The 57,671-nt window shown below is 38.8% G+C and carries 53 protein-coding genes and 1 pseudogene (1 of these 54 running past the window's edge); 40 read left to right on the top strand and 14 right to left on the bottom strand.

The annotated features are described in order from the left end of the window. Positions 1 to 176: the 5' end (the start) of an exodeoxyribonuclease III gene (gene xthA, locus ABEA36_RS13105; protein ID WP_345492805.1), read on the bottom strand. The gene continues 628 nt to the left of window position 1, outside the view; the window shows 176 of its 804 coding nt (coding positions 1-176); its start codon is at positions 174 to 176; its stop codon lies beyond the left edge, outside the window. A gap of 96 nt (positions 177 to 272) precedes the next feature. Between xthA and ABEA36_RS13100 the strand changes: the two genes are divergently transcribed. Next, entirely contained in the window at positions 273 to 905 is a 633-nt protein-coding gene (locus tag ABEA36_RS13100) for a YchE family NAAT transporter (RefSeq protein WP_345492804.1), read from the top strand. An 81-nt stretch (positions 906 to 986) separates the two neighbouring features. Beyond that, positions 987 to 2,108 carry a bifunctional chorismate mutase/prephenate dehydrogenase gene (gene tyrA / locus ABEA36_RS13095; protein WP_345492803.1) on the top strand — a complete coding sequence of 374 codons (1,122 nt, stop codon included), beginning with the start codon at positions 987 to 989 and terminating at the stop codon, positions 2,106 to 2,108. 2 nt (positions 2,109 to 2,110) lie between these two features. Here the strand turns inward: tyrA and ABEA36_RS13090 are convergent, their stop codons facing one another. After that, entirely contained in the window at positions 2,111 to 3,133 is a 1,023-nt protein-coding gene (locus ABEA36_RS13090; protein ID WP_345492802.1) for a LacI family DNA-binding transcriptional regulator, read from the bottom strand. 223 nt (positions 3,134 to 3,356) lie between these two features. Between ABEA36_RS13090 and ABEA36_RS13085 the strand changes: the two genes are divergently transcribed. From ABEA36_RS13085 to fdx, 17 genes are all read left to right on the top strand, one after another. Beyond that, positions 3,357 to 3,800: a PTS sugar transporter subunit IIA gene (locus ABEA36_RS13085; protein ID WP_345492801.1), complete on the top strand. Its 444-nt coding sequence runs from the start codon at positions 3,357 to 3,359 to the stop codon at positions 3,798 to 3,800. A 76-nt stretch (positions 3,801 to 3,876) separates the two neighbouring features. Then, positions 3,877 to 4,149, top strand: a complete 273-nt coding sequence (locus ABEA36_RS13080) for a PTS sugar transporter subunit IIB (protein WP_345492800.1) — start codon at positions 3,877 to 3,879, stop codon at positions 4,147 to 4,149. A 24-nt stretch (positions 4,150 to 4,173) separates the two neighbouring features. Continuing rightward, positions 4,174 to 5,544 (top strand): PTS ascorbate transporter subunit IIC, encoded by a 1,371-nt coding sequence (gene ulaA, locus ABEA36_RS13075; protein ID WP_345492799.1) that lies wholly within the window; start codon positions 4,174 to 4,176, stop codon positions 5,542 to 5,544. Continuing rightward, positions 5,545 to 6,375 carry a transketolase gene (locus tag ABEA36_RS13070; RefSeq protein WP_345492798.1) on the top strand — a complete coding sequence of 277 codons (831 nt, stop codon included), beginning with the start codon at positions 5,545 to 5,547 and terminating at the stop codon, positions 6,373 to 6,375. It abuts the gene before it with no gap. Then, entirely contained in the window at positions 6,375 to 7,316 is a 942-nt protein-coding gene (locus tag ABEA36_RS13065) for a transketolase family protein (RefSeq protein ID WP_345492797.1), read from the top strand. Before ABEA36_RS13070 ends, ABEA36_RS13065 begins: the two co-directional genes overlap by 1 nt. A 186-nt stretch (positions 7,317 to 7,502) precedes the next feature. Further along, positions 7,503 to 8,858, top strand: coding sequence for a NarK family nitrate/nitrite MFS transporter (locus ABEA36_RS13060; protein WP_345492796.1), 1,356 nt, complete (start codon positions 7,503 to 7,505; stop codon positions 8,856 to 8,858). A 28-nt stretch (positions 8,859 to 8,886) separates the two neighbouring features. Continuing rightward, positions 8,887 to 12,594: a nitrate reductase subunit alpha gene (locus tag ABEA36_RS13055; RefSeq protein ID WP_345492795.1), complete on the top strand. Its 3,708-nt coding sequence runs from the start codon at positions 8,887 to 8,889 to the stop codon at positions 12,592 to 12,594. Between the two features lie 4 nt (positions 12,595 to 12,598). After that, positions 12,599 to 14,143, top strand: a complete 1,545-nt coding sequence (narH, locus tag ABEA36_RS13050) for a nitrate reductase subunit beta (RefSeq protein ID WP_345492794.1) — start codon at positions 12,599 to 12,601, stop codon at positions 14,141 to 14,143. Then, on the top strand, positions 14,143 to 14,841 hold the full coding sequence (gene narJ, locus ABEA36_RS13045) for a nitrate reductase molybdenum cofactor assembly chaperone (protein WP_345492793.1): 699 nt from the start codon (positions 14,143 to 14,145) through the stop codon (positions 14,839 to 14,841). The genes narH and narJ overlap by 1 nt, the downstream gene beginning before the upstream one ends. Next, entirely contained in the window at positions 14,838 to 15,515 is a 678-nt protein-coding gene (gene narI, locus ABEA36_RS13040) for a respiratory nitrate reductase subunit gamma (RefSeq protein WP_345492792.1), read from the top strand. Before narJ ends, narI begins: the two co-directional genes overlap by 4 nt. Before the next feature lie 154 nt (positions 15,516 to 15,669). Continuing rightward, complete coding sequence (iscR, locus tag ABEA36_RS13035) at positions 15,670 to 16,128, top strand: Fe-S cluster assembly transcriptional regulator IscR (protein WP_345492791.1); 459 nt, start codon at positions 15,670 to 15,672, stop codon at positions 16,126 to 16,128. Between the two features lie 33 nt (positions 16,129 to 16,161). After that, the gene (locus ABEA36_RS13030) at positions 16,162 to 17,376 is read left to right on the top strand and encodes an IscS subfamily cysteine desulfurase (protein WP_345492790.1); all 1,215 of its coding nucleotides are present in this window, start codon (positions 16,162 to 16,164) and stop codon (positions 17,374 to 17,376) included. A gap of 23 nt (positions 17,377 to 17,399) precedes the next feature. Then, positions 17,400 to 17,780 (top strand): Fe-S cluster assembly scaffold IscU, encoded by a 381-nt coding sequence (gene iscU, locus ABEA36_RS13025; RefSeq protein WP_345492789.1) that lies wholly within the window; start codon positions 17,400 to 17,402, stop codon positions 17,778 to 17,780. Between the two features lie 39 nt (positions 17,781 to 17,819). Beyond that, complete coding sequence (iscA, locus tag ABEA36_RS13020; protein WP_345492788.1) at positions 17,820 to 18,143, top strand: iron-sulfur cluster assembly protein IscA; 324 nt, start codon at positions 17,820 to 17,822, stop codon at positions 18,141 to 18,143. 27 nt (positions 18,144 to 18,170) lie between these two features. Then, complete coding sequence (gene hscB / locus ABEA36_RS13015) at positions 18,171 to 18,698, top strand: Fe-S protein assembly co-chaperone HscB (RefSeq protein WP_345492787.1); 528 nt, start codon at positions 18,171 to 18,173, stop codon at positions 18,696 to 18,698. Positions 18,699 to 18,749: 51 nt separating this feature from the next. Next, positions 18,750 to 20,609 (top strand): Fe-S protein assembly chaperone HscA, encoded by a 1,860-nt coding sequence (gene hscA, locus ABEA36_RS13010; protein WP_345492786.1) that lies wholly within the window; start codon positions 18,750 to 18,752, stop codon positions 20,607 to 20,609. 20 nt (positions 20,610 to 20,629) lie between these two features. Further along, entirely contained in the window at positions 20,630 to 20,968 is a 339-nt protein-coding gene (gene fdx / locus ABEA36_RS13005) for an ISC system 2Fe-2S type ferredoxin (RefSeq protein WP_345492785.1), read from the top strand. 110 nt (positions 20,969 to 21,078) lie between these two features. On the opposite strand, the gene ABEA36_RS13000 is transcribed toward fdx, so the two are convergent. The 3 genes from ABEA36_RS13000 to ABEA36_RS12990 form a co-directional block, all read right to left on the bottom strand. Beyond that, positions 21,079 to 22,329: an MFS transporter gene (locus tag ABEA36_RS13000; protein ID WP_345492784.1), complete on the bottom strand. Its 1,251-nt coding sequence runs from the start codon at positions 22,327 to 22,329 to the stop codon at positions 21,079 to 21,081. A 74-nt stretch (positions 22,330 to 22,403) separates the two neighbouring features. Continuing rightward, entirely contained in the window at positions 22,404 to 23,054 is a 651-nt protein-coding gene (locus ABEA36_RS12995; protein WP_345492783.1) for a beta/alpha barrel domain-containing protein, read from the bottom strand. 22 nt (positions 23,055 to 23,076) lie between these two features. After that, positions 23,077 to 23,883 carry an IclR family transcriptional regulator gene (locus ABEA36_RS12990; RefSeq protein WP_345492782.1) on the bottom strand — a complete coding sequence of 269 codons (807 nt, stop codon included), beginning with the start codon at positions 23,881 to 23,883 and terminating at the stop codon, positions 23,077 to 23,079. A 185-nt stretch (positions 23,884 to 24,068) separates the two neighbouring features. Here ABEA36_RS12990 and ABEA36_RS12985 point away from each other — a divergent pair, with 185 nt between their 5' ends. Continuing rightward, positions 24,069 to 24,644 carry a P-loop nucleotide/nucleoside kinase family protein gene (locus ABEA36_RS12985; RefSeq protein ID WP_345492781.1) on the top strand — a complete coding sequence of 192 codons (576 nt, stop codon included), beginning with the start codon at positions 24,069 to 24,071 and terminating at the stop codon, positions 24,642 to 24,644. A 35-nt stretch (positions 24,645 to 24,679) separates the two neighbouring features. Here the strand turns inward: ABEA36_RS12985 and tehB are convergent, their stop codons facing one another. The 3 genes from tehB to carA form a co-directional block, all read right to left on the bottom strand. Further along, positions 24,680 to 25,543 (bottom strand): SAM-dependent methyltransferase TehB, encoded by an 864-nt coding sequence (gene tehB, locus ABEA36_RS12980; RefSeq protein ID WP_345492780.1) that lies wholly within the window; start codon positions 25,541 to 25,543, stop codon positions 24,680 to 24,682. A gap of 202 nt (positions 25,544 to 25,745) precedes the next feature. After that, complete coding sequence (gene carB, locus ABEA36_RS12975; protein WP_345492779.1) at positions 25,746 to 28,964, bottom strand: carbamoyl-phosphate synthase large subunit; 3,219 nt, start codon at positions 28,962 to 28,964, stop codon at positions 25,746 to 25,748. A gap of 5 nt (positions 28,965 to 28,969) precedes the next feature. Beyond that, complete coding sequence (gene carA / locus ABEA36_RS12970; protein ID WP_345492778.1) at positions 28,970 to 30,145, bottom strand: glutamine-hydrolyzing carbamoyl-phosphate synthase small subunit; 1,176 nt, start codon at positions 30,143 to 30,145, stop codon at positions 28,970 to 28,972. Positions 30,146 to 30,420: 275 nt separating this feature from the next. Between carA and argF the strand changes: the two genes are divergently transcribed. Continuing rightward, entirely contained in the window at positions 30,421 to 31,428 is a 1,008-nt protein-coding gene (argF, locus tag ABEA36_RS12965) for an ornithine carbamoyltransferase (RefSeq protein ID WP_345492777.1), read from the top strand. 263 nt (positions 31,429 to 31,691) lie between these two features. Continuing rightward, positions 31,692 to 32,189 (top strand): phosphatidylglycerophosphatase A family protein, encoded by a 498-nt coding sequence (locus ABEA36_RS12960; protein ID WP_345492776.1) that lies wholly within the window; start codon positions 31,692 to 31,694, stop codon positions 32,187 to 32,189. A 51-nt stretch (positions 32,190 to 32,240) separates the two neighbouring features. On the opposite strand, the gene ABEA36_RS12955 is transcribed toward ABEA36_RS12960, so the two are convergent. The 4 genes from ABEA36_RS12955 to ABEA36_RS12940 form a co-directional block, all read right to left on the bottom strand. Next, positions 32,241 to 33,056 carry an HAD-IIB family hydrolase gene (locus ABEA36_RS12955; protein WP_345492775.1) on the bottom strand — a complete coding sequence of 272 codons (816 nt, stop codon included), beginning with the start codon at positions 33,054 to 33,056 and terminating at the stop codon, positions 32,241 to 32,243. A 99-nt stretch (positions 33,057 to 33,155) separates the two neighbouring features. Beyond that, positions 33,156 to 34,052, bottom strand: a complete 897-nt coding sequence (gene hslO, locus ABEA36_RS12950; protein ID WP_345492774.1) for an Hsp33 family molecular chaperone HslO — start codon at positions 34,050 to 34,052, stop codon at positions 33,156 to 33,158. 20 nt (positions 34,053 to 34,072) lie between these two features. Continuing rightward, positions 34,073 to 34,468: a ribosome-associated heat shock protein Hsp15 gene (gene hslR, locus ABEA36_RS12945; RefSeq protein ID WP_345492773.1), complete on the bottom strand. Its 396-nt coding sequence runs from the start codon at positions 34,466 to 34,468 to the stop codon at positions 34,073 to 34,075. Positions 34,469 to 34,575: 107 nt separating this feature from the next. Beyond that, entirely contained in the window at positions 34,576 to 36,222 is a 1,647-nt protein-coding gene (locus ABEA36_RS12940; protein WP_345492772.1) for a hypothetical protein, read from the bottom strand. Between the two features lie 374 nt (positions 36,223 to 36,596). Here ABEA36_RS12940 and greA point away from each other — a divergent pair, with 374 nt between their 5' ends. Continuing rightward, positions 36,597 to 37,073: a transcription elongation factor GreA gene (greA, locus tag ABEA36_RS12935; protein ID WP_345492771.1), complete on the top strand. Its 477-nt coding sequence runs from the start codon at positions 36,597 to 36,599 to the stop codon at positions 37,071 to 37,073. A 48-nt stretch (positions 37,074 to 37,121) separates the two neighbouring features. On the opposite strand, the gene yhbY is transcribed toward greA, so the two are convergent. Further along, on the bottom strand, positions 37,122 to 37,418 hold the full coding sequence (yhbY, locus tag ABEA36_RS12930; RefSeq protein ID WP_345492770.1) for a ribosome assembly RNA-binding protein YhbY: 297 nt from the start codon (positions 37,416 to 37,418) through the stop codon (positions 37,122 to 37,124). Positions 37,419 to 37,520: 102 nt separating this feature from the next. Between yhbY and rlmE the strand changes: the two genes are divergently transcribed. The 7 genes from rlmE to ispC all read left to right on the top strand — a co-directional run bounded on the left by rlmE (position 37,521) and on the right by ispC (position 45,730). Further along, positions 37,521 to 38,147: a 23S rRNA (uridine(2552)-2'-O)-methyltransferase RlmE gene (gene rlmE / locus ABEA36_RS12925; RefSeq protein WP_345492769.1), complete on the top strand. Its 627-nt coding sequence runs from the start codon at positions 37,521 to 37,523 to the stop codon at positions 38,145 to 38,147. Positions 38,148 to 38,224: 77 nt separating this feature from the next. Further along, complete coding sequence (gene ftsH, locus ABEA36_RS12920) at positions 38,225 to 40,138, top strand: ATP-dependent zinc metalloprotease FtsH (RefSeq protein ID WP_425571949.1); 1,914 nt, start codon at positions 38,225 to 38,227, stop codon at positions 40,136 to 40,138. A 63-nt stretch (positions 40,139 to 40,201) separates the two neighbouring features. Continuing rightward, entirely contained in the window at positions 40,202 to 41,035 is an 834-nt protein-coding gene (gene folP / locus ABEA36_RS12915; RefSeq protein ID WP_345492768.1) for a dihydropteroate synthase, read from the top strand. 344 nt (positions 41,036 to 41,379) lie between these two features. Next, positions 41,380 to 42,714, top strand: coding sequence for a phosphoglucosamine mutase (gene glmM / locus ABEA36_RS12910; protein ID WP_345492767.1), 1,335 nt, complete (start codon positions 41,380 to 41,382; stop codon positions 42,712 to 42,714). A 139-nt stretch (positions 42,715 to 42,853) separates the two neighbouring features. After that, positions 42,854 to 43,468 carry a TetR/AcrR family transcriptional regulator gene (locus tag ABEA36_RS12905; protein ID WP_345492766.1) on the top strand — a complete coding sequence of 205 codons (615 nt, stop codon included), beginning with the start codon at positions 42,854 to 42,856 and terminating at the stop codon, positions 43,466 to 43,468. A gap of 15 nt (positions 43,469 to 43,483) precedes the next feature. Further along, complete coding sequence (locus tag ABEA36_RS12900; RefSeq protein WP_345492765.1) at positions 43,484 to 44,449, top strand: Acg family FMN-binding oxidoreductase; 966 nt, start codon at positions 43,484 to 43,486, stop codon at positions 44,447 to 44,449. Positions 44,450 to 44,542: 93 nt separating this feature from the next. Beyond that, positions 44,543 to 45,730 carry a 1-deoxy-D-xylulose-5-phosphate reductoisomerase gene (gene ispC, locus ABEA36_RS12895; RefSeq protein WP_425571948.1) on the top strand — a complete coding sequence of 396 codons (1,188 nt, stop codon included), beginning with the start codon at positions 44,543 to 44,545 and terminating at the stop codon, positions 45,728 to 45,730. Positions 45,731 to 45,804: 74 nt separating this feature from the next. Here the strand turns inward: ispC and tusB are convergent, their stop codons facing one another. Continuing rightward, positions 45,805 to 46,074 carry a sulfurtransferase complex subunit TusB gene (gene tusB, locus ABEA36_RS12890; RefSeq protein WP_345492763.1) on the bottom strand — a complete coding sequence of 90 codons (270 nt, stop codon included), beginning with the start codon at positions 46,072 to 46,074 and terminating at the stop codon, positions 45,805 to 45,807. Between the two features lie 86 nt (positions 46,075 to 46,160). Here tusB and tsaE point away from each other — a divergent pair, with 86 nt between their 5' ends. The 10 genes and pseudogenes from tsaE (at position 46,161) to ABEA36_RS12840 (ending at position 57,371) form a co-directional block, all read left to right on the top strand. Continuing rightward, on the top strand, positions 46,161 to 46,631 hold the full coding sequence (tsaE, locus tag ABEA36_RS12885; protein WP_345492762.1) for a tRNA (adenosine(37)-N6)-threonylcarbamoyltransferase complex ATPase subunit type 1 TsaE: 471 nt from the start codon (positions 46,161 to 46,163) through the stop codon (positions 46,629 to 46,631). Between the two features lie 115 nt (positions 46,632 to 46,746). Then, positions 46,747 to 47,448, top strand: a pseudogene (locus ABEA36_RS12880) (N-acetylmuramoyl-L-alanine amidase); the annotation flags it as partial. Positions 47,449 to 47,456: 8 nt separating this feature from the next. After that, positions 47,457 to 49,385, top strand: coding sequence for a DNA mismatch repair endonuclease MutL (gene mutL, locus ABEA36_RS12875; RefSeq protein ID WP_345492761.1), 1,929 nt, complete (start codon positions 47,457 to 47,459; stop codon positions 49,383 to 49,385). Next, positions 49,382 to 50,311 carry a tRNA (adenosine(37)-N6)-dimethylallyltransferase MiaA gene (miaA, locus tag ABEA36_RS12870; RefSeq protein WP_345492760.1) on the top strand — a complete coding sequence of 310 codons (930 nt, stop codon included), beginning with the start codon at positions 49,382 to 49,384 and terminating at the stop codon, positions 50,309 to 50,311. Before mutL ends, miaA begins: the two co-directional genes overlap by 4 nt. Positions 50,312 to 50,535: 224 nt before the next feature. Continuing rightward, positions 50,536 to 51,918: a hypothetical protein gene (locus tag ABEA36_RS12865; protein ID WP_345492759.1), complete on the top strand. Its 1,383-nt coding sequence runs from the start codon at positions 50,536 to 50,538 to the stop codon at positions 51,916 to 51,918. Positions 51,919 to 52,193: 275 nt separating this feature from the next. Beyond that, positions 52,194 to 52,445, top strand: a complete 252-nt coding sequence (gene hfq, locus ABEA36_RS12860; protein WP_345492758.1) for an RNA chaperone Hfq — start codon at positions 52,194 to 52,196, stop codon at positions 52,443 to 52,445. Positions 52,446 to 52,476: 31 nt separating this feature from the next. Continuing rightward, positions 52,477 to 53,775 (top strand): ribosome rescue GTPase HflX, encoded by a 1,299-nt coding sequence (gene hflX, locus ABEA36_RS12855; protein ID WP_345492757.1) that lies wholly within the window; start codon positions 52,477 to 52,479, stop codon positions 53,773 to 53,775. A gap of 30 nt (positions 53,776 to 53,805) precedes the next feature. Then, positions 53,806 to 55,017 (top strand): FtsH protease activity modulator HflK, encoded by a 1,212-nt coding sequence (gene hflK / locus ABEA36_RS12850; protein ID WP_345492756.1) that lies wholly within the window; start codon positions 53,806 to 53,808, stop codon positions 55,015 to 55,017. Positions 55,018 to 55,028: 11 nt separating this feature from the next. Then, positions 55,029 to 56,012, top strand: a complete 984-nt coding sequence (gene hflC, locus ABEA36_RS12845; RefSeq protein ID WP_345492755.1) for a protease modulator HflC — start codon at positions 55,029 to 55,031, stop codon at positions 56,010 to 56,012. A 60-nt stretch (positions 56,013 to 56,072) separates the two neighbouring features. Then, complete coding sequence (locus tag ABEA36_RS12840; RefSeq protein WP_345492754.1) at positions 56,073 to 57,371, top strand: adenylosuccinate synthase; 1,299 nt, start codon at positions 56,073 to 56,075, stop codon at positions 57,369 to 57,371. Positions 57,372 to 57,671 lie beyond the last annotated feature (300 nt).

Below are 57,671 nucleotides of genomic sequence, written 5' to 3'. Positions count from 1 at the left end.
TGCCCATGATAATTTAAGTGATACCCTAAATGCGCAAGCTCGGCGAGCGGAAACTGATCATTGTGTACTTTCGTTTCTTGCAAACCAATAATATCGGGTTGATGTTTATCAATAATGGCTTCAAGTTGATGAATTCTTGCTCTTAAACTATTAATGTTAAATGAGATAACTTTCATATTCAGTTCTGGATTGTTTAAAGTTGTTCATTATCCTATCAAAAATCCGCTATACTGTTAAGCGTATTCAAAACAGACCTTAATTTTGAGGAATATATGGAGTTACAAATCTATTTCAAGTTTCTGGTAGGTTTATTTGCTATCGTCAACCCTGTTGGCTTATTACCGGTTTTTATTAGTTTAACCGAGCATCTGGATAGTGAATCACGTAATCAGACTAATCGTACTGCAAACATTGGCGTAGCCGTTATATTGATTGTATCGCTATTAGCCGGCAGTATTATTTTGGATATTTTTAGTATTTCTCTCAATTCGTTTAGGATTGCCGGTGGTCTGTTAGTCGTTATTATTGGGATGACAATGATCAATGGTAAATTAGGTGAAAATAAACAGAATAAAGAAGAAATTACCGAGTCGATTGCCAAAACCAGTAGTGTTGCACTTGTACCATTAGCGATGCCACTCATGGGCGGGCCCGGTGCGATTACATCTATGATTGTATGGGGAACCAACTATCCCTCAATTGGTTATTTAATTGGTTTTATTATTTGTATTTTAATCTTTTGTGGATGTTGTTGGTTACTCTTTCGTTCAGCACCTTTTATTATTCGTACATTGGGTAAGACCGGATTAAATGTCGTCACACGGATTATGGGGCTGTTATTGATGGCGTTAGGGGTTGAAATTATGGTTGGCGGTATTCGTAATCTTTTCCCAGGTCTCTTGTAAGCAAATAGTAATAACGAATTATCACCAAACAGGACATAAATCCAGACGACACAGAAATGATAGGAATTATTGGGGTTTTTTATGACAACTGAATTACAAACGTTGCGCGATCAAATTGATGATGTGGATAAATCAATTTTAGCGTTGATAACAAAACGCTTAGCATTAGTCACCCAGGTAGGGGAAGTCAAAAGCCAGCACGGTATTCCTATCTATGACCCAAAACGAGAAACAGAAATGTTAGCAAGCCGACGTAAAGAGGCAGAACTTGCGGGTGTCTCGCCAAATGTGATTGAAGATATTTTACGCCGATTAATGCGAGAGTCTTATAACAGTGAAAATGACAAGGGTTTTAAAAAGGTTTATACCGGACAAGGTTCTATTGTCATTATTGGTGGTAATGGACAGATGGGGCGGTTATTTACCCGATTGTTTACCTTATCGGGTTACCATGTTAAAGCACTAGGTTCTAAAACAATGCACCAAGCGGCTGACGTGATTGCGGATGCTGCGGTTGTCATTGTCACGGTACCAATTAATAAGACCGAGCAGATCATATCGCAGTTACCCCCCTTACCAAAAGACTGCATCTTGACCGATTTTACGTCAATTAAACAAAAACCTTTACAAGCAATGTTAAATCAACACGATGGCCCGGTGGTAGGATTACATCCGATGTTTGGGCCTGATGTTCCTAATTTAGCAAAACAGATTATTGTTTACTGTGATGGGCGTGAAAGTCAAAAATATCAATGGCTGATTGAACAAATGCGTATTTGGGGAGCTAACTTATATCCGATAGCCGCATCTGAACATGATAAGTGTATGTCATTTATTCAAGCATTACGTCATTTTACGTCATTTACATATGGTGTAAATTTACAAACAGAACAGGCTAATCTTGAGCAACTTGTTGCGCTATCATCGCCAATTTACCGCTTAGAACTGATGATGGTTGGTCGCTTGTTTGCACAAGATCCACAGCTATATGCTGATATTATTATGTCATCATCTGAAAATGTTGATTTAATTAAACGTTACTATCAACGTTTTGGTGAAATGGTTCAGTTACTTGAACAAGGTGATAAGGCTGGATTTATTGAGCATTTTAATCAAGTTACACAATGGTTTGGTGACTATGCACAGCGATTTATTAAAGAGAGTCAATCATTACTTAAATTAGCTAATGATACTAGGCCTTAGCGTTATAAACTCCCGCGGATTTTAATAATCGGTGTATCGACCGCGGGTAAGTTCAACGAATGGTTTTCACTCAAACGCTGTAATAATTGGATCGCAGCGTACTCGCCAATACTTTTATAAGGTAATGATATTGTTGTTAAGGGAGGGTGACACACTTGGCTAAATTCACTATCCCCAAATCCAGCAATCGCCAGTTGATACGGTACACGAATATGGCGACGCTGACATTCATAGAGTACCCCGCAAGCTAATTCATCCGTCGTGCAAACGATGGCATCAAGTTCAGGCCAATTTATCACAAAATCGGCAAGTGCCCGACTCCCAGTTGAAAAATTTGCTGGTGAAGATGCATTAATCACGCGATGGGTGGGAAGATGATGCTTTAACATGGCCTTATACCAGCCATGTAAACGCTGTTGAAAAATAGAATATTCATGATTGGCACATAATAATCCAATTTCACGGTAGCCTTTTTTAATCACATATTCGGTTAATTGAAACATCGCCTCCATATTATTAAGTCCGACATTAATATCGACATAATTTAAAGCATCGCTACCAATGTGAACTATGGGGATGTTTTGATGCGTAACGACTTGCCAAACTCGATTATTTTTATCCATATTGATTAAGACAATTGCACAGACACTATAACTGCTGATCATCGCCAGCAAGTCAGTGTTCTTTCTTGGTGGATTGGATTCAACAATAAACGGCGTATAACCCTGTGCAATTAAACAATTTTGCATTTCACGGATTAATAGGAGTAGTTGATGATCGTGTGAATTGGGCATGATAATCGCGATTAAGTTGTTGCTCGCGGCTGATGCTAATGTACTGGCAGCAAGATTGGGTCTATAGCCTAAGGTTTTGACGGCTTTATTGATTTTATTTTTTAATTTATCCGAGACTTGTTCAGGGGTACGTAATGCCCGCGAAACCGTCATGGTGCCAACGCCAGCAAGCTTAGCAACATCCGATAGTGTAATTTGTCCGGTCGTTTTGCGTTTTTTTAGCTCTGCCATAAATCACAATGTCTTGGTTTGATGATATCCACCAATATTAGTTAAATATATTACTCTACCGCTTGGTTATTTATTCCGTTTTGTTAGCTACTTCACACTTTTTTGAAAAATTAATTTATTTTTGATAGCGCTATCACAAAATTCGTTTTCTTTTGCTAACAGCTTGAATAAATATGCTAATTTTAATTATGCATATATCATATTTCGCATTAATGGAGGTGCTATGTTATCAACGTGGTTAACTCATGATACGGTCAAAATTGTTGACTCAATCGATGATTGGAAGCAAGCCGTCAGACTCAGTGCAATCCCTTTACTTGAAAATGGCATTATCTCACCAAACTACATCCAAGCAATTTATCAAATGCATGAAAATATTGGCCCGTATTATGTTTTAGCGCCAGGTATTGCAATGCCTCATGCTCGACCTGAAGAGGGCGCCAATCAGCTCGGCTTATCGATGTTATTAGTTAAACAAGGTGTCAGTTTTAATTCAGAAGATAATGATCCTGTTTATTTAATTACTATGCTCGCCGCTCCTGATAGTAATAGCCATCTTGAAATGTTAACGCAATTAGCTGAGCTTTTTTCGGAAACCGCAGATATGCAAAAAATCTTTCAAGCTAACACCGTGGAACAAATTTTATCAGTCGTTAATCGTTACTAACTTAATGGTAGGGTAAAAAATGCATTGCAGTGCCTGACCGGTTATCAGTTTTATGACAAATAGAAGGATCAATAGTATGAAAATTATGGCAGTTTGTGGTTCGGGTTTGGGAAGCAGTTTTATGGTTGAACTAAATATAAAAAAGGTGCTAAAAAAAATCAATAAAGAGGCCGAAGTGACGCACTCTGATTTAGCGTCAGCAACGCCAGACTCTGCAGATTTATTTGTGATGACAAAGGATTTAGCTGAGAGTTCAGGTGTACCTGCAAACAAATTGATCGTGTTAAATAATATTATTGATATTAACGATCTTGAAGCCAAGCTGGTTGACTATTTTAATCGTCACTAAAATTGCGTTGTATGAGGTATCACTATGATTCAAGATATTATCAAATTTGTTGTTGATATTTTAAAAGTGCCGGCCGTATTGGTGGGTGTGATTGCCATGGTGGGCTTAATTGCTCAGCGTAAATCGTTGGCTGATACGATAAAAGGCACGGTAAAGACCATTTTAGGGTTTTTAGTCTTAGGTGGTGGTGCGGGTGTGGTTGTGAGTGCAATCACTCCCTTAGGTGATATGTTTGAACAGGCTTTCCAGCTACAAGGTATTATTCCTAATAATGAAGCCATCGTCTCAATGGCATTAAATGAATACGGCGCAGCGACAGCCTTAATTATGGCATTTGGTATGGTTGCAAATATCGTTGTTGCAAGATTTACCCGATTGAAATATATCTTTTTAACCGGACATCATACTTTTTATATGGCCTGTATGATCGGTATTATTCTGACCGTAGTTGGTTTTGAAGGCTGGCAACTTATTTTTACCGGGGCATTAACATTAGGGCTTGTGATGGCATTCTTTCCGGCTTTAGCTCAGCATCAAATGCGTAAAATTACGGGCAATGATGATGTGGCATTTGGTCACTTTGGTACCCTCGGTTATGTCTTATCTGGCTGGATTGGTGGGATGGTTGGTAAAGGTTCGCGCTCAACTGAGGAGATGAACTTACCTAAAAACTTGAGTTTTTTGCGTGATAGTTCTATTTCAATCTCACTGACTATGATGGCAATCTATTTAATTTTAGCGGTATGTGCTGGTTCTGATTATGTTGAGAATTATTTAAGTCATGGCGATAACTATTTAGTGTATGCCATTATTCAAGCTATCACATTTGCTGCGGGTGTTTTTATCATTCTACAAGGTGTTCGTTTAATTCTTGCCGAAATTGTGCCTGCTTTTACCGGGTTTTCAGAAAAATTGGTGCCTAATGCTAAACCGGCACTTGATTGCCCAGTGGTATTCCCTTACGCCCCTAATGCGGTGTTAATTGGTTTCTTATTCAGTTTTATCGGGGGATTAGTCGGTTTATTTGTATTAGGTAAACTTGATTTAGCACTGATTTTACCTGGTGTTGTGCCACACTTCTTTTGTGGTGCGACAGCTGGGGTATTTGGTAATGCGATGGGAGGGCGGCGTGGCGCGATGCTTGGTGCATTTGCCAATGGGTTATTGATCACGTTCTTGCCGGTACTGTTATTGCCAGTATTAGGTTCACTGGGCTTTGCCAATACGACGTTTTCAGATACCGATTTTTGTGGTGTAGGCATTATCCTCGGTAATATGGCTCGATTCTTTAATAAAGAGATGATTATGGGCATTATTGTTGGGGTATTTGTTGCATTAGTGATCTATAACTATGTTGTTAAGCCAAAAACGGCTGTTAGTAAAAAGGAGCAGTAAATGAGCGATGTTGTCACACAGATACACGATTTTGCAAAGCAAATACGTATTGAAACTTTAAAACAACTTAATCATTTAGGCTTTGGTCATTATGGTGGCTCGCTCTCGGTTGTAGAAACCCTTGCTGTTTTATATGATGCCGTCATGAAATATGATCCCAAAGACCCAAAATGGGAAGGGCGAGATTATTTTGTTTTATCAAAAGGGCATGCCGGTCCTGCTTTGTATAGCACATTAGCATTAAAAGGATTTTTCCCTAAAGACGATTTGATGACATTAAATCAAAACGGTACCAAATTACCGAGTCATCCTGATCGATTAAGAACCAAAGGTGTGGATGCAACAACTGGCTCTTTAGGACAAGGGATATCGATTGCTTCGGGAATCGCGTTGGCGCATAAATTATCCAATCACTATAACCGAGTATTTTGTATTGTTGGTGATGGCGAGCTCAATGAAGGTCAGTGCTGGGAAGCATTTCAGTTTATTGCTCACCATGATTTGAATAATCTGACAATCTTTGTTGATTATAACAAGAAGCAACTCGATGGTACGCTAGACGAAATCATTATGCCATTTTCATTTGAGGATAAATTTAAGGCGTTTGGATTTGATGTTGTTACCGTGAAAGGTGATGATGTTGCGGCCATTTACGCTGCAGTTAAACATCCGCGGCGTAATAGTGAAAGACCATTAGTTGTAATTCTTGATAGTATTAAAGGTCAAGGTGTGGCGTATTTAGAAAATATGGCTAGCAATCACCATCTACGATTAACCGATGAAATCAAAATAGAAATAGAAAAAGCGATTACGCTATTGGAGGGTAAATAATGTTTATTCTTGAAAATGATCCCATTGAAATGCGTAAGGTCTACTCTAATTTTATGCAAGAAATCATTGGTAAAACAACAGATGTTGTGAGTTTAGAAGCGGATTTAATGAGTTCAATGTCGATGGATAGTGCGCATAAAAAACACCCAGATCGTGTGATAAATTGTGGCATTATGGAGGCGCATATTGTTGGCTTAGCTGCTGGATTATCCATCGCCGGTAAGATCCCTTTTTTCCATACATTTACAGCTTTTGCAAGTCGCCGCTGTTTTGATCAGTTATTTATGTCTGTCGATTACCAAAAGAATAATGTCAAAATTATTGCCTCTGATGCGGGTATTACTGCCGTTCATAATGGTGGCACGCATATGTCATTTGAAGATATGGGGATTGTCCGAGGACTTGCTCATGCTAATGTTATTGAAGTGACTGATGCGACGATGTTCCGTCAAATTTTGGAACAATTAGTGAATTTGAAAGGATTTTATTGGGTTAGAACAATGCGAAAAAATGCCGTCAAAATTTATCAAGACGGCGAACATTTTACCATTGGTAAAGCGAAAATTTTACGCGAAGGGCGCGATGTCACCTTAATTGCTAATGGCATTATGGTTGCGCAAGCGATGATCGCTGCCGACATATTGGCTGAACAAGGGATCGCTGCGACTGTGATTGATATGTTTACCTTAAAACCTATTGATCGCCAGTCCATCGTTAAATATGCTCAAATGACACGTAAAGTGGTGACGTGTGAGAACCATAATATTCATAATGGATTAGGCTCAGCTGTTGCTGAAGTCCTTGCTGAAGAGTATCCAGTACCAATGCGTTTCGTTGGGATTAAAGACCGTTACGGTCAAGTGGGGACTCTCGACTTTTTACAAAAAGAGTATGAACTCACTGCTGATGACATTGTTAAGGCGGTCAAATCGTTTAAATAACTATTTCCCCTCCCCCGATCCTATTATCTTTTTGTGATAATAGGATCGCATCTAACCCTAAAGCTATAGTGGCATACTACTTTATGGGTAATCCTTCTAGGGAAGTTACTTCTGAACGCAATCTTCTTATACTATCCATAATATTTTTAAGGTTATTAAAATTTTAATCCTGTTATGGAGTCAATTATGAGTAAAGTATCGAGTGTCATTGAACAATGGCAGCCTGATGATGCGCAATTTTGGGAAAAGACCGGTAAAAAAATTGCTAACCGAAATTTATGGATTTCGGTACCGTGTTTATTACTTGGGTTTTGTGTATGGATGTTATTTAGTATTGTTGCCATTCATCTTAATTCGATTGGGTTTAACTTTTCAACCAATCAATTATTTCTACTGACTGCGATTCCGTCTGTTTCTGGCGCGTTATTTCGCGTGCCTTACTCATTTGTGATTCCCATTTTTGGTGGACGCCGCTGGACAGCGTTTAGTACTATTATTTTGATTGTGCCTTGTTTATGGCTAAGTTATGCCATTCAAGATACGACCACCTCATATTTCATTTTTGTCGTGATAGCTCTATTGTGTGGTTTAGGTGGTGCAAATTTTGCGTCTAGTATGGCAAATATCAGTTTCTTTTTCCCAAAATCACATCAAGGTGGAGCACTGGGTTTAAATGGTGGATTAGGTAATCTTGGTGTGAGCGTTATTCAACTTGTGGCATCTTTGATTATTTTTATCCCCTTTTGTGTGGGTGATCCTGCGGTGTTACCAAATGGCGATAAAATTTGGTTACAAAATGCATCGTTAGTCTGGGTACCATTCTTAATTGGGTTCTCAATTTTAGCTTTTTTTGGTATGAATGATCTGGCAACTGCTAAGGCATCATTTAAAGAACAATCCGTTGTGCTTAAAGATAAAACAATGTGGATTTTAAGCCTACTATACCTTGCCACATTTGGTTCATTCATCGGCTTTTCTGCCGGTTTTGCTATGTTAAGTAAAACACAATTCCCACACATTGATATTGCAATGTTTGCTTTCTTTGGTCCACTTGTTGGTGCCATTGGTCGACCATTAGGTGGTGCAATGTCTGACAAATTTAACGGCATTAGAATGACATTTATCAACTATATTCTAATGATTGTCTTTGTCATTTTAGTGTTTACCACGTTACCTGGTATTTTTAGTGAAAGTGGTTCATTCATTGGTTTTTATATTACCTTTTTACTGTTGTTTTTTACGGCAGGTTTCGGTAGTGGTTCAACGTATCAAATGATTGCAATTGTGTTTCGTCAACACGTTTTCAATCGTTCGATTGCTCAAGGTGATTCAAAAGAGCATGCCACAAAAAATGCTGCAACAGAAACTGCAGCCGCATTAGGATTTATTTCTGCTATTGGGGCGATTGGTGGATTTGTCATTCCTCAATTATTTAGCCTGTCATTGGTGTTATTCCAATCAGTGAGTTATGCATTAATTATTTTCTTAGTGTTTTATATTGCCTGCGCCATTATTACAAAAGTTAACTATAAATCGCAGTAAATATCCATTTTATTGGGAGCAAAAAAATATGAGCAAGTTTATCGATCATCTACGGTACTTTAAACAACGTAAAGGTACCTTTGCAGATGGCCATGGTGAAACCCTATCAACCAATCGAGACTGGGAAAATTCTTATCGCCAACGTTGGCAACATGATAAGGTCGTGCGATCAACACATGGTGTTAACTGTACGGGATCATGTAGTTGGAAAATTTATGTTAAAAATGGTTTAGTGACTTGGGAAACGCAACAAACGGATTACCCAAGAACTAGGCCTGATTTACCCAATCATGAACCAAGGGGATGTCCTCGTGGTGCGAGCTATTCTTGGTATCTTTATAGTGCTAATCGCGTCAAATATCCACTAGTCCGTAAGCAGTTATTAAGCTTATGGCGCGAAGCAAAAACACACTATGCTGACCCGGTGGATGCATGGGGCTCTATTGTTACAGATGCAGAAAAATCGAAGAGCTATAAGAAAAAACGCGGTCGTGGTGGCTTTGTTCGTGCTGATTGGCAAGAAGTGAATGAGTTGATCGCTGCATCTAATATTTATACCATTAAAACTTTTGGTCCTGACCGTATTGCTGGATTCTCGCCTATTCCTGCGATGTCAATGGTCTCTTATGCCGCCGGCGCTCGTTACTTATCCTTAATTGGTGGGGCTTGCTTATCTTTCTATGACTGGTATTGCGATTTACCACCAGCATCGCCGATGACTTGGGGTGAACAAACAGATGTACCAGAGTCTGCCGACTGGTATAACTCATCATATATTATTGCTTGGGGTTCAAATATCCCACAGACCCGTACCCCTGATGCCCATTTTTTCAGTGAAGTCCGCTATAAGGGTACGAAAACTATTGCGATTACGCCTGATTATGCAGAAGTCTCTAAGTTCAGTGATGAGTGGCTCAGTCCACAACAAGGAACTGATAGTGCACTTGCATTAGCAATGGGTCATGTTATTTTAAAAGAGTTCTATCATTTAAAAGAGACGGAATACTTTGCAAATTACGCAAGACGTTACAGCGATTTACCCATGCTTGTTATGCTTGACTCGCTTGATAATGGAAAATATACCGCAGGGCGTTTACTAAGAGCAGATGACTTAATTGATAAGTTAGGTCAAAGTAATAATCCTGAGTGGAAAACGATTGCTATTGATGAATTAAGTAATACATTAGTTGCACCACAAGGGTCAGCTGGATTCCGTTGGGGTGAGCAAGGTAAATGGAATTTAGAAGCAAAAGAAGGTTTAGCACAAAACGACGTTAAACTGCAATTAAGTTTATTAGACAAACATGATGATGTGCTTGAAGTGGGTTTCCCTTATTTTGCCAGCCAAGAGCAAGAACATTTTAAACATGTGCCGTTATCGGATGTTTTGTATCATAAGTTACCGGTTAAGAAAATCGTATTAGCAGATGGTAAAACAGCTTACGTTACCACTGTTCATGATTTAATGATGGCAAATTATGGTATTGAGCGTGGCTTGGATGATCAAAATGCGGCTTCATCTTATGATGAAATCAAAGCATATACCCCAGCTTGGGCAGAAAAGATCACCGGTGTTAATCAGGCGCAAATTATAAAAATTGCCAAAGAGTTTGCTGACAATGCCAATAAAACACATGGTCGTTCGATGATCATTGTGGGAGCAGGTCTAAACCATTGGTACCACATGGACATGAACTACCGCGGCTTAATTAATATGCTTGTTCTATGTGGTTGTGTCGGCCAATCGGGTGGTGGCTGGGCTCATTATGTTGGTCAAGAAAAGCTACGTCCACAAACGGGGTGGCAACCATTAGCATTTGCATTAGATTGGCAAAGACCACCTCGTCATATGAACGGCACATCTTTCTTTTATAACCATTCAAGTCAATGGCGTCACGAAACGGTATCGGCGCAGGGATTATTATCACCTTTAGCGGATAAATCGAAATACAGTGATAGCTTAATTGATTTTAATATTAAATCAGAAAGAATGGGTTGGTTACCTTCTGCACCACAACTTAATGTTAATCCACTCACCATCAATAAGTTAGCGCAAGAACAAGGTATTGATCCAATTGCTTATACGACGGAAGCACTGAAAAACGGTTCGATTCATTTTGCGTCTGAAGCGCCGGATCATGAGAATAACCACCCGCGTCAAATGTTTATTTGGCGTTCGAATTTACTGGGTTCATCAGGTAAAGGCCATGAGTATTTACTGCATTATTTATTAGGTACTGAAAACGGTATTCAAAACGCAGATCTTGGGGTGCAAGGCTTAAACAAACCAAGCGAATTAGAATGGAAAGATGAAGCGATCACCGGTAAGTTAGATTTGGTTGTGACGCTTGATTTTCGTATGTCGAGTACTTGTCTATTCTCTGATATCGTGTTGCCAACCGCAACGTGGTATGAAAAAGATGATATGAATACATCTGATATGCATCCTTTTATTCACCCACTATCCGCGGCAGTAGACCCCGCTTGGGAAGCCAAAAGTGACTGGGACATCTATAAAGGATTTGCTAAAAAATTCTCTGAATTGTGTCCGAATCATTTAGGTAATGAAGTCGATGTGGTGACACTACCGATTCAACACGATTCTGGTGCAGAGTTGGCTCAGCCATATAGCGTTAAAGATTGGAAAGCGGGTGAATGTGATTTAATTCCTGGTAAAACAGCACCGCATTTGATGCGTGTTGAACGTAATTATCCAGAAACTTATGCGCGTTTTACCTCGATTGGTCCGTTATTGGAAAAATTAGGTAATGGTGGTAAAGGTATCTCGTGGAATACGGATATTGAAGTTGAATTTCTAAAACAGCTTAATGGTAAGCAAGAAAACGGTAAAGCTAAGATCGAAAGCGCCATTGATGCCGCTGAGATGATTTTATCTTTAGCGCCGGAAACGAATGGTCAGGTTGCGGTTAAAGCGTGGGATGCCTTAGGTAAAATTACCGGACGAGACCATAAACATTTAGCGTTAAATAAAGAAGATGAAAAAATCCGTTTTAGAGACATTCAATCGCAGCCACGAAAAATTATTTCAAGTCCGACTTGGTCTGGGTTAGAAGATGAACATGTTTCGTATAATGCAGGTTATACAAACGTTCATGAATTAATTCCTTGGCGTACGTTAACCGGTCGTCAGCAACTATATCAAGACCATCAATGGATGCGCGATTTTGGTGAAAGTTTATTGGTTTATCGTCCACCGGTGGAGACAAAATCCGTTAAACCACTACTTAATCAAAAGTCGAATGGTAATCCAGAACGTGCATTGAATTTTATTACGCCACACCAAAAATGGGGTATCCATTCAACGTACAGTGAAAATTTACGAATGCTGACATTATCTCGTGGTGGCCCAATTGTTTGGCTCAGTGAGATTGATGCTCAGGCGCTCAATATTGAAGATAATGATTGGATTGAAGCATTTAATAGTAATGGCGCTTTAACCGCTAGGGCAATTGTGAGTCAAAGGGTTCCGGTTGGGATGGTGATTATGTATCACGCACAAGAACGATTGGTCAATATCCCAGGTTCAGAGATCACAGGTCAACGAGGTGGGATTCATAACTCGGTGACACGTGTTTATCCTAAACCTACCCACATGATTGGCGGTTATGTTCATCAAGCTTATGGCTTTAACTATTATGGCACTGTCGGTTCAAACCGAGATGAATTTGTCGTTGTAAGAAAAATGGCAAACGTTGACTGGTTGGACGAGGAGTAAATTCATGAAAGTACGTGCACAAATTGGTATGGTATTGAATCTTGATAAATGTATTGGATGCCACACTTGCTCTGTTACATGTAAAAATGTATGGACAAATAGACCGGGTGTAGAATATGCCTGGTTTAATAATGTAGAAAGTAAACCAGGGGTTGGTTTTCCTGTTGAGTGGGAGAATCAACAGCGCTGGAAAGGTGGTTGGGAACTTGATAAAAAGGGCCGTTTAACATTAAAAGCGGGTAACCGTGTTGGGTTATTATCGGGAATTTTTTCTAATCCTAATTTACCTGAAATTGATGATTACTATGAACCTTTTGATTATAACTATGAACATTTGCAAAATGCGCCAGAGTCAAAAGCGCAGCCAATTGCTAAACCTTACTCGCAAATTACTGGGTTAAAAATTAAAAAGATCATCTCGGGTCCAAACTGGGAAGATGATTTAGGCGGTGAATTCTCAAAACGTGGTAAAGATTATAATTTTGCTGATATTGAAAAAGAGATGTATGGCAAATTTGAAAATACATTTTTAGCTTATTTACCACGTCTTTGTGAGCATTGTTTAAACCCAGCTTGTGTAGCATCATGCCCAAGCGGTGCGATTTATAAACGCGAAGAAGATGGCATTGTTCTTATTGATCAAGATAAGTGTCGTGGTTGGCGAATGTGTGTATCAGGCTGCCCGTACAAAAAAATCTATTTCAACTGGAAAAGTGGTAAATCTGAAAAATGTATTTTCTGTTATCCACGTATTGAATCGGGTCAACCGACGGTCTGTTCTGAAACATGTGTGGGTCGAATCCGCTACTTAGGTGTGATTTTTTATGATGCGGATAAAATTCGGGATGCCGCGTCAACCGAAGACACTCAAGATTTATACCAGAAGCAATTATCGATATTCCTTGATCCAAATGATCCAGACGTAATTGCACAAGCGTTGGCTGATGGTGTTGAGCAAAGTGTGATTGATGCAGCGCAGCGTTCACCGGTTTACAAGCTAGCCATTGATTGGCAATTAGCGCTACCGCTCCATCCTGAATATCGCACATTACCAATGGTTTGGTATGTACCGCCTTTATCACCAATTCAATCTGTCATTGGTAATGAAGACCTTGATAAACAAGGCATATTACCAGACATTGAACAGTTAAGAATACCAGCAAAATATTTAGCTAATTTATTAACTGCAGGTGACGAAGCGCCTGTTATTCTAGCGTTAAAACGTATGATCGCTATGCGTATTTATAAACGTGGTGAAGAAGTTGATAACGTCAAACATGATGACGTACTAAAAGATGTTGGCTTAACTGAACCGCAAATACAAGAAATGTATCGTTATTTAGCGATCGCAAATTATGAAGATCGTTTTGTGATTCCAACCCATCACTCAGAATTAACATCAACGTTATCAAGACCCGCCTTTATTGAACAGGGATCGTGTGGTTTTACTTTTGGTGATGGCTGTAGTGGTAGTGATAACCCATTTAATCTTTTTAACGCACAGCGTATTGATGCGGTGGATATTACGGATACAAAAGGAGGTCGATAATGCGATGCTGTAAAATATTCTCGTGTCTATTAGACTATCCGACTGAGGATTTGTGGCAGGCTAAAGATGAATTAATTAGCGAAATTAGTGTATTAAATGATGATGAACTCGCGTCTGGGCAAAAGACGCAGTTAATCGAATTTATTGACCACTATTTTTCGATGTCATTACTTGATGCTCAAGCGATGTATTATCAAACTTTTGATATTGGGAATATGACGTCGTTACTGTTATTTGAACATGTGCATGGTGATTCGCGAGATCGTGGTCAAGCAATGGTTGATTTGATTGAACGGTATAAAGAACAGGGGATTGAATTATCCGTTAATCAATTGCCTGACTATTTACCGTTATTTTTAGAGTATCTGTCTTTATTACCGAAAGCTGAGTGCCAAAAATGGTTAGGCAATATTGCATTAATTTTACGCTTAATTGCATTACGTCTTGAAAAGAAAAACAGTACTTATTCTGTTTTATTCCAGACACTTTATCAACTTTCAGAGCATCAAATGGACGATGATGGCTTACGCCAAAAAGTAGCGGGTGAAACGCCAGATGATACAACCGAAGCCATTGATAAAGCATGGTTAGAAACCCAAGTGTTATTTCAAGGTGCTATTAATAATGACAATACTAAAAGTGTTAATAATTCAACCTATTATATTACAGTAGGTGATGATTCAAGGAGCTGCTCATGAGCTTTATTCATTCATTCTTTTTCGATTTTTATCCCTACATTGTTACGGTTGTCTTTCTGCTTGGTAGCTTATTGCGCTATGACTATGGTCAATACACATGGCGTGCTCAATCAAGTCAGATGTTAAGTAAAAAGAACATGCGTTGGGCTTCGAATTTATTTCATATTGGTATTATTGGTATTTTCTTGGGCCATATGGTGGGATTATTAACACCACATTGGCTTTATGAAAGTGTCATCTCTGCTCAACATAAGCAAATTCTAGCCATGACCGCAGGGGGGATTTGCGGAGTCATGGTGTTAATTGGCGGGGGCACATTAATGATTCGTCGTTTATTAAACCCTCGCGTTCGTGCTACATCAAGCACTGGGGATATTCTGGTCATTGTGATTTTAGTTGTGCAAGTGATCCTCGGTTTAAGTACCATTGTGGCCTCTACCCATCACTTAGATGGTAGTGTGATGCTGTCATTATCACAATGGTGTCAAGATATTGCCACATTCCAATTTGGTGCAAGTCATAATTTGGCTAATGTACCCGTGATTTATGAAATCCACATTGTATTAGGAATGACAATCTTCCTAATTTTCCCATTTACTCGTTTAGTGCATATATGGAGTGTGCCTGCCGAGTATCTATTCAGACGATATCAAATCGTCCGAACCCGTCGTTAAGACAAAACCTGTACTTTCCTTGTCGGTGCTTATGCACCGACTTTTTTTTATAGGTATTGCCTATTTTTTATATCCGACTAAATTAGTCAACTAAATACTTGACTAAAAGTAATGGATATATACAATAATCACATTATCAAAAGAGGGCGTATCTATGAAATTAACATCAAAAGGACGTTATGCTGTTACAGCAATGCTTGATGTTGCACTTCATTCAAGCCATGGCCCAGTTTCATTAGCTGAAATTTCGGAGCGACAGGAAATCTCACTATCTTATTTAGAGCAATTATTTGCTCGTTTAAGAAAAAATGGTTTAGTAACCAGTGTTAGAGGCCCTGGTGGTGGTTATGTGCTTGGGCGAGGAATGCATGAGATTGCGATTAGTGCAATCGTTAAAGCCGTTGATGAGTCGGTAACGGCGACTAAATGTCACGGTGAAGAAGGGTGTCAAGGGGGCGTTAAATGCTTAACTCACACTCTGTGGAATGATCTAAGTGAACGAATAGATAGCTTCCTGACCAATATTACACTAAGTGAGCTAGTGAAAAACAAAGATGTTCAGGCTGTTGCAGATAGGCAAAGTAGTCTAATTCGAATCAATCATCTTAACTAATAAAGAATATAATATTTATTATTGGAGCAATAAATGAAACTTCCAATTTATATGGACTATGCGGCAACCACGCCAGTAGATCCAAGAGTTGCAGAAAAAATGATGCAATTTTTAACGCTTGACGGCATATTTGGTAACCCAGCTTCTCGTTCACACCGTTTTGGCTGGCAGGCTGAAGAGGCTGTTGATATTGCACGTAATCAAATTGCAGATTTAATCGGTGCTGACGCGCGTGAGATTGTCTTTACCTCTGGTGCGACCGAAGCTGATAATTTGGCGATTAAAGGTGCTGCACACTTTTATCAGTCAAAGGGCAAACATATCATTACTTGCAAAACAGAACATAAAGCGGTGCTTGATACTTGTCGCCAGCTTGAACGTGAAGGTTTTGAGGTCACCTATTTAGCACCAGAATCAGACGGGATTATTGATTTAGCTAAACTTGAGCAAGCGATGCGTGATGATACGGTGGTGGTCTCAATTATGCACGTCAATAACGAAACCGGTGTTATTCAAGATATTGAGAAAATTGGTGAAATGTGCCGCAAAAAAGGCATTATTTTCCATGTTGATGCAACCCAAAGTGTGGGTAAATTGCCAATCGATTTAAGTAAAATCAAAGTTGACCTAATGTCATTTTCGAGCCATAAATTATATGGACCAAAAGGCATCGGCGGGTTATATGTCAGACGTAAACCCCGAATTCGTATTGAAGCCCAAATGCACGGTGGTGGTCATGAACGTGGTATGCGTTCAGGGACGTTAGCGGTGCATCAAATTGCAGGCATGGGTGAAGCTTATCACATTGCTAAAGAAGAAATGGCAACTGAAATGGCGCGTCTACAGAAGTTAAAAGAACGACTATGGAATGGCTTGAAAGATATTGATGAAGTATACCTAAATGGTTCACTTGAGCATGGTGTACAAAATATTTTAAATGTCAGCTTTGCGTATGTTGAAGGCGAATCATTAATGATGGCATTAAAAGACTTAGCCGTATCATCTGGTTCTGCGTGTACATCAGCGAGCCTTGAACCTTCATATGTACTGCGAGCTTTAGGCCTCAATGATGAATTAGCACATAGCTCGATTCGTTTTTCATTTGGCCGTTTTAGTACAGAAGAAGAAGTGGATTATGTGATTAAACTGCTTCATGATTGCATTGGGCGTTTACGTGAACTTTCACCATTGTGGGAAATGTTCAAAGATGGTGTTGATTTATCACAAATTCAGTGGTCAGCACACTAATCACCAACAACGAGGAAAATATTATGGCTTATAGTGATAAAGTTGTCGATCATTACGAAAATCCTCGTAATGTGGGTTCATTTGATAAAAACGATCCAAATGTCGGTAGTGGTATGGTTGGCGCGCCAGCGTGTGGTGACGTCATGCGTTTACAAATTAAAGTTAATGATAAGGGTATCATTGAAGACGCAAAATTTAAAACCTATGGATGCGGTAGCGCTATAGCGTCAAGTTCGCTAGTCACTGAGTGGATTAAAGGTAAATCGCTTGATGAAGCGGGAGCCATTAAAAATACGGACATTGCAGAAGAATTAGCACTGCCTCCTGTAAAAATTCACTGTTCAATTCTAGCAGAAGATGCTATAAAAGCGGCCATTGACGACTATAAGAGCAAGAAAAAATAAATCGATATCGTTATTAGTAGATAAAGATAAGGATTAAATATGTCTATTACATTAACAGATAATGCCGCCATTCGTGTTCAATCATTCTTAGCTAACCGCGGTAAAGGGGTTGGCTTAAGATTGGGTGTGAAAACATCAGGTTGTTCTGGTATGGCCTATGTACTTGAATTTGCAGATGGTATCAATGATGATGATAGTGTATTTGAAGACAAAAACGTTAAAATCATTGTTGACAAAAAAAGCTTAGTATATATCGATGGCACTGAGTTAGACTTTGTTAAAGAGGGATTGAATGAAGGATTTAAATTTAAAAATCCAAACATTCAAAACGAGTGTGGTTGTGGCGAAAGCTTTAATGTTTAATCCCTTTTTTAACTAGGTATTTAAATCATGTTTGACTCAAGTAACTATTTTGCCCTGTTTCAATTACCGGTAATTTTACCGGTTGATACGGTAAAACTCAGTGCTCACTATCAGCAATTACAGCGGCAATTTCACCCTGATAACTATGCGACGGCTAGTGATAGTGAAAAAGCGGCAATAATGCAAAAGTCAGCAACCATCAATACAGGTTACCGTACGTTAAAAGATCCAGTTAAAGCGGCAGAGTATCGTGTCAGTATGCAAGGGATTGATATTGATACAGAGCATGATACGATTCGTGATCTTGAGTTTCTTAGCGAACAATTTGAACTTCGTGAAAGGCTTGATGATATTGAATCAACACAAGACTGGGCTTTGTTAGATGTGTTTTATGCAGAAGTTATCGCGCGTAAAAAAGCGATTTATGATAATTTGCTTCACGCCATTACGCAAACGGATTGGCAAAACGCTAAAACGTTAGTTTATAAATTACGTTATTTTGCCCGATTGATTGAACATATAGAGCTGCTGCAAGAAAAGCAATTTGATTTATAATTTTTATTTATATGAAGCCGTTATAAATCATCCATTCTAAGAGAAAATTTAATGGTATTATTACAAATTAGTGAGCCAGGTCTAACTCCAGCGCCACACCAGCATCGATTAGCGGTTGGAATTGATTTAGGTACCACTAACTCACTCGTTGCGACTGTACGTAGCGGCAAAGCTGAGACGCTACCTGATACCGAAGGCCATCATTTACTTCCTTCTGTTGTCCATTATGGTAATAATCATGATGGTAATGCATTAATTACTGTCGGAAAAAACGCCAAAAAATATGCTGCGGTTGATCCACAAAACACGGTTAGTTCGATAAAACGTTTAATGGGAAGGCACTTATCAGATATTGATAATACGCAGTTTCCTTACGCATTTTTGTCTACAGAAAATGGCGTGCCAGTTCTTGATTTACCCAATAAAAAAGTCAATCCTATTCAGGTGTCTTCTGATATTTTAAATGCATTGGCTATTCGTGCAAATGAAACATTGGATGGTGAACTTGATGGAGTAGTGATTACGGTACCAGCTTATTTTGATGATGCGCAGCGCCAAGCGACGAAAGATGCAGCAAATTTAGCCGGCTTACATGTATTGCGTTTACTCAATGAACCAACTGCTGCAGCCATTGCTTATGGTTTAGATTCCGGTCATGAAGGCGTTATTGCCATCTATGATTTAGGTGGTGGTACATTTGATATTTCCATTTTACGCTTGAGTAAGGGTGTCTTTGAAGTTCTGGCAACCGGCGGTGATTCGGCATTAGGTGGTGATGACTTCGACCATCTATTAGCAAAATGGATTGCAGAGCAAGCCAATATTGATATGAATGCTGATCCTTATATACACCGTCGCTTATTTGATCTTGCTACGCAAGTTAAAATTGATTTGTCAGCACAACACAGTGTCAACGTCGATTTTGCTGATTGGCACGGTGAAGTGAGTCGTAGTCAATTTGAACAGATTATTGAACCACTTATTAATCGGACTTTACTCTCTTGTCGACGCGCTTTAAAAGATGCGGGTGTAACGACTGATGAGGTGGTTGAAGTCGTGATGGTTGGGGGCTCCACCAGAGTGCCTTGCGTACGTCATAAAGTTGAACAGTTTTTTGGACGTACGCCATTGACATCAATTGATCCTGATAAAGTTGTGGCGATTGGCGCTGCAATTCAGGCGGATATCCTGGTTGGCAATAAACCTGATTCTGATATGTTGCTGCTTGACGTGATTCCTTTATCATTAGGTATTGAAACCATGGGAGAGTTAGTGGAAAAAATCATTCCACGTAACAGCACTATCCCTTGTGCCAGAGCCCAAGAGTTTACCACTTTCAAAGATGGTCAAACGGCAATGATGATTCATGTTTTACAAGGTGAACGTGAAACCGTTGCTGATTGTCGTTCTCTGGCTCAGTTTACATTACGTGGTATTCCGCCAATGCCAGCAGGTGGTGCGCATATTCGCGTTACGTTCCAAGTGGATGCTGATGGTTTACTGAGTGTTACCGCTATGGAAAAATCAACAGGTATACAAGCAGCGATCCAAGTTAAGCCGTCGTATGGACTGACTGATAAAGAAATCGCGAATATGATTCAGGATTCATTAAGTCATGCTGAGTATGATAAATTAGCTCGACGATTGCTAGAGCAAAAAGTTGAAGCAGCCAGAGTGATTGACAGTTTGCAAGTTGCTTTAGACAAGGATTCAGATCTGCTTTCAGCGAGTGAATTAAATATCATTATGCAAGAGAAACATAAACTTGAGTTGATTGCTGAAGGACAAGATAGTATTGAAATCGAAAAACAGATCAAAATGTTGGATAATGTTACCGCGCACTTTGCGGCATTACGGATGGATCGTTCAATACGACAAGCCCTGACTGGTCATAATGTTGACGAAATTTAATTGATTAGAAAGAGAAAATTATGCCAAAAATAACATTCTTACCCAATGATTCACTTTGTCCTGAGGGTAAAACAGTGGAAGCACAGGAAGGGGAATCAATTCTCGACGTTGCGTTGCGAAATGATATTGAAATTGAGCATGCATGTGAAATGTCGTGTGCTTGTTCAACGTGTCATTGTATTGTTCGCGAAGGATTTGATTCACTTGAAGAAAGTGAAGAGCTAGAAGATGATATGCTTGATAAGGCATGGGGTGTTGAACCGCAAAGCCGTTTAAGTTGTCAGGCTAAAGTGACCAATGCTGATTTAGTGGTTGAAATTCCAAAATATAGCTTAAATCACGCGAAAGAAGATCATTAATATGCAGTAAGGCGCCCTTAAGGCGCCTTATTTGATTATCACATTTGTCTATCAATTTTATGTTCGTTTTCAACATCATCAATCAATATAAACTGTTATCGAGCTTTCTCTTAGTGATGGCTTATCGGTTTTTTCAAAAAGATACCGTATGAAATTGCGCCCATGATTAACAAGCAAGCGCCCAAGATAAATACATAACCAAAGCTTCCTGTTTTATCCAGTATAATGCCCGTCACAATTGGCGCCATTGCTGCACCTAAGAAACCACCAAAATTTTGAATAGCACCCAGTGAACCGACCTGATTACTCGGCGCGACATCAGCGGCTAATGTCCAAATTACCCCTGATGGCAATTGGGATGCGAAATAACCAACAGAGAGCAGAACAATGCTAAGGACGGTATTATCAATAAACGCAATCGGTGCAACTGACGCTGCGGCAATAATGGCTCCCCCCACAATTGGAATTTTACGCACATTGATAGGTTGTATACCTCGACGAATGGCAAAGTCAGAAATTAAGCCACCAAGCAGCACACCAATGATGCCACAAAAGAATGGGATTGATGCAATCCAACCCATTTGTTTAAGTGTAAAACCTTGTTCTTTTTCTAAATAACTTGGTAACCAGGTTAGATAAACCCAAATTGTAAACATAATGCCAAAGTTACCCAAAATCATAAACCAAGTCATTTTTTGTTTAAGTAAATCCCCCCACGATGCCTGCACTTCATTTGCTTTTGAGGTTTCGGTATCATTTTCACCTTTGATTAATTTGACTTCTTCTGGGGTTGGATTTCGATATACTTTGAGCCATACGAGCATAACAAGTAGGCCAAAAACCCCGACAATAACAAACATACCACGCCAACTCATTGTTAGCATCAGAATCGTTAATAGTGGCGGTGCAATTGCATTGGCGATTTGTGATCCGGTATTAATTATCGATACAGGTACGCCCCGTTCTTCTTTTGAGAACCACGTTTGCGTTGCTTTTAAGCCCGAAGTAAAAAATGGTGATTCGGCAACACCGAGTACAACTCTCATGGCATAAAACATTGAGTAAGTATTTAAAAAACCACAAATAATAGTGACAACTGACCATAAGCCTGATGCCCATGCAAACATCTTTTTAGGGCCAAATTTATCGACTAACCAACCCGCAGGTAAATTAGCTAATGCATATGGCCACAGAAACGCTGATAATAAAAAGCCCATTTGCGTTTGAGATAAGCCAAATTCTTGTGCGATGGTGGTATTGGCAATACTTAAATTAGATCGATCAAGATAATTTACTACAGCACCAACGACAAGCAGGATAATAAAGCCCCATCTTAGTTTTGGTTTTTGTTTAATTGTCATACTTTTCCCCTTTTTTAGACAAAAAGATTCCTGAGACATCCTAAAAGAATGTCTTTATTTTGTATTAATAAGTGTTATTGATTTTTGGCTTTATTGACCGCAGCAATAAACGTTTGCGCAGCTTTAGTGACTTTACTATAGTCATTATCTTGCCCAGCCGCTTTTGTGATATAGCTTGCAACACCGACACAGACTGCCCCAGCTGCAAACCATTCATGAACATTTTCGGGCGTTACACCACCTGTTGGCGATATAGGAGCATGGGATAATGGTGCCAAGACGGATTTAATGTAATTAGGACTAACAAATTCAGCCGGGAATAATTTCACAATATCTGCACCCGCCTCTAGCGTATTTTGAATTTCAGTTGGTGTGTATGCGCCACTTAATGTGATCGCTTGATAACGATTCGCGACTTTAATCATATCCGGATTGAGGTTTGGACTGACGAGTAGTTCAGCACCAGCTAATATTGCTGCCCTTGCTGTTTCGCCATCTAACACGGTTCCAACACCAACTAAGATACCTTTATCACGATACTTGTCAGATAAAAATTTAACAACGCCTAAAGCGTTGGGTACCGCCATTGGAATCTCAATGACCGTGATTCCGCCTGCAATAGCAGCTTCTGCCACTTTTATTGACGCTTGTTCTGTTGGTAATCTCACAATTAAAACAATACCTGAGTCAATAATTTTATTTAAGTTTTCTAATTTACGATACATACATAATCTCCAATGGTAAAACTTAAGACTTCATTTGGTAAAGTTTATTACCTGTAAAGCCTAATTTTCTTGAAATCTGAGCTGCGGTTTCTTTTACTAACTTTGCAATTAATTTTTCTTTTTCTTCCGTCATACCACTATAAAAACTCGCCACACTAAACGAGGCTACGGGTTCATTTTCATGGTTATAGATAGCTGAACTAATGCAGTACATGTCTAAATTATCTTCTCTATCATCAATCGCATAGCCCCGCTCCCTTGTTTTACGTGCATCTTCAAGTATGCTCGCAGAGTTGGTGTGTGATAGCGGTGTTTTGCTTGGATAGGGTTCATCACCTAAAATTGTCATTATTTTTTGGTCTGAATACGCGCAAAGCAATGCTTTGCCCAAACCAGTCGTATGCAAGTAACGTCTTGAACCCAATTTAGCTGTCGGTTTAATCGTTGAGTGGTTTTCTGCTTTATCGATATAAACAATTTTGCCTTTATCTTCAACGCCCAAAAATACGGTACTTCCTGTTTGACGATTTAATTCCTGTATAAATGGCCTTGCCGCATCAGCGACCCCCATATTGGTAATAACCGCACTACCTATCTCAAAAGCTAATAGGCTCAAACCGTATGTTTTTAACACAGGGTCCTTGACTTCAATCATTCCCTTATAAACTAAAGTTTGTACCAGTTCAAATGTGCTACTTTTAGGGAGTTGCATCATCTCGCAAATATTATTGAGGGTTAAATATTTATCACTACTGACAAACAAAAGTAGCAAATCAATTGTTCTTGCCGCGGATTTATTTAACTTTATAGGGTGTTCATTTCGTTTCATAACATTCGTATATGCGAATTGTGAAGTAGGTTAAAGAATTCAATTTTATTACTTTATTAAATATAACATATCATATTATCATTGCGACTACATTTTATACCATAATGTTTAATATCTAATTTAGTTCACATTAATAGTTCGCATATATGAAATTAATTTCGCATATGCGAAATGGAGCAATTTTTATGCAATCAAAATCAACAATTAAAGCCATTTTTCTTATTGGGGCAGCAGGCACAGGCAAGTCAACAGTCGGTAAGTTTTTAGCATCAAAATTTCATTACTGCTATTTGGATAAAGATATTGTTGCCAATCGGTTTACGGGGGAATTACTGATCTCTCGGGGATATGAACCAACCGCAAGAGATCAGTGCGATTATTATAAACAATCGGTGATGAAACTTGAGTATGAAACACTGCTTCATATTGCCAGTGAGAATTTACAATTAGGCAATTCAGTTATTTTAGATGCCCCATTTTTAAGCTATTTTGAAGATAAAAATTATGTATTAGATAGTATGAAAAAATTCAATTGGCATAATGTAGAACCACATATCTTAGAAGTGTTTGTTCAACCGAATATTCTGAAAGAGCGTATTATCACCCGTAATAATGAACGGGATGTGTGGAAATTAGACAATTGGGATACATTTATTGCGGGGATTAATCAAAAAAAATGTTTATGGCAGGGAATAAACCATATACGGTTTGATAATAGTTCTCCTACCATTGATGAGTCAGCACTTTTAAAACATTTTTAGGATGGTTGATGCCGCGTCATGCGGCATCATCAGTTTTAGCGTTTTTTAGCAAGCAAGGTGGCAAAGCGAAGTTTAATACGGTTGCCATGCAAATCGGTTTTATGCAATTGCCCCATATTTTCATTATATTTAATAATTTCCCAATCTTGATAATAGTTGCGTAACGCATTTTCTTTAAAGGTAAATGAAAATGGTACACTACATGGGCAGTCATCAGTGGACATTGCACTAACAATCAGATTATAGCCTTGCGGCTTTGTGATGGCTTGCATATTTTCGATAATTGCGGGAATACGTTCTGCCTGCAAAAACATCATTACAACCGTTGACATGATAAAATCATATTGACCGGCTAAATTGGCCTGATTAATGTCATACACATTTGCCGTTATGTGTTTGAGTTCGTCTTGACTGATAAACGCATTAATTTTGGCAATACTAAGTTCATTTTTATCTACCGCATCAACATCAAAACCGAGTAAATTCAGGTAAAGTGAATTGCGCCCCGAGCCGCAACCAAGATCTAATGCTTTACCAGGTTTTACAATTTGACAAGCTTCAATCACTTCAGAGTGCGTTGTGGTGAGATCATATTTTTTTGCACAATAATCTTCTTTACGGCAATAAAAACAGAGTTGGCACTCAATATCCTCAGACACGCTGACAATTTTATGCCATTGTTGAGGCTCGATAAAAGGAGGTTGATTACTGACCGAAAATTCAAACATTTCAGTGACGTCACCTTGCTCATCAAGCATGGCAAATTTTAATTCACCTTTTAAGATCGTTAATTTAGCCCAGGTGCCAACTTGAGTATTGTGCATTTCTTTAAACGCTTGTGGTAGTGTACTTGCATTCCAGATCGGTAGTGTTTTATAAGTTATTAAATGATTTATCATATTATGTCCTACTCTAATTGTGATTAATAGTTGAGTATTATAGTCAACTAATACCCCCTCGGCTATGAGTATTTCATAAATGTTTTTACACTATAATTAGCCATCATGATAAAAAAATAACGAAAATAAGCCTTCTAACGTTGAGGCTTAATGATAAGCAGGCATCTATTTATACCTGCTTACCAAGTCATATCAATGATTATCATCTAGCATACAATGTTTGCAATGCATTAACCTGCTGGGCAGGGTCGTAATCAAGTGCTTGCGTTGTCGCAAATGCGGCATTAATGGTCGTGTCATAATGAACCTTATATTGAATTGCACTACGTCTTAATATTTTAGATGCCTCAATTGCTCCACGTCCAGACGTTGTATTTAAGATATAGCTGTATTGACCATTTTTAATATGATCATGAATATTGGGTCGTCCTTCAGTCTCTTTTTTTACCACTTGGCAAGCGATTCCCGCTTGTTGTAATAAGTGTGCGGTGCCGTGGGTTGCATCAATCGTAAAACCATGTTCAATCAACCTGTTCGCGATTTCAATAACACGATGTTTATCTTGATCTCGTACCGAAATTAAGGCACAACCATGCTTTTTCATGTTAGATAAACTGCCGAGTTGTGCTTTAGCAAATGCCTCAGCAAATGTTTTACCTATTCCCATCACTTCACCTGTTGAGCGCATTTCTGGGCCGAGTATCGGATCAACACCACTAAATTTATTAAAAGGAAGTACGACTTCTTTGACACAATAGTAGCTTGGTATGATTTCTTGTGTGACGTTTTGTGCCAATAATGATTGACCAGCCATGACCCGTGCAGCAATTTTTGCTAATGGTACTCCCGTTGCTTTGGACACAAAAGGTACGGTACGCGCCGCTCGAGGATTGACTTCAATGAGATAAATATCACCTTTTTTTACCGCAAATTGTGCATTCATTAATCCCTTCACATTTAGTGCTAGTGCCAATTGTTTTGCTTGCTGACGCAGTGCACTGAGTGTGTTTGCAGATAGTGTATGGGTGGGTAATGAACAAGCTGAGTCACCGGAATGCACACCCGCTTGTTCAATATGTTCCATAATGCCGCCAATCACAACCGTGGTACCATCACTGATGACATCAATATCGACTTCGATAGCATCATCAAGAAAGTGATCTAATAATACTGGTGCGTCATTTGATTCACTTACTGCTGTGTGAAAATATCGTCTCAAATCGTTGTCATCATAGACAATTTCCATCGCACGTCCTCCTAATACATAAGAGGGTCTTACAACCAATGGATAGCCAATTTGCTCAGCCTGGGTGATGGCATTTTCTAAATCCGTGACGGTGCGATTAACCGGTTGTTTTAGGTTTAGGCTATCAACGATGTGTTGGAAGCGCTGGCGATCCTCTGCTTGATCAATTGAATCGGGGGATGTACCAATAATTGGCACGCCAGCAGCCTCAAGTGCTCTGGCTAATTTTAATGGTGTTTGCCCGCCATATTGTACAATGACACCATAAGGTTGTTCGACGCGCACAATCTCTAATACATCTTCAAGTGTAACAGGCTCGAAATATAAGCGATCAGATGTATCATAATCAGTTGATACGGTTTCAGGATTACAGTTGACCATGATGGTTTCAAAGCCATCTTCATGAAGAGCAAGTGCTGCATGTACGCAGCAATAATCAAATTCAATACCTTGCCCAATACGGTTAGGGCCGCCGCCGAGAATCATGATTTTTTGGCGATCAAATTGTGGTAAAGCTTCGCATTCATCTTCATAGGTTGAATATAAATACGCCGTGTTTGTTGCAAATTCTGCCGCGCATGTATCAACCCGTTTGTAAACAGGATATAGATTAAATTGATGTCGACGTTGACGAACTAATGTTTCATCAACGTGTAATAGTTTAGCTAGTCTGGCATCTGAAAACCCTTTGCGTTTCAAAAGTCTTAGCATTTGATAATCGAGTTTGTTTAATGATGTTTGACTCACTGAATGCTCGAGCTTGATCAGTTGTTGAATCTGCACCAAAAACCAACGATCAATATGCGTAAGATTGAAGACGTCATCCAACGTAAAGCCGGCCCTAAACGCGTCGCCAATATACCAAATGCGATCACTCCCAGCTTCTTGTAATTCGCGACGAATTTTGATGAGTTGATCATGATCAAAATAGTTTGTTACTTTCGAATCAAAGCCTGTTACCCCCACCTCAAGCCCACGTAATGCTTTTTGTAATGATTCTTGGAATGTACGCCCAATTGCCATTACTTCACCGACCGATTTCATTTGAGTGGTTAAGCGATCGTTGCATCCAGCAAATTTTTCAAAATTAAAACGTGGTATCTTCGTCACAACATAGTCGATGGAAGGTTCAAATGACGCGGGTGTTTTTCCGCCAGTAATATCATTAGCCAGTTCATCAAGGGTATAACCTACCGCCAGTTTTGCAGCTATTTTAGCAATTGGAAATCCTGTTGCTTTAGAGGCTAAAGCTGATGACCTTGATACACGAGGATTCATTTCAATAACAATTAAACGCCCCGTTTGTGGATCAACTGAAAATTGGACATTTGAGCCACCAGTTTCAACACCTATCTCACGCAGAACGGCTAATGAAGCATTACGCATGATTTGATATTCTTTATCAGTTAGGGTTTGAGCCGGTGCAACGGTAATTGAGTCACCAGTATGAATCCCCATTGGATCAAAATTTTCAATTGAGCAGACAATAATACAATTATCATTTTTATCACGCACCACTTCCATTTCGTACTCTTTCCAGCCAATCAATGATTCATCGATTAATAACTCATTCGTAGGGGAAAGATCGAGACCCCGCAAACAAATGTCTTCAAATTCTTCACGATTATAAGCAATTCCCCCCCCCGTCCCACCCATGGTAAAAGAGGGCCGAATAATGCAAGGAAACCCCACTTTATCAAGTACCTGATACGCTTCACTCAGGGTATGCGCAATGCCACTACGTGCTGTTTCAAGGCCAATCTTTTTCATGGCTTGATCAAAACGTTTGCGATCCTCCGCTTTATCAATCGCATCGGCTGTTGCACCAATCATTTCAACATTGAATTCTTTAAGAATTCCGTGTTTTTCAAGCTCCAGTGCACAATTTAAGGCGGTTTGGCCTCCCATTGTGGGTAAAATCGCATCCGGTCTTTCTTGCTCAATGATTTTGCGAATCGTTGTCCAATGAATTGGTTCAATATAGGTCGCGTCAGCCATTTCCGGGTCGGTCATAATGGTTGCTGGATTCGAGTTTACCAAAATAACGCGATACCCTTCTTCACGTAACGCTTTACATGCTTGAGCGCCAGAATAGTCAAACTCACAAGCTTGCCCAATGACTATCGGGCCGGCACCAATAATCAGAATACTTTTAATATCAGTTCGTTTTGCCATCTCAGTTATTGCTCCTGCTTGTAAATCGTTATAAGTTCAATAAAGTGATCAAATAATCGGGTCGCATCATGTGGTCCAGGGCTGGCTTCAGGGTGTCCTTGAAAACTAAATGCGGCTTTGTGTTTATGGTGAATCCCCTGTAGTGAGCCGTCGAACAGTGATATATGTGTAATCTGCAAATGATCAGGTAAGCTCTTTTCATCCACAGCAAAACCATGATTTTGTGCCGTGATCATAACTTGGTTATGGGTCAGGTCTTTTACCGGATGATTCCCGCCATGATGGCCAAATTTCATTTTAGTGGTTTTAGCATCGCATGCTAAAGCAAGCAATTGGTGACCTAAACAAATCCCAAAAAGAGGAATAGGGGTTTGCAAAAATTTTCGTATTGCCTCAATCGCATAATCACAGGGGGCGGGATCCCCAGGGCCATTAGATAAAAATATACCATCTGGATTAAGGGCTAGCACCTCATTGGCGGGTGTTTGAGCTGGGACAACCGTGACTTGGCAACCGCGATCAACGAGCATACGAAGAATATTTCGTTTTATGCCAAAATCGTAAGCAACAACATGATAAGGGAGCGCGGTGTCTAACGTGTTAGTTGGGCTGTGGTGTGTGAGTGACGCTGATCCTTGTCGCCAGTGATAGGATTGTTTGGTAGAAACAACTTTCGCTAAATCGACGCCATTAATACCATTAAAAGCATTCACAGCAGCTAAGGTAGGGACCCGCTCTTGCATCAGTTGTTCGGGAGATGTCCCAGTAATGATTGCACCATGTAATGCGCCTTTTTCTCTTAAAATGCGGGTTAGTTTACGTGTATCTATATCGGCTATTGCCACAATATTATGGCAGCTTAAGTAATGAGATAAATCATGTTCACAACGAAAATTACTGCTGATTAACGGCAAATCACGAATAATTAGTCCTTTGGCATAGATACGGGCCGATTCTTCGTCAATTTGATTTGTCCCTACATTGCCGATATGCGGATAAGTTAACGTAATAATTTGCTCGCAGTAGGAAGGGTCAGTTAATATTTCCTGATAACCTGTCATTGAGGTATTAAATACAACTTCCCCGACAGTTAAGCCGTTGGCGCCAATGGATTTTCCCCAAAATTGTGAGCCATCTTGCAGTATAAGAAGTGCATGATGATGTGACGGTTGTGGTTGCATAATATGGAATAACCTTTTTGAATAAAAAATCATTATTTATGAATTTAAATGCATTTAAATTTATATTCATAGCTTAAGTAACGATTATTTTATTATAATATTTTAAATAAATAAAATGAAATTATTAAAATTATTTTTATAATAAAGTCTAAATTTTGAGATTTATGCCAAAATTGAGGCTGTAAATGGGCTAATAAAAACTTTAGCTTGAATTTGAATAATTATTCAAATAAAATTATCGGCAATGATACGGAATTTTTAAGGAGACTGATCTTATGCACGGTTTTTATCAACGCCATTTTTTACGCTTACTCGACTTCACACCTGCTGAAATTAATCAATTAATTGAACTTTCAATCGATCTGAAAAAAGCAAAGAAGCAAGGGCGAGAACCTCAATATTTGGTTGGTAAAAATATTGCGCTCATTTTTGAAAAAGACTCAACGCGGACACGTTGTGCATTTGAAGTCGGGGCATTTGATCAGGGGGCTTGTGTGACATATTTGGGGCCAAGCGGTAGCCAAATTGGTCATAAGGAATCGATTGCCGATACTGCGCGCGTGTTAGGCCGTATGTATGATGGGATTCAATATCGGGGTTATGGACAGGAGATCGTTGAGACGTTGGCCAAATGTGCGGGTGTACCCGTTTGGAATGGTTTAACCAATGAAGCCCATCCAACTCAAATTCTTGCTGATTTTATGACCATGAAAGAGCACATTGGTACTCGTGATTTAAGTAGTGTTAAATTTGCCTATTTAGGTGATGCGCGTAATAACATGGGGAATTCGTTAATGGAAGGTGCCGCTCTTATGGGGATGGAGATTCGATTAGTCGCGCCCAAAGCCTGTCAGCCTGAAGATGGTTTAGTCAAACGATGCCAAGAGATTGCCGCCAAAACAGGTGCTAAGATTATTTTAACGGAAGATGTTGAACAGGGCGTTAGTGGGGTTGATTTTTTATATACTGATGTTTGGGTTTCAATGGGGGAACCAAAAGAAGTGTGGGATGAGCGTGTTAAATTATTAACGCCATATCAAATTAATCAAAATGTTATTAAGTTAACGAAAAACCCGCAAGTTAAATTTATGCATTGTTTACCCGCATTTCATGATATGAATACGACTGTTGGCAAACAAATGGCGGCTCAATATGGCTTAAATAATGGTTTGGAAGTCACCAATGATGTCTTTGAATCAAAACACAGTATTGTGTTTGATGAGGCTGAAAACCGCTTACATACCATTAAAGCAGTAATGGTCGCAACATTAAGCAAAGACTAATTTTAGGAACGTCAAACAATATCACTTTCGTTGCCCCAAAATAAATAAATAAATCAAAGCGTGCAATGCACGCTTTGTCTATTCAATGACGATATATCATACTCATACCATTTGGTTATCCATTGCTCAATAACGATTCGTGTACGACGGTTGATCATGACGAATAATAAAAAACACCATGATTGTTCAATTTTTGCTTAACACGCTTCATTTTTGTGATATAACTACATCCCTCATTTGAATTTAATGAATCAATAATATCAATGGCAAAATCAAGCAATAACCAAAATTTTAAACAAAACCTCAAACTCACCAATCCAATCCATTTTTTATCTGTCGGATTAGGGAGTGGTATGTCACCGATAATGCCAGGTACAATGGGCTCATTGATGGCAATTCCGTTATGGTTGTTATTTAATGGATTAACTCCTGTTTTGTACTGGATCTTTATTGTTGTAGCCTTTATTTTTGGTTGTTTTATTTGTCAAAAAACCTCTGATGATACAAATACTCATGATTCAGGACATATTGTGTGGGATGAGTTTATTGGGATGTGGATAACCTTATTTTTTATCCCTCATGTGACGATTTTATGGATTGTCATTGCATTTGTGGCATTTCGACTGTTTGATATGGTTAAACCTTGGCCGATTCGTTGGTTTGATCAAAAAGTTTCGGGTGGTTTTGGGATTATGATTGATGATGTGATTGCTGCCATATTTTCATCATTGGTCGTTTATCTTTTAAGTCTATGGTGGTAAATTAATTGCCCTTGTCAGTCGGGCAATTAACGGTTTCGCTGTTTGATATGACTAATTTTTAGCGGGGAATTGCAACGAGATGAATTGATCGATCGTGTTTAGCACACTATTATCGTCATTAGTTCCAGTAATATAACGCGCGGCATGTTTGGTTTCATCAAATGCATTGCGCATGGCAAAACTAAAATCACCAGCGTGCATCAATTCTATATCATTTAGACCATCACCAAATACCATGGTTTGTGCTTTTGTGACATTAAGCAATGTTTGTAATTTTTGTACCGTGGTGCCTTTATGTACACCATACTTTGATATATCTATCCATGCGGCTTCTGATGCGACGATATAGGCTTGGTCAAAAAATTGCGCCAGCTTTTCACGCGTTTCAAAACAACGTAGTTGGGCGTCATAAACGGTTATTTTTACAAAATCTTCCGCGATTAATGATAAGTCATCAATGGTTTTAACGTTCGCATAAGACCCTTTTATTTTTTGTTGTTCACTATCAGATAAGCTGGATTTGATATAGGCACAACTTGGTGTACAGGCAATAATAATATGTTCTAATGAAACGTTTTCCAACGTATTAATAATGGCTAAACCCAATCTATTAGCAAGCAGTGATTGATAAATATATTGACCATTATGTTTAATTCGCGTTGCACTGTCTCCTAAAATCCAGAGATCTGACGCAAGCGTTGGACCAAATAGTTGTTCAACGCGTTCACACTGCTTACCAGTACAAGGTGCAAAAATAATGCCTTGTTGATCCATTTTTAATTTAACACTGCGGTATAATTCGCGATCAAAGTCACCTTGGCTATTTAAGAAAGTGCCGTCCATGTCCGTTATTATTAGTTTAATCATATTAGGATCTCATGCGTTATACATTGATAAAGTGATATAGGATAGTTTAATTCGAAATAGCCATCAACTCCCCCCAACCATTAGATTGAGGGGCCAATATTAATGAAGCGTGTCTTTGAGCTGATGTTTGCGCAAATTTTCAATATCAATTTTGTCGAAAATATAATGATTACCACAGTAATCACAATGCATATCAATATTACCATCTTCGGATAGAATGGTATCCACTTCGTTTTCGGGCAAAGTCACTAATGTATCTTCACAACGTTGTCTTGAGCAAGTACATTTAAATTCAACACATTGACCATCAAATAAGCGTACGTCTTCTTGGTGATAAAGTCGGTAAAGGACTTCATCAGCAGGTAATGCAAAAATTTCGTCTGGTTTGATAGTTTCGGCTAAAGTCGTAAGATGTTCAAATGAAGTTTGTGTATCTTCACTCGCCGGTAACACTTGTAATAATATGCCAGCAGCCATGGGCATATTTTGGTAAACACCCGTTTTTATCACTAGTTTTGTGGGTAATTGTTCTGATTGTTTGAAATAATTTTCAATACAACCGGTCAGGGTATCGGCTTCAATTCCTACTATCCCCTGATAACGCTCGCCTTTTTTCGGCGTAATTGTAATAACGATGTACCCATTACCCAACATCTCTTTTAACGTGGCATCATCTTTGATTTCACTGTTAACACGAGCGACCCCACGCATTTGTTGATGATTATTACCATTAATCACGGCTAAATTAAGGGGACCGTCACCTTGTAATTGTACCGTAATATCGCCCTCAAATTTTAAGGTTGCGGTCAACAAACTCGTTGCAACTAATAATTCACCTAATAAGTGTTGAACAGGTAAAGGATAATTATGGTTGGCTAATATGTGTTGATAAGTTTGGTTCAAATTGACCAATTCACCACGAATAGCATGATTATCAAATAAAAATCGCGATAATTTATCGTGATGAGTGGTTTGTTCTGTAGTTGTTTGGTTCATATTGACTCCTGATGAATAAATTATTCACCATATTTAAATTTTATCAAATTACGACGTTCTTTTTTATCCGGGCGGCGATCAGGATGCGGCATGGTTAAAGCACCTAATTTACGAGCTTGCGCTATCTGCTCTCGCTTTACAATACTGGCTTCATTCTCGCGATATAACATTTGTGCTTCATTTGCACTGCGTCGCTGCTGGCTTAATGCTAAAACGGTGATGGTCTTTTCATCACTGCCTTGCCGCAATTTAAGCTCAGCGCCAATTTCCACAATTTTACTGGGTTTAGTTCGTTGACCATTATAGTGAACTTTACCACCTTCAATCATTTCACGAGCAAGTGAACGTGTTTTATAAAAACGCGCAGCCCATAACCATTTATCTAATCGCATTAATTGCGCAGCATCATTCATCATGATTTCCAACTTATGTTATGCAATGAATTAACCCTTAAAGCCACCCGCTATTATGAGCGGATATACCCAATTGGATAGTTAATATAATTGGGACTGATTCTGCTAAATCAATAGCCAGTCAGTTTATTGTCTTTAATCGGGTAGCTATTACCATTCGTTTTTAATACACCGTTAAGTGATAATGGGATTAATAGACCTTGTAATTCAACAGTAAATTTATTTGTTGTGAGTGGGTTATTGATTAAATGCCATAACGCCAGTACTTGACTATCAACCGTGTGAGCATTAAGGGTTAACGATTTCAGCTGTTGAGTCGTAAATAAATGCGCCTGCCCTTCAAGAATACCTTGTTCAATCAGAGTACTGAATGTTAAAAGGTAATTTTTATCTGTTAACGTCATGCTTAAATCGGGTTTATTTAATTCAACAGTATTGAATGTAGCGTTATCTGCCTTTAATAACATACTCCCATTAATATTGACATGGTGTTGTGAGGTATTAATGTTAATATCATTACCAAAGGCTTCAAATGAACTGAGTTGAAATGGAAATTGCGGGTCTGTATCGATTAATAAGCTTGGCATCAGCATAAACTGCTTAATCACAATATGATCAGGGAATATATCTGGTAGCGTGTGTGTATCAAGGGTTTGATACCAACGAGTGGGGAGTTGATAACGAATGCCACCTGCAATCATATTATCAATGGTTAATAAGCCATTTTGCCAGCTTCCCGCCAATTTGATGTTACCTTTATTCCATAATGCAATCGCTTGTTCAAGAATGATCTTATCATCGGCATGATACCATTGTAATAACGGTTGTTCGACAAGCTCATCTTGCCAAACAATACTTTGTGCATCGAAGGATAAATCACTTTTGTCTAGTTGCCATTGACCATCATAACGGATATTTTTAGCTTCAAGATTTGCTTTCTCGATCGTTAGGTTTGGCAAGCTAACACTACTGTTGATTATCGACAATAATTGTACTGTTGTATTGGGTAAGTCTGTTATCAGGTCATTAATACGCGACACATTATCGGTTGATTGAAAATGAATATTATTTAATTTTAATTGCGCAACATCGATCTGATTGTTGGGTAAAATAACCAAATTTGCAGTGAAAAAGCCTTGGTTGATATTCCCACCAAGATTGGATAGCCGAAGTTGCTGGTTTTTTTGTATGCCTTGCACAAAGACCGATTCACTTTTAAATTGATTATAAATAGCACGCTGAATGGTAAAGTTAAATTGGGTATCTAACCGATCAGTCAAGAGCCGTGTCGACCAAGGCTTCGCACCGCCATAAATATTGCTAAGGGTTATTTCGATATTCTGAGCTGTATCAAGGTAATGCACGGAGATGTTTTTAAGTTGTAAAAATTGTACATTGAATTCAGCATTGTGCTGTAATACCTCAATCTGACCATTTTCGAGTAATAGATAATCCAAGCGATTTAGTTGTAATAGATCATTTTTAAGTAAACCAATGACGACTTTTTGGCTGGTGAGATAAGTCCTCGATTGCGCTTTATCCTGAATTTTCAGGTTTTCGAATGTGAGTTCATACGGTTTTGTAATTGAATGTGATACCCGTTCAAACGAAATCGTATACTGACTATTATAATTGGAGAGCATTAGACCCGCATAATGCGCACCCCATTGAGTTTGAACTAATAAGTAGGGCAGGATAAAGACAAACCAACTGATGGCTATCAAAACTAATAAAAGTAAACGTAGTCGTTTGAGCATAGGGTGTCTTTATTTTTCGTTATCGTGTTCCTGTTGATTATTATACTTTAAATCATTTTAGATGAAATGTGCATTTTAAATTAAGCGTATGTCTTTACAGCAAACAGAAAATAGACGCTTTTTTTACACTATAATTAGCGATTACAACAATAAAATAACGAGATTTTGAACAAGACAGAAGCAATATGTGATAACTGTAACTTTAAACAGTGTTTTACCGCTTGCCTTATCTTAAATAATCGCTAATATATTGAGTAACAGAACAGAAATAAAACTCTCCCTTTTTTAAAGGGAGTGTTTTTTTATTGCTTATGGAAAATTCAAATAATGAATTTCATTTTATTTGTAAGGAATAAATATAAAGGAGGATTGCTATGCAACAGATCCCTATGACGATTAAAGGCGCTGAACTATTACGCGCCGAACTTGAAGAATTGAAAACCGTAAAACGGCCACAAATAATAGCAGCTATTGCCGAAGCAAGAGCTCACGGTGATTTAAAAGAAAATGCAGAATATCATGCCGCACGCGAGCAGCAAGGTTTTTGTGAAGGGCGAATTCAAGAAATTGAAGGTAAACTTTCTCAAGCACAAGTGATTGATATAACAAAAATTAAAAACACCGGGCGTGTCATTTTTGGTGCAACTGTTACTGTGTTAAATTTAGATACAGATGAAGAGATCACTTATCGTATTGTTGGTGATGATGAAGCGGATTTTAAACAAAATTTAATTTCGGTAAATTCACCGATTGCACGAGGGTTGATCGGTAAGGAACAAGATGATACTGTTTCGATCAAAACGCCTGGTGGGGATGTGGAATTCGATATTTTAAATGTTGAGTATCGATAAGTGCAAAAAGCCGCAAAATGCGGCTTTTTAATTCAGTTGTTGTATTGATTAGTGTTTAGGTAGTGCGATTTTCTTTTCTTCACTTTGCTTGAATAAAGTCAAAATTGAACCGATTAATTGCACTTGAACAGCGCCAGTTTCGCGAATAATTGCGTCACAAATCAATTTCTTGGTATCACGGTCCTCCGCTGATACTTTAACTTTGATGAGTTCATGAAAAGCGAGAGCATTCTCGATTTCAGCAAGTACGCCTTCTGTTAAACCATTTGCACCAATCATAACAACAGGTTTTAGGTGATGTGCTTCACCTTTTAAGTATTGCTTTTGCTTATTAGATAAATTCATGTAATTTTATATCATTAAGGGTTGTAATTTTGCTATTCTAACCCTATATAAAGTAAAACTTCAATGAATATTCGCTTTGATAGCATAAATGTAGGATAAAAAGTGAGTAATAAAAAACGCTCAGCCAGTTCAACGCGTTGGCTAAATGAACATTTTAAGGATCGCTTTGTACAGCAAGCTCAAAAAAAAGGCTTACGTTCACGCGCATGGTTTAAACTGGAAGAGATACAAAACACCGATAAATTATTTAAACCCGGCATGACGGTGGTGGACCTTGGTGCCGCGCCAGGGGGATGGTCACAATATGTGGCATCACAAATTGGTAACAAAGGCCGTATCATTGCGTGTGATATTTTGCCAATGGATCCTATCGTTGGTGTCGATTTTTTGCAAGGTGACTTTCGTGATGAAGCGGTATTAAGTGCTTTACTTGACCGGGTTGGCGAAGATAAGGTTCAAGTGGTCATGTCTGATATGGCGCCGAATATGAGTGGCCAGCCAGCTGTCGATATTCCTCGTGCTATGTATTTAGTTGAACTTGCGTTAGAGATGTGTCGTGATGTATTAGCACCCAATGGTAGCTTTATCGTCAAAATTTTCCAAGGTGAAGGATTTGAAGAATATCTCAAATCAGTAAGAGATATGTTTAAAGTCGTCAAAATTCGTAAACCTGAAGCTTCTCGTGCTAGATCACGTGAAGTTTACATTGTAGCAACGGGGCGGAAGTAGCCAGTTGTATTTTTTTATAGTACTATTGTGCTTTATTTTAGAATGAGCATAATCCATTATTTTTGAGGGGTTTTCTTTTGAACGACATGGTAAAAAATTTGCTTATTTGGGGTATCATTGCTGTCGTCTTAATTGCTGTTTTTAATCAATTCAGTTCAATGTCAAACAGTGGGCCACAAGTAGACTATGTAACATTTAATTCTGATATTACGAGCGGTAAACTCAAAGAAGTTCATATTAATGGAAAAGAGATAACAGCTGTTACAAACAATAATAATAGTTATGTGACTTATATCCCTTATACTGATCTAAAATTAATGGATGAGTTAAATTTAAATAAAGTCCAAACATTTGGTACGCCAGAAGAAAAACCAAGTTTATTAACAACGATTTTAATCTCATGGTTTCCAATTATCTTTTTGATCGGATTTTGGATCTTTATCATGCGTCAGATGCAAGGCGGTGGTAAAGGTGGGCCAATGGCAGTGGGTAAAAGTAAAGCAAAAATGCTAACACCTGACCAAGTGAAAACCAAATTTACTGATGTGGCCGGTAGTGAAGAAGCTAAACAAGAAGTGACAGAGGTTGTCGACTTTTTGCGTGATCCGAGTAAATACCAAAAATTGGGCGGACGTATTCCTAAAGGCGTACTGATGGTTGGTCCTCCAGGTACGGGTAAAACGTTATTAGCAAAAGCCATTGCTGGTGAAGCGAATGTGCCATTTTTTAGTATGTCGGGTTCTGACTTCGTTGAAATGTTTGTGGGTGTCGGTGCGTCACGTGTCCGAGACTTATTTGATCAGGCGCGTAAACATGCACCTTGTATTATTTTCATCGATGAAATTGATGCTGTCGGCCGCAAACGTGGCGGTGGTTCGATGGGTGGACATGATGAACGCGAACAGACTTTAAACCAAATGTTGGTTGAGATGGACGGTTTTGAGACAAACAGCGGTATTATCATTATTGCTGCAACCAACCGAGCTGACATCTTAGACCCTGCATTGTTACGACCTGGTCGTTTCGACCGCCAAGTGCAGATCGGTTTACCGGATATGAAAGGTCGTGAACAAATCTTAGCGGTGCATATTCGTAAAGTACCTTTAGATAATAATGTTGATTTATCTGTGTTAGCACGTGGTACGCCTGGTTATTCTGGGGCTGATTTAGCTAACCTAGTCAATGAAGCTGCTTTGTTTGCTGCTCGTCGTAATAAGCGTCTTGTTTCGATGGATGAATTTGAAGAAGCAAAAGATAAAATTAATATGGGTACAGAGCGTCGTTCATTGACGATGACGACAGAACAACTTACCAATACCGCATACCATGAGTCTGGTCATGCCATTGTTGGTTACTTAGTTCCAGAGCATGATCCATTGCATAAAGTGACGATTATTCCTCGTGGTCGAGCATTAGGTGTGGCGTTCTTCTTACCTGAAGGTGACCAGATCAGTCAAAGCCGAACTAAGTTAGAGTCGATGATATCAACCGCTTATGCTGGACGTATCGCTGAAGGTTTAATTTACGGTGAAGATAAAATTACCTCAGGTGCGTCGAGTGATATTCGTTATGCATCGAATGTTGCACGTGCAATGGTGACAGAATGGGGCTTTTCTGAACGTTTAGCGCCGATTTATTTTGAATATGAAGAATCATCATACGGTCCAATGAAAAAAATCTCTGATGAGACAGCCCGTATTATTGATGAAGATGTTCAAGCAATTATCAAACGCAACTATGATCGCGCACACAAGTTGTTGACTGATAATATTGATATTTTACATGCCATGAAAGATGCATTATTAAAATATGAGACAATCAGTGCGAAACAAATTGCTGAGTTAATGAATCGTCAACCAGTAACACCACCAGATGGTTGGACGGAAAAAGATGAGCATGCGGCGAAAAAAACACCAGTAGAAGGTGAGCCTAAAACAGAAAAACCGGTTGATATTGCCCCAGATGACCATTCATCTGACGACAATAGCTAAACCTAGCATCATGATTAAACGCGCTTATGCGCGTTTTTTTACAACTCAATTAGATAAGAAAATATGGAAATCAAATTTAACCAACACACGATGGATCTTACCTTTCCCCATGTGATGGGGATTTTAAACATGACCCCTGATTCATTTTCAGATGGTGGGCAATACAATAACTTAGATGATGCCATGCGGCGGGTTGATCATATGGTACAATCTGGTGCAACATTTATTGATGTGGGTGGGGAATCGACTCGCCCAGGAGCTAATGAGGTTTCAGTCGAGCAAGAACTCGAGCGTGTCGTGCCCGTAGTTGAAAAGATAGCTAAATATTTTGATGTTTGGATTTCAGTCGATACATCAAAACCACAGGTGATGCTTGAGTCAGCGAAGGCAGGAGCTCATTTAATCAATGATATTCGAGCATTAACATTACCCGGTGCTTTAGACGCTGCACAACAAACTGGTTTACCCGTTTGTTTAATGCATATGCAAGGCGATCCAAAAACCATGCAACAAGCACCTCATTATGAAGAGGATATTTACCAAACGGTGAATGATTTTTTTACTTATCATATCCAACGTTGTGTTGATGCTGGGATAGATCGCCAAAAAATTATGTTAGATCCCGGATTTGGATTTGGTAAAGCGCTTTCGCATAATTATCGACTCCTTGCAAAACTGGCTGATTTCCATCACTTTGGTTTACCACTCTTAGTTGGAATGTCACGTAAAACGATGATTGGTCAAGTATTAAACGTCCCCCCTTCTGAACGTATTATTGGCAGTATTTCTTGTGCCGTCATTGCGGCGATGCAAGGAGCACACATTATTCGTGTCCATGATGTTAAAGAAACGTTTGATGCACTGCGTGTTGTGCAAGCCACTTTAGCTGAAAAATAACATTCTGCGCATCTGCGCAGAATCAACGCATATTTTGACAGCTTATTTATCAATATATCCCCATTTAAATCTTAATATTGAGCATATTTAAATATGCTGACAAACCAATGAATTCATCACAATACTATTTAGCGTAAAACACAGATTGTACATCATTCGATAAAAATGATGGTCAAAGACGTGGGGTAAACATGGCAGCTTAGCTGACCTAGAATAAGCACAAAATATCGAAAATAGTGGTAAGAAAAGAAGGCTCAGTAAGTGATATTTTTTGATTATTATAGTAGTATGAGACACGATTAAGCATGTCGCCATAGTAAAAAAATAATAGAAGGAAACGATAAATGTCTGAACGTAAATATTTTGGTACAGATGGAATTCGTGGTCGAGTGGGTGTTTATCCGATCACACCTGATTTTGCATTAAAATTGGGATGGGCGGTAGGGCGCGTTCTGGCACAAAATGGTGTTGGTAAAGTGTTGATTGGTAAAGACACCCGTATTTCTGGTTATATGCTCGAATCCGCACTTGAAGCTGGTTTTGCATCAGCGGGTGTTGCCGCTGCGTTTACGGGCCCCATGCCAACGCCTGCTATTGCTTATTTAACTCGGACATTTCGGGCTAATGCAGGGGTTGTTATTTCTGCATCACATAATCCATTTTACGATAATGGCATTAAATTTTTCTCAACTGAAGGTAAAAAGCTTCCTGATGATATTGAATCCTTAATCGAACAAGAGCTGGAAAAACCATTAGATTGCGTAACCTCAGATAAATTAGGCCGAGCAAGTCGAATAACAGATGCTGCCGGTCGCTATATTGAATTTTGTAAGGGGACTTTTGATCATGATTTGAGTCTAGCTGGACTTAAAATTGTTGTCGATTGTGCCAATGGTGCAACATACCATATTGCCCCAAATGTATTGAAAGAGTTAGGCGCTAAAGTCATTAAAATTGGTTGTGATCCCGATGGTATGAATATCAATGAAAATTGTGGCGCAACCGATGTAAGGGCGCTTATTCAAAAAGTCCGCGATGAAAAAGCCGATGTGGGTTTTGCGCTAGACGGTGATGGTGATCGAGTGATCATGGTTGATCACAAAGGGAATGTGATTGATGGCGACCAAATTATTTACATTATCGCGCGAGAAGCGTTACGCAATGGTCAACTTAAAGGGGGCGTCGTTGGCACTCTGATGAGTAATATGGGGCTAGAAATTGCGCTAAAAGAATTGGGAATCCCATTTGTGAGAGCCAAAGTAGGTGATCGCTATGTGCTAGAGAAGCTTGTCGAAAATGATTGGAAATTTGGCGCAGAAAACTCAGGTCATGTATTGCTACTGGATAAAACCACTACGGGCGATGGGATCGTTGCAGGTTTGCAAGTCTTATCTGCGATGGTGCGTAATAAAATGAGTCTTGCTGATTTAAGCAGTGGTATGAAATTTTTACCACAAGTCTTAATTAATGTCCGTTTTGCGGGGCAGTCAGATCCACTTAATCATCTTGATGTCATTGATACAATTAAAGAAGTTGAATCATTATTAGAAGATCAAGGGCGAGTATTAATCCGTAAATCAGGTACTGAACCGTTAATCCGCGTGATGGTTGAAGGTCATGACAAAGAACGTGTTACTGAATATGCTCAGCGAATTGCTGATGCCGTTCAAAATAATTAGTTTTTAAAACAAGCCGCATTAAATAATGCGGTTTTTTTTGCCTTCATTTTAGGTCAATCACAATATCCGCAAATATTAATTTGAATGTTACCAATGAGTAACATATAATAGTGTTACTCACTGGTAACATATTTATCTTATGACGAAACACTACTCAGTCAGTCGGCAAGCGACTGAACACAAAATTTTACTTGCTGTTGCTGATATTATCGCTGAGCATGGTTTTGAAAATATTGGTGTTAATATGATTGCAGAACGCGCTGGCATTGCGAAGGTATTAATTTATCGATATTTTGGTTCGCTTGAACAATTAATTGCCCATTATATTTTTAAGCGAGATTATTGGACCAGTATCAATGTATCCGCCTCCCAGATTGATAACCTTCGTAGTTTCCTAAAAAATTTGTTTGCTCAGCAAATAAATCAATTACGCGATGACATCATATTAAAAAGGCTGACTCGTTGGGAACTCTCCACCCATAATCAGACTATGATGCAGATAAGGCAAAAAAGAGAGAAAAACGGTTGTGACCTTGTTGAATTAGTTAGCCAATTAACACAAACCACCAGTCATGACGTTGCAGCTTTAGCAACGATATTGTCCTCGTCAATTAGTTATTTAGTTATGATATCTGAGGTTAGCCCTTGTTATAACGGTATACAATTACAAACAGATGAAGGTTGGCTACAAATCAAACATGGAATTGATATGATTATTGATCTTTGGTTGGATCATTTAAAAGACATTAACTAAACATTTGGGGTAATGATGCATTATCAATATGATTATTATGATATTGTCGAACAAGCACTAAGAGCACCCTCTGGTCATAATTCTCAGCCATGGTTGGTGAAAATTACGCCTAATCAGATCATGATAACGGCTGATTATTCGCGATCATTAACTGTGGTTGATCCTCTGCATCGTGAGCTTTTTATCAGTTTAGGCTGCCTTGCTGAAAATATTTGTATCGTAGCATCAACCAAACATTATCAAACCCAAGTAGAGCTTAATGATAAGGGGCAAATTATGATTCATTTGACCCGATCGCCTCAATTACCAGTTGATCCACTGGCTAATTATGTTATAAAGCAGCAGAGCAATCGTAGCCTATATCATGGTGGAAATATCACAAGGCAGCAACGAACGGTATTAACAACCATGCCTTTATATCCAAATATAGATTGTCATCTGTACCCTCGTGATACAGAACAGTTTAATCTCATTCGTGAATTGATTTTGGCAGGTAACACACTACAGATGGCGGATAAACGTTTCATTACGGAGCTAAAACAATGGATGCGTTTGAATAAAAAACATGCACAGACCACAAACGATGGTTTAAGTTATGCTATTTTAGGTGCGCCTAATTTACCCTTGTTTATGGTGAAACCGATTATGGCTTGTTTTTTAAAGGCAAGTATACAAAATAGGCAAGATGATCAAAAAATAAAGTCTTCTTCGGATTTTATGTTATTAACAACGCAACAGAATACAAAAAAAGAGTGGATCAATGTCGGTCGCTCATTGCAACGTTTATTACTGGCGTGTACTGCTAATCAAATCAGTTATGCGTTTATGAATCAACCGATTGAAGTTAATAAATTGTGCATTGAAATGCAACAAAGACTTCATTTGACTACGTTACCAAGCATCGTGCTACGTTTGGGGTTGGCTAATGTACAACCTTATTCTCGGCGAAAACCACTACAAGCGTGTCTCATGAGCGATTGACACCAGCTCAATTATTCATTGCATTTTGGCGTTTGCTTATTACAACACTTTACGTTATTGTAATGCCAAATCAATTTTACTGATGATGTTATGGTGCTAAAAAATATCGCAATTCTGGGATCAACCGGATCAATCGGGTGCAGTACATTAGCGGTTATCCGCCACAATCCGACTTTGTATCAAGCTTATGTTCTAACCGGTGGTAAAAATGTTACCAAGATGGTGGAACAGTGCCTTGAGTTTAAGCCTAAATATGTTGCGATGGCTGATGGCGATGCCGCTAAGTTAGTACGACAATACCTACGCGAGCACAATTTAGATATTGATGTGTTATCTGGCGAACAGGCCATTTGTGATTTAGCCCAGTTGCCAGAAGTTGAACAGGTTATGGCATCGATTGTGGGGGCGGCTGGTTTACGCTCTACATTGGCGGCGATAGAAAAAGGCAAACGAATCTTGTTAGCCAATAAAGAATCGCTTGTCACATGTGGTCATCTGTTTATGCAAGCGGTAAAAAAACATCATGCGGAGTTGTTGCCCGTTGATAGTGAACATAATGCGATATTCCAGAGCTTACCGACCGCTGTACAACATAATTTAGGCTTTGCATCGTTAGCCGAACATGGTATCAGTAAAATAGTCTTAACAGGATCGGGTGGTCCGTTTCGTGATACGGAGATTGCTCAGTTAAAACATGTGACACCTGAGCAAGCTGTTGCTCATCCAAATTGGTCTATGGGCCGTAAAATTTCGGTTGATTCAGCAACAATGATGAATAAAGGACTGGAATATATTGAAGCGCGTTGGTTATTTAATGCCAGTCAAGATGAGATGGAAATCATTGTTCACCCACAATCAATTATTCACTCTATGGTACGTTATATCGATGGTAGCGTTATTGCTGAATTAGGTCATCCTGATATGTGTACGCCAATCGCTTATGCGATGTCATATCCACTGCGTATTCATGCGGGCGTTCCTCCGCTTGATTTTATGCAATTGTCGAGCTTAACATTTAAGCAACCTGATTTTAATCGTTATCCCTGCCTTAAATTGGCCATCGATGCTTATCAATCGGGGCAAGCTGCCACAACTAGCCTAAATGCGGCTAATGAAGTGGCTGTGGCGGCATTTTTAAATCGTCAAATTGGCTTTATGGATATTGCGGTCATGGTCGAAAGTGTTCTAAATCAATTAACATTAGCAGAACCAACATCGATTGATGATGTCTTTGAAATTGATCGTTGGGCAAGAGAATTAAGCACCAAATTGTTGTCTTGATTGAGTGGTATAAACGAACGTTTTATAGCATAATTAGTGATTATGCTAAAAAAATAACGAAAATAAATATTTTATTACCATTTCATTTGCGGGTAATAGGTTGCACTTAATGTGACGATGGTTGGCATGTCAATCATTGTTACCCGACTATCTAACAACGGATATAATCCCCTCGCCATCACATCATTGTCTAATACATAACAGTGCTGTGTTTTTGCTAAAATAGCATCGAGCTGTAGATGATTTTTGAGGGCTAATGTTACGCCATTTTGCCAAAATACCACTGCATCATCGCTATTAATGCGTTCAATATCAATGGTTGAATTTGAAATAGTATGTAGCATCTCTATGTTCAATGTTGTTAAACGTTTCCTTAATAGCCGTTATTCTTCTATAATAATGCTTAAGAGTCCAGCAAAGAATAACTAAAATGACAGAGAGAATTGAACTAAAGTCGGAAGACGACACCATCGCACTGGGGTATACCCTAGCGCACCATTGCCTAAACTATTTAAATCAGCATGATGATACTATTATCATCTATCTCGAAGGCGAGCTAGGTGCAGGTAAAACTACATTCAGCCGTGGATTTTTACGTGCACTAGGGCACTTGGGAAATGTCAAAAGTCCAACTTACACTTTAGTTGAGCCTTATGAGTTTGAAACGTTTTCGGTTTATCATTTTGATCTTTATCGATTGGCTGATTCGGAAGAGCTCGAATTTATGGGAATTCGAGATTATTTAGCAAAACGTTGTATCTGTTTGGTCGAATGGCCACAAAAAGCGGGGGATGTTCTACCGCAACCAGATATTAAAATTGAATTGTTATACAAGCAGTTAGAAAGGGAAGCAATTATTCACCCTTTATCAGAAAAGGGGATAACCATACAACGCGGTTAAGCATAATAAAAATAATTTAATCGCCTTAAAATTAGTAAGAATGGATGATATGAAAAAAATAATACCTATAATTTCACTATTTTTAGTCGCATTATTAACGTGTAGCCAAGCTTATGCAAAAGTAGTCATTGCAATTGATGCTGGGCATGGCGGTAAAGATTCGGGAGCCGTTGGTCAGCAGAAGCTATATGAAAAAACGGTGACTTTATCAATTGCTAAAAAATTGATGGTTCTCATCAATAAAGATCCTCAACTAAAAGCCGTATTAACACGTTCAAATGACAGTTATATTTCGGTTTTTCAGCGTTCAGAGATTGCACGAAAGCAAAAAGCGGATCTGTTGATTTCAATTCATGCTGATGCCGCGCCGAATCGAAGTGCAAAGGGCGCGTCAATTTGGGTGCTATCAACCAAACGCGCTGATACAGAATTAGGTCGTTGGATTGAACAACATGAAAAACAATCTGAATTATTGGGTGGCGCAGGCGATGTTTTATCTGAAGGCGATAATCCATTTTTAAGTCAGGCTATTCTCGATTTGCAGTTCTCTAACTCACAGCGTGTGGGTTATGGATTAGCAAGTGATGTTTTAAAAGAGATGGCAAAAGTGGTAACATTACATAAACGTGTACCTGAACATGCCAGTCTTGGCGTTCTAAGGTCGCCAGATATTCCGTCTATTTTAGTGGAGGTGGGCTTTATTTCGAATTTAAGTGAAGAAAAACTCTTAAGAAGTGATGCGCATCAAAACAAAATTGCTCAGGCAATTTATAAAGGCTTGAAAAATTATATTAAGAATAATCCAATTAATAAGGAAAAACATTAATGGCGATCCACATTCTTCCACCCCAGTTGGCAAACCAAATTGCAGCCGGTGAAGTGGTTGAAAGGCCTGCTTCAATTATTAAAGAACTCGTTGAGAATAGTATTGATGCAGGGGCTCGTCGTATTGATATTGATATCGAGCAAGGTGGCTGTAAGCTAATCCGGATACGCGATGATGGTAGTGGTATCCATAAAGAGGAGTTAGCTTTAGCTCTAGCGCGTCATGCAACCAGTAAAATTAGTACGCTCGATGACTTAGAAGCCATCATCAGCTTAGGGTTTCGTGGTGAAGCCCTAGCCAGTATTAGTTCAGTATCTCGCTTAACGCTGACTTCAAAACCCGCTGAGCAAGCTGAGGCATGGCAAGTCTATGCTGAAGGCCGTGATATGTCACCGGTGATCAAACCCGCTTCACACCCCGCGGGTACAACCGTTGAAGTTTTGGATATTTTTTATAATACGCCGGCCCGACGACGTTTTTTGAAAACAGAAAAAACGGAGTTTTCTCATATTGATGAGGTTGTCCGCCGAATTGCATTGGCATACCCAAATGTTGCTTTTAATTTGCAACATAATGGCAAATTAGTTAAACAATATCGAGCTGCTGACACTGAGCAAATGATAGAAAAACGGGTTGCATCGATTTGTGGTATAAATTTTATGCAAAAAGCGATCAAGTTATCATGGCAACATGATGATTTGTCGATTCATGGTTGGGTGGCGCCAAATGCATTACAAGAACAGCTTCAATATTTTTATGTGAATGGCCGAGTGGTCAAAGACCGGTTACTGAACCATGCGTTAAAACAAGCCTTTTTAGAAACGTGTAAGTCGTCAGTTTATTCGACAGACGAGACTTTAAGTTATGTCATCTATTTAGACCTCGATCCACATCAAGTCGATGTTAATGTGCATCCTGCAAAACATGAAGTTCGTTTTCATGAAGCAAGGCTAGTCCATGATTTCGTTTATCAAGCCATGATAATGGCATTAAATACACAAAAAAATCAGGCTCTACCCCAAAACGATAGCCGTGACTCATTGAATCAGCATGATATTCAGTTAAAACCGAATCGAGCGGCAGCAGGGCAAAATATTTTTCATTCCCCTCCTTCTGTCGATTCGGCCATTAGTCAACAACACAAAGGTGGAGTTGATCATACTATGCTGCCACCAAAGAAAATGTCACACCGTGATGTTAATCACGTGTATAGTCAATTAGTGCAACCTGTTGATACGCGTCATGCAAATGAAGAAAGGGTCTCTCCACAACAGCAAGCCGTGATTGAATCGCTTTTCCCTAAACGTAATGAACCGCTTGCTCAGCATAAATCAGAGCTTGCTTCTGCGGCAATATTAGGTAGGGTGTTAAGCATTATTGATAATGAATATTTATTATTGGAAAAGTCGCAGCATCAGCCAAATCGTGTTCAATTGAATTTACTCTCATTGAAAAATGCACAGTTAGCGCTATTTAAAGCAAAAATTATGGCAAATAGTGATGATTTAACGATTGAGCGCTTGTTGATTCCATTATCTTTGCTACTCAATAAACAAGAACAACAAATCCTCAGTAAAGCACAAGCAACGTTGGCGACGTTTAATTTTGAATTTAGTATCGATAAGTCAAAGCTGCAACTTAATGGTGTACCCAAATTAATGAGAAAAGCCAATTGGCAACATCTATTGCCTAAATTAATTGGTTTTTTATCATTGTACCCTGCTGAAACTGAGTTATCGTCACGCATTGAACAGTGGCTTGCAAAACAATACATTGCTTCTCATCACCAAGAGATCATTTGGAATATACCGCAAGCGATTTCATTATTAACCGAGCTAGAACAGCTTAATGAACAAGAAATAAATATGTCGGATATCATTAAACCGATTGATTTATCTCTCGTAATATCTCAGTTTAAGTCAAAATGAATATGCACAAACCGTCTATTTTTACCCTTATGGGGCCGACAGCATCAGGAAAAACGGCACTTGCTATGGCTTTAAGTGACCGTTATCCTATTGATATTATCAGCGTTGATTCGGCTTTAATCTATCGTGGAATGGATATTGGTACTGCTAAACCTACGGAGCAAGAGCTTACCGATTATCCTCACAAGTTGGTTGATATTAAAGATCCTGCTGAAAGTTATTCAGCGGCTGACTTTCGACATGATGCTATCCTACAAATCGAGCAATCCCTTAAACAGCAAAGAATTCCATTATTAGTGGGTGGTACAATGCTGTATTTCAAGGCTTTACTTGAGGGATTATCGCCTTTGCCCCCTGCTGATGATGAGATTCGTCAGCAGATTGAACAAAAAGCAAATGCATTTGGTTGGCAAGCTATCCATGATGAATTAGCCAAAGTTGATCCTGTATCGGCTGCGCGTATTCACCCCAATGATCCGCAACGTTTAAACCGTGCATTGGAAGTGTATATGATCACAGGTCGTTCTATGACTGAGTTGACGTTAAACAAAGGTGATGCACTGGATTATCAAGTTGTTCAATTTGCCATGGCATGTCAAGATCGTGACCTATTGCATCATAGAATAGAGCACCGTTTTGTTAAAATGTTGGAACTCGGTTTTGAAAATGAAGTCACATTGCTCATGAAGCGAGGTGATTTACACCTTAACTTACCGTCGATGCGCTGTGTTGGCTATCGCCAGATGTGGGAATATTTGGCTGGTGAAATAAGCTATGACGAGATGGTTTTTAAGGGAATTTGTGCGACCCGACAGCTTGCTAAACGACAAATTACTTGGTTAAGAGGGTGGAAACATCCTTTACATTGGGTAACGCCTGAAGATATCCAATATTTTCGATCTTTCTTAGAAAGTGAATCTTTTTGACGGTACATCTTCGTACCGTATTGAAAACCTACACATTATAAATAGCCTGCCACGATCAATTTAATTTATTTAATAGTTAAAAGCTATGGTAATGGGTGAAATTGATCGAATTAAACAATTTGAATCCATGCACATTGTTCGTTACTCTGCCCTGTGTTGATTTTATCAACGTCAAAAAAACCAAAATTATAAAAAAATAGCCATATGATGAAAGGAAAAATGCAATGAGTACTTTTAAAATGGAGATAACTCAAACTCGTCTCTCAGCAAAAATAATGGACAGTCGTATTGCGTATCTATCAATGTTAGTGTTGCTTTTGTTGGGTACGTTTAGGCATGCTAACGCAGTGATTTCAGCGACAACCGCCTATGTGATTTATGGAAATAAGCCAGGATTAACATTTAATGATGGTATCTCGATGGCTAGTGAACTCGATGAATTATTAAGTTTTACTATGCCTGATGGCACAGGTGGCACGGTTAAAATATTGCCGAATCAGCAAAGCGTGGTACATGCCAAAACTACGTGGACATTTGAGCAGTTTGTGGCTAATGTCCCCGCAGATGGGAATGCTAAAACCTTACCCATGAGTTATTATTATGATAGCGATGGGGATCTGCCACATCCAATCAATCCGGTTCAAGGGAATTTAACAGCGACTTGGAGTTATAATGATAATGGCACAACAAAAGTGCTTTCAGCCAGTGATCTCTCTGGGACTTTTCAATCATGTAAAGCGCCTTATACCCTGACAATTAAAGCGAGTGATGTGAAAGCACAGTCACGGTATGGGATACCTGCTGAAAACAATTATACGGATACGACTTATCGCTATACGGTGAATGTTGCTGATTATAAGTATTGTTATGCTAAACCTAACCAATTACTATTGGTGCCACAAAATACTTGGTATGATGCCGATGGCGGTGGTTATCGTTGGAATACCGGCAATCCAACACGAACGACGACATTTGGTGGTGGCTATTATAGTAGTCAGTTTGATCCTGTAAATGGGTTTAATGTGTCAATGTCACCCAAATTCCCAACCACAGGATTTGCTAAGGCAAAGTTTCAATTAGCGATGAGTAATGCACAAACGGATTACACTTATCAAGCGTTAGAAAACAATGCGACAAGTACTAACATTGCTGTTGATATTAATGGCTTTGTAACCATGAATAATAAACCCGCTAATACGGTAACAATTAGAGCGACTCCTATTTATCCAGGGTATCCTGCCATTGACTATGCTTTTACTGTCAACACTTGGGCTGTGCCGTTAACCCCTAAAACAACATATTCAACCACATTATGTGGTGGGGTGGCCAACCAGCTTATTCGTTCCGAGCTAACCAATTCACCAATGAATAATATGCCATTGAATTGGTCAACAAAGCTCAATACTTATACTCGTGGTCTTGGTGGGGTTTTTAGTGAATGGGGAATGGTTAAAAATAATTACCCAGATTCGGCATGGCAACATGAACATTATTGGACTGCGGATGTGCATAGCACAGGAAAATCACAGTATTCAGTAGGATCGGGCGGCGGAGATGTTATCCCTTATCCATTAACGAATACCTATCCGATTGCTTGTCGGGGCTAATTCTGAACATTTTCTTGATATAAAGTATCCAGAGTACTTAAAAAATATACTGTAGATACGAATGGGATTCAATCTGATTAGAAAATATACCGGATAGTTTTTTATATTGCCTTAAATAAGATAAATTTTAATTATTTCTGCGATAATTACACGCCAACTGTTTAAGATTCTAGATTTTTATGATAATTTGGATCGTGTTAAAGTTTATTATTGAGAGAATAAAAAGCTTTATACTCTTTTATTTTGGTTTTCATAGTTATAAAAAGGATAATTACATGTCAAAAGGGCAATCACTACAAGATCCTTATTTAAATATTTTACGCCGTGAACATATCCCGGTCTCAATTTATTTAGTTAATGGAATAAAATTACAAGGACAAATCGAGTCATTTGACCAATTTGTTATTTTGTTAAAGAATACAGTAAGTCAAATGGTATACAAACATGCAATTTCGACTGTTGTTCCAGCCCGAGCTATATCAGGTTCATTTTCACAATCTGATGAAGAAAGTGAAAACTCAAACTAATACATCCCCATATTAATTATGGAGAATAGGATTGTTTGAGCGATATAAGGGTGGAGAAAAAGCCTTACTTGTACATGTTTTTTTCCCGCAAGAAAGTGATATCGAGGATTTAAAAGAGTTTGAAGTGTTGGTTTCTTCGGCTCAAATAGAAATTCTCGATATTGTTACGACCTCAAGAAAAGTCCCCAGTGCAAAATATTTTATTGGTGAAGGGAAAGCGTTAGAGCTTGCCGAACTGGTTAAGTTGAATGAAGCATCGGTCATTTTGATCAATCATTCATTATCACCCACTCAAGAACGAAATCTCGAAAAGCTATGTGAATGTCGTGTTGTCGATCGAACGGGGCTTATTTTAGATATTTTTGCTCAACGGGCGCGGACTCATGAGGGGAAATTGCAAGTTGAACTAGCTCAGCTACAATATATCTCAACGCGTTTGGTGCGTGGATGGACTCACCTTGAACGACAAAAAGGCGGGATTGGACTGAGAGGGCCTGGTGAAACGCAGCTCGAAACCGATAGGCGGCTTATTCGTCATCGTATTCAAGTGATTTTGTCACGGCTTAATAAAGTTGAAAAACAGCGTGAACAAAATCGTCAATCACGATTGAAAGCAGATTTATCCACAATTTCATTAGTAGGTTATACAAATGCAGGTAAATCTACCTTATTTAATGCGATAACCGATGCTAATGTTTATGCAGCCGATCAACTTTTTGCAACATTAGATCCGACATTACGACGTATTTTTGTTGATGATGTGGGTGAAGTTGTACTTGCTGATACGGTCGGTTTTATTCGCCACTTACCCCATGACCTTGTTGCGGCGTTTAAAGCAACCTTACTAGAAACCAAAGAAGCATCATTATTGTTACATGTAATTGATGCTTCAGATCCTAATTTATTGGACAATGTTAATGCGGTTGATGATGTATTATGTGAAATTGATGCACATGAGATCCCGACATTGTTAGTCATGAATAAAATCGATTTATTAGACGACAAGCCACCAACGATTGATCGCGATGAAAACGGCGTACCATTTCGTGTTTGGCTTTCTGCTCAAAATAAGGTAGGATTAGATTTTTTATTTCTGGCCTTAAAAGAACGGCTAGGGAAACAGATTAAAACGTGTTCACTACATATTCCACCTTATTTAAGTCGGTTACGTAGTCGTTTTTATCAATTAAAAACAGTCCAGCAAGAAATAATTAATGATGATGGTAGTTTTAATTTAGATATTAGAATACCATTAGTCGAATGGAATCGATTATGTAAACAAGAGCCTGATTTGCTATACTTAATCAGCAGTAACCAATTAGTTAAATGATAGATAATTGTTAGATGGAGCATATAAAATATGGCGTGGAATCAGCCCGGAAATAACGGACAAAATAATGATCCATGGGGAAATGGCAATCAGAAAAAACCAGGCAACTCATCAGGAAGTTTTTTTGATAAAGTTAACGATATCCTGAAGAAAGGCTCTTCTGGAAACGGTGGTGGTGCCGGTAAGGCGAAATTGCCTATCAATTTCCCAGTGATTATTGGTGGGATATTATTAGTTATTATTGTTATTTGGGCTATTAGTGGATTTTACACTATCAACCAAAGCCAAAGAGGTGTTATCACACGCTTTGGTCAGGTTCAACAAGAGATCGTACAGCCGGGTTTAAACTGGAAACCGTCATTGATCGACCAAGTTTATATTGTTGATACGCAAGGTACACGTAACTTTAACGTACAAGGTTTTATGATCACAGCAGGTGAAAACTTAGTGTTTGTTGAGATGAACGTGCAGTATCGCGTTAGCAATCCAATCAAGTATCTATTTAATGTGACTAACGTGGAAGATAGCTTGCGACAAGCTGCGGATAGTGCATTAAGAACGGAAGTTGGTAGTTCAAACATGGATGCTATTTTGACAGATGGTCGAGCGGTTTTAGAAACAAGAACAAAAGAAGAATTAGTTCATATCATTTCAAACTATGATATGGGGATCAGCATTGTTGACTTAAACTTCCAATCAGCGCGTCCACCAGAAGAAGTACAAGATGCCTATAATGATGCAATTAAAGCACGTGAAGATCGTGAACGTGAAATTAATAAAGCGGAAGCAGATAAGGTTCAGTTAGTGCAACAAGCTGAAGGTCGATCAGCTCGAATACTCGCTGATGCAAATGCCTACCGAGTCCGTATTGAACTTGAAGCTGAGGGTGATGTTGCTCGGTTTGAAAAACTGTTGCCACAATATAAATCAGCACCAGAAATTACACGTGAACGCTTATATATTGAGACAATGGAACGTATTTTATCAAATACCAATAAAATCATTGTTAATGACAAAAGTGGTAATTTGCTTGTTCTGCCTTTAGAGCAATTGTTAAAAAACAAAAGTTCAGATACAGGAACATCAACCGAACAATTTAATTTAAATAGTTCTAATGGTTATAATATGAATTTTTCAAACTCGTCGTCAACAACGACTGATAGTAATTCATCAACCTCAACAAACAGTAATACGACGCGTGGTAGCAATGGTTCAAATACCACACGTACTAATGGACGATAAGGAGATTAGACATGCGTAAATTATTAATTCCTATCGTTTTCGTATTAATTGGTGTCGGCTTTTCTTCATTATATGTGGTTGAAGAAGGATCGCGAGGCGTTGTATTAAGATTTAATAAAATTATCGGATTGTCTGAACCTGGCTTACATTTTAAAATTCCAGGTATGGATAATGTTCGCATCATTGATGCCAAAATCCAAACAACTGATAGTTCAAATAACAGTGGTAGAGAGCAAAAATTCATTACTCGTGAAAAGAAAGACTTAATTGTTGATTATTTTGTACAGTGGAAAATTACTGACTTTAATCGTTACTATGAAACGATCGCTGGCGGTAACAGTGTTGAAAATCTCTTACTTGCACGATTAAATGGTCGTTTACGAGCTGAAATTGGTAAACTAGACATTAAAGATATCATCAATGACTCAAATCTTGATACAAAATCACGAAATTCACTGATGGTCAGAGTAAAAGATGCGTTAAACGGTACTCAACAAAGTACAGCAATTATTGAAAATGTACCAATTGAAGATCTGGTTGCTGAGGCGGAAAGTGATCCTGAAAGCATCACCAGTATGCGTGCTTTTGGTGTTGAAGTCATCGATGTTCGTATTAAGCAAATTAACTTCCCGTCAGAAGTATCGGAATCAATTTATGCGCGTATGAGTGCTGAACGTGAAGTTGTTGCTCGCGATCAACGTTTCCAAGGAATTCGAGAAGCAGAAGAAACAAGAGCTGATGCAACATTAACGGCAACTAAAATTTTATCAGAAGCTGAAAAACAAGCTCGAACAATTCGTGGTGAAGGTGATGCCAATGCTGCTAAACTTTATGCTGACGCATTTAATAAAGATCGTGAATTCTTTAGTTTTATTCGAAGCTTAAAAGCTTATGAGCAAAGTTTTAAAGGAAATGATGTTATGGTTATTAGCCCGGATAGTGAGTTTTTCCGCTACATGAAGCTAAATACAGATAATAAATCCGATAAGAAATAATTGTTGCTAATATCTCATTAGCAGTAGGAAATTAATTTAAATAAAAATGAGTATGCAAAGATGAGTAATAATGTTGTTGTACTAGGAACACAATGGGGCGATGAAGGTAAAGGTAAAGTTGTTGACCTATTGACTGAAAAAGCAAAATATGTTGTCCGTTATCAAGGCGGTCACAATGCAGGTCATACACTTGTCATTAATGGTGAAAAAACAGTTTTACATCTCATTCCTTCAGGTATTCTAAGAGATAATGTTATCAGTGTGATTGGTAATGGCGTAGTACTTTGTCCAGAAGCATTAATGAAAGAGATGAAAGAGCTGGAAGATAAAGGCCTTCCTGTTCGTGAAAGATTACTTATCTCGGAAGCTTGCCCATTAATTCTGCCTTACCATGTTGCTTTAGATCAAGCGAGAGAAAAGGCTCGAGGTAGTAAAGCGATTGGTACAACAGGTCGTGGTATTGGGCCAGCTTATGAAGATAAAGTTGCGCGTCGTGGATTACGTGTTGGGGATTTACGTGATCGTGAAGCGTTTGCTGAAAAATTGAAAAATGTAATGGAATATCATAACTTTCAGTTAGTGAACTATTATAAAGCTGATGCTGTTGATTATGATAAAGTCTTAAACGACATTCTAGCAATTGCTGATATTCTTATCGCAATGATTGCAGATATTCCAACTTTACTTGAGTCAGCTCGCAAAAATGGTGAAAAAATCATGTTTGAAGGTGCTCAAGGAACATTACTTGATATCGATCATGGTACTTATCCTTATGTGACATCATCTAATACAACGGCAGGTGGTGTTGCTACCGGTTCGGGGTTTGGTCCTCGTTATGTTGGTTATGTATTAGGTATTGTTAAAGCATATTCAACGCGCGTTGGTGCAGGACCTTTCCCAACAGAATTGTTTGATGATGTTGGTGAGTACTTATGTAAGCAAGGTAATGAGTTCGGTGCAACAACAGGTCGTCGTCGTCGTACTGGTTGGCTTGATATCGTGGCGATTCGCAAAGCGGTACAACTTAACTCAGTGTCAGGGTTTTGTTTAACAAAACTGGATGTACTTGACGGATTAAAAGAAGTGAAGCTTTGTACTGGCTATAAATTATCAAACGGTGATGTGACGGATATTGCACCATCTTCAGCAGAAGAGTGGAATCTTGTTGAACCGGTTTATGAATCTATGCCGGGTTGGAGCGAAACAACATTTGGTGTTAAATCTTTTGATGCCCTTCCACAAGCAGCTAAGAACTATATTAAACGTATTGAAGAATTAACTGAGACACCAATCGATATTATTTCAACGGGTCCAGATCGCTTAGAAACCATGATTTTAAGAGATCCATTCGAAGCTTAATTTGAATTAGTTACAAGCTATATTGAACGGCATCAATTTTATTGATGCCGTTTTTGTTTTAAAAAGTGAGTAAAACCGCTTTGTAAAATACTATAAGTCATGTGTGTTACCGAATATAAGGCGTTTTTAAGTATTTGGTGGCGTGAAGTAAAGAACCGTAACATAGATAGAATTTGGCTCAAATGAGTTGTTGGAATGGTTTTTTAAGCGCAATTTGCTTAAAAAAGCAGAAGATCGGTCAAAAAATGATTAAACGCGAAAAAAATTGCAAATTAGGCTTGAAGAAAGTGAGAAGATGTC

This window comes from Orbus sasakiae (assembly GCF_039542345.1).
GTDB lineage: Bacteria > Pseudomonadota > Gammaproteobacteria > Enterobacterales > Orbaceae > Orbus > Orbus sasakiae.
This window is presented reverse-complemented; position numbering and strand designations above follow the sequence as displayed.

Bases quoted from the DNA above. Each gene is read 5' to 3' on its own strand.
- ABEA36_RS13100 (WP_345492804.1), top strand. From the start codon at position 273: ATGGAGTTACAAATCTATTTCAAGTTTCTGGTAGGTTTATTTGCTATC.
- tyrA (WP_345492803.1), top strand. From the start codon at position 987: ATGACAACTGAATTACAAACGTTGCGCGATCAAATTGATGATGTGGAT.
- ABEA36_RS13090 (WP_345492802.1), bottom strand. From the start codon at position 3,133: ATGGCAGAGCTAAAAAAACGCAAAACGACCGGACAAATTACACTATCG.
- ABEA36_RS13085 (WP_345492801.1), top strand. From the start codon at position 3,357: ATGTTATCAACGTGGTTAACTCATGATACGGTCAAAATTGTTGACTCA.
- ABEA36_RS13080 (WP_345492800.1), top strand. From the start codon at position 3,877: ATGAAAATTATGGCAGTTTGTGGTTCGGGTTTGGGAAGCAGTTTTATG.
- ulaA (WP_345492799.1), top strand. From the start codon at position 4,174: ATGATTCAAGATATTATCAAATTTGTTGTTGATATTTTAAAAGTGCCG.
- ABEA36_RS13070 (WP_345492798.1), top strand. From the start codon at position 5,545: ATGAGCGATGTTGTCACACAGATACACGATTTTGCAAAGCAAATACGT.
- ABEA36_RS13065 (WP_345492797.1), top strand. From the start codon at position 6,375: ATGTTTATTCTTGAAAATGATCCCATTGAAATGCGTAAGGTCTACTCT.
- ABEA36_RS13060 (WP_345492796.1), top strand. From the start codon at position 7,503: ATGAGTAAAGTATCGAGTGTCATTGAACAATGGCAGCCTGATGATGCG.
- ABEA36_RS13055 (WP_345492795.1), top strand. From the start codon at position 8,887: ATGAGCAAGTTTATCGATCATCTACGGTACTTTAAACAACGTAAAGGT.
- narH (WP_345492794.1), top strand. From the start codon at position 12,599: ATGAAAGTACGTGCACAAATTGGTATGGTATTGAATCTTGATAAATGT.
- narJ (WP_345492793.1), top strand. From the start codon at position 14,143: ATGCGATGCTGTAAAATATTCTCGTGTCTATTAGACTATCCGACTGAG.
- narI (WP_345492792.1), top strand. From the start codon at position 14,838: ATGAGCTTTATTCATTCATTCTTTTTCGATTTTTATCCCTACATTGTT.
- iscR (WP_345492791.1), top strand. From the start codon at position 15,670: ATGAAATTAACATCAAAAGGACGTTATGCTGTTACAGCAATGCTTGAT.
- ABEA36_RS13030 (WP_345492790.1), top strand. From the start codon at position 16,162: ATGAAACTTCCAATTTATATGGACTATGCGGCAACCACGCCAGTAGAT.
- iscU (WP_345492789.1), top strand. From the start codon at position 17,400: ATGGCTTATAGTGATAAAGTTGTCGATCATTACGAAAATCCTCGTAAT.
- iscA (WP_345492788.1), top strand. From the start codon at position 17,820: ATGTCTATTACATTAACAGATAATGCCGCCATTCGTGTTCAATCATTC.
- hscB (WP_345492787.1), top strand. From the start codon at position 18,171: ATGTTTGACTCAAGTAACTATTTTGCCCTGTTTCAATTACCGGTAATT.
- hscA (WP_345492786.1), top strand. From the start codon at position 18,750: ATGGTATTATTACAAATTAGTGAGCCAGGTCTAACTCCAGCGCCACAC.
- fdx (WP_345492785.1), top strand. From the start codon at position 20,630: ATGCCAAAAATAACATTCTTACCCAATGATTCACTTTGTCCTGAGGGT.
- ABEA36_RS13000 (WP_345492784.1), bottom strand. From the start codon at position 22,329: ATGACAATTAAACAAAAACCAAAACTAAGATGGGGCTTTATTATCCTG.
- ABEA36_RS12995 (WP_345492783.1), bottom strand. From the start codon at position 23,054: ATGTATCGTAAATTAGAAAACTTAAATAAAATTATTGACTCAGGTATT.
- ABEA36_RS12990 (WP_345492782.1), bottom strand. From the start codon at position 23,883: ATGAAACGAAATGAACACCCTATAAAGTTAAATAAATCCGCGGCAAGA.
- ABEA36_RS12985 (WP_345492781.1), top strand. From the start codon at position 24,069: ATGCAATCAAAATCAACAATTAAAGCCATTTTTCTTATTGGGGCAGCA.
- tehB (WP_345492780.1), bottom strand. From the start codon at position 25,543: ATGATAAATCATTTAATAACTTATAAAACACTACCGATCTGGAATGCA.
- carB (WP_345492779.1), bottom strand. From the start codon at position 28,964: ATGGCAAAACGAACTGATATTAAAAGTATTCTGATTATTGGTGCCGGC.
- carA (WP_345492778.1), bottom strand. From the start codon at position 30,145: ATGCAACCACAACCGTCACATCATCATGCACTTCTTATACTGCAAGAT.
- argF (WP_345492777.1), top strand. From the start codon at position 30,421: ATGCACGGTTTTTATCAACGCCATTTTTTACGCTTACTCGACTTCACA.
- ABEA36_RS12960 (WP_345492776.1), top strand. From the start codon at position 31,692: ATGGCAAAATCAAGCAATAACCAAAATTTTAAACAAAACCTCAAACTC.
- ABEA36_RS12955 (WP_345492775.1), bottom strand. From the start codon at position 33,056: ATGATTAAACTAATAATAACGGACATGGACGGCACTTTCTTAAATAGC.
- hslO (WP_345492774.1), bottom strand. From the start codon at position 34,052: ATGAACCAAACAACTACAGAACAAACCACTCATCACGATAAATTATCG.
- hslR (WP_345492773.1), bottom strand. From the start codon at position 34,468: ATGATGAATGATGCTGCGCAATTAATGCGATTAGATAAATGGTTATGG.
- ABEA36_RS12940 (WP_345492772.1), bottom strand. From the start codon at position 36,222: ATGCTCAAACGACTACGTTTACTTTTATTAGTTTTGATAGCCATCAGT.
- greA (WP_345492771.1), top strand. From the start codon at position 36,597: ATGCAACAGATCCCTATGACGATTAAAGGCGCTGAACTATTACGCGCC.
- yhbY (WP_345492770.1), bottom strand. From the start codon at position 37,418: ATGAATTTATCTAATAAGCAAAAGCAATACTTAAAAGGTGAAGCACAT.
- folP (WP_345492768.1), top strand. From the start codon at position 40,202: ATGGAAATCAAATTTAACCAACACACGATGGATCTTACCTTTCCCCAT.
- glmM (WP_345492767.1), top strand. From the start codon at position 41,380: ATGTCTGAACGTAAATATTTTGGTACAGATGGAATTCGTGGTCGAGTG.
- ABEA36_RS12905 (WP_345492766.1), top strand. From the start codon at position 42,854: ATGACGAAACACTACTCAGTCAGTCGGCAAGCGACTGAACACAAAATT.
- ABEA36_RS12900 (WP_345492765.1), top strand. From the start codon at position 43,484: ATGCATTATCAATATGATTATTATGATATTGTCGAACAAGCACTAAGA.
- tusB (WP_345492763.1), bottom strand. From the start codon at position 46,074: ATGCTACATACTATTTCAAATTCAACCATTGATATTGAACGCATTAAT.
- tsaE (WP_345492762.1), top strand. From the start codon at position 46,161: ATGACAGAGAGAATTGAACTAAAGTCGGAAGACGACACCATCGCACTG.
- mutL (WP_345492761.1), top strand. From the start codon at position 47,457: ATGGCGATCCACATTCTTCCACCCCAGTTGGCAAACCAAATTGCAGCC.
- miaA (WP_345492760.1), top strand. From the start codon at position 49,382: ATGAATATGCACAAACCGTCTATTTTTACCCTTATGGGGCCGACAGCA.
- ABEA36_RS12865 (WP_345492759.1), top strand. From the start codon at position 50,536: ATGAGTACTTTTAAAATGGAGATAACTCAAACTCGTCTCTCAGCAAAA.
- hfq (WP_345492758.1), top strand. From the start codon at position 52,194: ATGTCAAAAGGGCAATCACTACAAGATCCTTATTTAAATATTTTACGC.
- hflK (WP_345492756.1), top strand. From the start codon at position 53,806: ATGGCGTGGAATCAGCCCGGAAATAACGGACAAAATAATGATCCATGG.
- hflC (WP_345492755.1), top strand. From the start codon at position 55,029: ATGCGTAAATTATTAATTCCTATCGTTTTCGTATTAATTGGTGTCGGC.
- ABEA36_RS12840 (WP_345492754.1), top strand. From the start codon at position 56,073: ATGAGTAATAATGTTGTTGTACTAGGAACACAATGGGGCGATGAAGGT.